The sequence below is a fragment of the Micromonospora sp. NPDC002717 genome, from assembly GCF_040295705.1.
GTDB lineage: Bacteria > Actinomycetota > Actinomycetes > Mycobacteriales > Micromonosporaceae > Micromonospora.
Map to the genome: position 1 here is coordinate 1 of NZ_JBEOVW010000025.1, position 57671 is coordinate 57671.

Consider the following 57671-nt stretch of genomic DNA (forward strand, 5'->3'; position numbering starts at 1 on the left):
CTGAACGCCTTCCAGATCGCCTTCGAGGGCCGGCTCACCCCGGCCAACCACTGACCACCTCAACAACCAAGATCAGCCGTTAACTTGACACTCCCAGGTGGCGCGCGCTTGTTACGCAGTGTTACCTGTCGGGGGCTGCGGGCGCAGGACCCGGGGGTAATGGCCTCATGCGCTGACTGCGGCACGACCGTCGCCTACCTATCGGGTGTAGGCGTTAAGGCGGCGAGTGGGTGGGGCTGGCCGGTCATGGCCGCGAGGGCGGTGGCGACGGCGTGGAGGTCGGCTTTGATGTAGGTGGTGGTGGCGGGTCCGCGGCGGTCGGTGTGCCCGGCGTAGGCGCGGGCTACTCCGTAGCCGAAGTGGCGTTCCACCCAGGTGAGGGTGGTGTGGCGCAGCCAGTGGGTGGAGATGCCCTGCGCGGCGACCCAGGGCAGACGGTCTCCGATGCGCCTCCAGAGGTGGTCGTAGCGGCGGCTGCTGATCGGCAGGCCGTTGCGGTAGCGCAGCAGCCGGTCGGTGGGCAGGACCGCGCCCCGAGCCTGGGCGTGCTCGAGGAGGCGTTCGGTGAGGGTCGGGGTGATGGGTTGCCAGCGCAGGGTGCCGCCCTTCTCCGTGAGGCGGACCAGGCAGTGGCGGGTATCGAGGTCGACCAGGCGGAGAGCGAGGGCGCCGCCGCGTCGGCAGGCGGTTTCGGTGTGCAGCCGCAGCAGCAGTGCGTCGAGGATGACGTCGTTGCCGCTGTTCCGCGCGACCACGTTGATGTCCTGCAGTTCCCCGGGCGTGAGGGCGCGGCGGGGGTTGGGCAGCCGACGTGGCTTGGCCACCCGGTGGGCGGGGCTGTCCGCGGCGGTGAGGTAGCCGTCGGCGATGGCCCGGCGGTAGACAGCGCGGGCGGCTGCGATCACATGCTCGCCAGCGTGGCGGCCTTGGCGGCCGGTCCGCCGGGAGCGGGCGCTGGCGGTGACCTGACGCATGAGGGCTTCGATGTCGCTGGCGCTCACCTCGTCCAGCCGCAGATGACCGAGCACGGCGGCCATCCGGTCCCAGTAGGTGCCGTAGGTGCGCCGCGTGCCCGGGCTGGCCGCGGCCGCGACGCGAGGCACGTACTCGGCGACTGTCGGCATCGTGCGGCCGGAAGTGTCGGGGTGGGCGGTGAGGTCGGCGGGGGTGAGGCCGAGATGGGCCAGCATTTGCCGGGCGGTGACGATGCGTGACGGATCAGCCGGCATCATAGGGGCCTCCGAGGACGGCGGCGTGCAGGTCCGCGAGGAGCCGCGTGATGGTGTTCGAGGAATGCACGACGAGCAGATCGCGGGCAGGGACCGCCGCCAGCAGCACCACCTGCTGCGAGGTGATGCCGCACATCTGCCGAGCCGCGACGGGCAGCGGGAGTGCCCCGCGGGCGCCGACGGCATGCGTCCCGTCGGGTGCGGAGGTGATCAGGAGCAGGCCGTCGGTGACGTCGATGTGGAGGCGGTGACCGGACGGCCAGCCCAGCGCCCGCAGCAACGCCCGGGCGGCCACCCGGCCGTCAGCGTCCGGGCGGGCTGCGTCGAAGACAATGTCGTCGACCGGTTCCCGCGCAGCTGGAAGCGGTGGGGGCAGCTCCGGCATCGGAGCCGGTGGCGGTGCCGGGCGAGGAAGCGGGGTCGGGATGACCGCGCCGATGAGCTGCTCGTCGAGGTGTCGGCGGGGCGGTTGCCGGACGGCCGTCATGGTGACCGCCGCGGCCTCAGCGTGACAAGCCGAGAGACCCGGTCATCGATGTCTGTACGAGTGCTACGCGGAGTCCTCATCGGGAGCCACCAGGGTGGTGAGCTCCCGTGATCCCGCACGAAGACTGGTGTCCGAGGGGGGACTTGAACCCCCACGCCCTATACGGGCACTAGCACCTCAAGCTAGCGCGTCTGCCATTCCGCCACCCGGACTTACTCGTTCAGCCTACCGCGCCGACCTGGGGGATCTCATCACCCGTAGGCCGCTCTGGCGGGCCGCACGAGGAGTTACTGTACACGCCCCGGGTGGATCATGCACATCGGCTTCCGGCCGGTGCGTCCGTGCAGGTCGGGCGCGCCCACGGGGCGGGACGACCGACGCCGACCGGTGGGCCCGGGTGGCGTCCGGCGGGTCCGACCCGGCAGCATGACCACGTGTCCCATCCCTCTCCCCTGGCCGCCGTCCAGCATCGGGCCCTCGCCCTGCGCGCCGCGGGCGATCTCACCGCCGCCCGCCGGTTGCTCGCCGACGCCGTCGGATCCGCCCGGCCGCCGTACGGCAAGGATCACCCTGATGTGCTGAGCACCGCGCACCTGCTGGCCCGCCTGCACCGGGAGGCGGACGACCCGGGCGCCGCCCGCAGGACGTTGGAGGAGGCGTACGCCGCCGGCGAGCGACGCTGGCCGCCCGCCGACCCGCTGATGTTGGCGCTCTCCTTCGAGTTGGCGGCGGTGGCGCACGAGTTGGGCAACCGGCACGAGGCGCGCCGCAACTACAGTCTCGTCGCCGCCCTGGGCCCCGCCGTGCTCGGTGTCGAGCACCCGGCCGTACGCACGGCCCGGCAGTATCTCGGCGATGCCGCTCCCGCCCCTCAGCAGCCCGCGCCGGGCGCGCGGCCTGGCCTGTCGGCCCTGTCGGAGCCGACCATCTCGCTGGCCGCCCTTTCCACCGCGTGGCGGCCTCACGAGCCGACCGCGATCCCCCAGCCACCCCGGTTTCCGGCCGCACAGACCCCGACGGTGCAGCCTCCGGCCGCGCAGCCGCCCGCGCCGCCGGTGACCGCCGGCCCACCCACGGCACCGCCCGCGCCGCCGTACCATCGGCCGATCCCGCCGCCGCCCACCGTTCCGGCTCCGCCTGGTCCGGTTCGGGCCACCGCCACCCCGCCGCACAACCCCGCACCCCCGTACCCGCCGCACACTGGCGCCGCGCCGGTGCCACACCAGCCGCCGGCCCAGCCCTACCCGGGTCCGCCGCATGCCGGCCGGGTGCCGCCCCCGCCGGCAGTGCCCGCGCCGCCGCACGTCACCCCGGTGCCGCCTCCCCCGGCGGTACCCGTCCCGCCGCACACCGGCGCCGCACCGGTTCCGCCGCCACCGGTGGTGCCCAGCCCGCCGCACAGCGGATGGGCTCCCCCGGCCCCGCCCGTCGTACCGAACCCGCCGCACGCCGCCCGGGTCCCGGCTCCGCCCGTACCGCCGCACGCCGCCGCGACCGGACAGGCCGCTCCGCACGCCGTCCCGGCGCAACAGATCCCGCCGCCCCCGGTGGTCCCGGCACCACGCAGCGCGCCCTCGGCGTCGGCCCGGGCCGCCGTCCCCTCACCGCCGGTCCCCCCACCGCCGGTCGTGCCACCACAGCCGTCGACCACCGCCCCGGCGCGGCCACCGCACGTCCCGCCGCCTCCGGCGGTACCGCCGCGCCACGCCAGCGGTACAGCAGCGCCGCCGCAGTCTCCGTGGGCCCCTGCCCCCGCGCAGCCGTCCACGGCGCAGGCTCCGTCGGCGCCCGCGCCGCAGAGCCCGCCTCATCCCGCCGCACCGGCGACTGAGGGCACCTCCCCGTCCGCCCCCGCCGCCAGGACGATCCCGCCACCACCGCCGATCCCGCCGCACGTGGCGCGCGCCGTCTCGTCTCCCCCGCCGACGGCGGCGACGGCCGCGCCGGGCCCGCGACACGCGGCGCCTCCCGCCACCGCCGCCGTGTCGGTGCCACCCACGCCGCCCACCGTCGCGCCGTCGCAGCCGGGCCCCGCCGTGCCACCGCGGCAGCGGACGGCCCACGAGGCGACGGCCGACGCCACGCCCTCCGCGGCACCGGAACCCACCGCCGAACCGGCCGCGTCCCCGGCATCCGGCGGTCGGCCGACCGCGGCACCGACGTCCGGCGACAGGACGCCGACACCCCCCACCCCGCCGTCGGTCCCCACCGCAGCACGCCCGACGCCCGACGCCGAGGCACCGCGTCCGGCCGGGCCGGACGACGCGGCGCCGGCCGGGCCGGAGACGCCGGAACAGTCGACGCGCGGGCCCAGGTGGGACAACCCCACGATCCAGGTACGGCAGATCGAGCCCCTGCTCGCCGAGGAGGCCGCCCGCGCCGCCAACGCGAAGCAGGCCGAGGCCGCTGCGGGCATGCCGGCCGCCACCGCGCCGCCCGGCGCGTCGCAGGCCGCCCCGGCCTCGCCCGGGACGTCGGAAGTCGCCGCCGCGGCGCCGCACACGCCCGCGTCGACGACACCGGTCGGCGCCCCGCCCACAGCTCCGGTCAGCGCGACCCCCGTGAGTGCGCCCCCCGTCAGCGCACCCCCGGTGAGCGCACCACCTGCGCCACAGGTCGCCGTGCCGCCCGCGCCCCCCGTCAGCGCACCACCGGTCAGTGCGCCGCCGGTGAGCGCGCCGCCCGCGCCCCCGGTCAGCGCACCGCCCGGGCCGGTCCGAGCGGTCAGTCCGCCCCCGCCGCCGGTCAGTGCACCGCCCGCGCCCCCACGGCAGACGATCCCGGCCCCTCCGGTGATCCCCCCGCCGCCGCGCGTGCCGGTCACCGCCCCACCGCTGCCACCCCCACCGGTGGTCCCGCCACCGGTCAGCGCGCCGCCGACGCCGCCGGTCAGCGCACCGCCGGTTCCCCCGGTCAGCGCGCCACCGATCAGCGGACCGCCGGTCAGCGCGCCTCCCGGGTACCCGCCCGTCAGCGCACCACCGCAGCCCTCGCCTCCCGTGAGCGGGGCGCCGGCGCCGCCGTGGAGCATGACCGCTCCGCCGTGGAGCAGCACGGCTCCCCCGCAGGCGCTGACCGGGCCGCCGGCCACCGGGAGCGACCGCGATCAGGACGTCGAGGACGAGCCGGACCAGGAACCCGTGCTGGAGCGGGAGCCGGGCCGGGAGCAGGGGACCGGGGAGCAGGCGCCGGCGTACCTCGACATCGACGAGACGTTCCCCATGAAGGAGGTGCCATCGCCGTCCACCGCGCCCGGGCCGGCCCACCAGCCGCCGGCCTTCCCGCCGCCGGCGGCGTACCCGATGGTCGCCGAGCCCGAGGAGCGCGGCCGGAGCCGGACGGCGGTGGTCGTCGCCGTGGTCGTCGCGGTCCTGGCCCTGGCGGCGCTCGTCGGGGTGGGCGTACTGGTGCTCAGCCGGGAGGCGGCGCCGGCCGGGCCCGCCACACCGGCCGCGTCGACGACCGCAGCGGCCTCGCCGAACGCGGCCGGCCCGCCGCCGGGCGACCTGACGCTGCGGGACGACTCGGCGACGATCACCCTGAGCTGGACGGACCCGGCGCGCGGCGGCGTGCCGTTCATGGTGGCCGGCGGCCGGGCCGGGCAGAAGCTGGGCGTGATGGCCACGGTGGACCCCGGCCAGACCAGCTACACGGTCAACGGGCTCAACTCGCGGGTGGACTACTGCTTCACGGTGCTGGCGGTCTACTCGACGGACTCGTTCGCCACGTCGGGGCAGGTCTGCACGGAGCGGGAGGGCGACACGCCGGCGACCTGAGGCCGACCCCCGGCGCGGCGCGCACGCTCGGTGTCCACAGCGGGACAGCGCGGGTTCCCCCGCCCCCGGCCGGGCCATATGATGGCACCCGGCTCAGGGGAGGGTCGCCGGTCAGGGCGCGCCACCTGCCAGGACGACATGGGAGGCAGCCGGTAGTGGCCACCATCGACGACGCCGCGAACGCCGGCGGTCCGCGTCCCCACTCCCGCCGGATGCGGGGCGGTCTGGTCACCATCGGGACGGTGGGGGCGCTGCTGGCCGCGATGGGGCTGACCGTCCTCGGTCTCGGCGCGGCGGACAACGCGGTGGCGAGCTACGACGCGAGTTCCTGGCTGTGGAGCACCGCCCGCAGCGAGATGGCCCGGGTCAACGGGGTCACCGCGCGGGTCGACACCCGCGTCGAGATCCCGGCCGCCCGCCGGCACCCGATGCAGGTCACCCAGACCGACCGGCTGCTGATCCTGCGGGACCTGAACACCGGCCAGGTCAGCTCGCTGGACCTGGCCACCCTGCAGATCACCGCGACCACCCGCACCACCCCGGGCCTCGGGGTCAGCGTCGCCCTGCACGAGGACGCGGCGTTCGTCGTCGACGCCGTGCAGGGCATCGTCCGGCAGCTCGACCCGCGGTCCCTGACGCCGGTCGGCGAGCCCGTGCGCTACCCGCCGGGCATCACCGGCGGGTCCTTCGACGGCGAGGGCCGGCTCTGGATCGCGGTGCCCAGCGAGGGCACCGTCTCGGCGATCACCGCCGCCGCGCTGCCCTCCGCGCCCGCCTCGGCCGCCGCCGGGGCCGGCCTCAGCCCGAAGCAGGTCGAGACGTACGACGTCGCGGAGGCCAGTCACGAGCTGGTCGTCTCCACCCTGGACGACGGCGTCGCGGTGCTCGACCGCACCGCCGGCGCGCTGGTCACCGTGCAGCGGGGCCAGGTCCGTCCAACGTCGCTGACGATGAGCGCCCCGGGCGCGCTGCCGGCGCGGACCAGCGGACCGGCGGTGCCGGTGACGGTGCCCGGCGAGCGGCGGGTATACGTGGTCGGCGACGGCGGCGAGGTGCGCGTGTTCACCGTGCCGGGCACGGGCGACCGGCTCAGCCCGGCGGTGGCGTGGGCCGGCCGGTTCTACTGCGCCGACGAGGCGTCGGGCACGGTCTACGCCTTCGACGCGAACGGCCAACTGGTCGACACCATCCGCGGCAAGGGGACGGGGCCGCTGGAGCTGGAGGTGCGGGAGAACCACCTCTTCGTCAACGCCCCCGACTCGGCGACCGCCCGGGTGGTGGACGACAAGCACCAGGTCCGCGAGGTCGACAAGTACGCCAACGACGTGCTCGGCGGCGACCCGCCGCCGGCTCCCACGCCGCCGCCCCCGCCGAAGAAGCCCAAGGTCGGCAAGCCGGGCGCGCCGCGCAGCGTGACCGCCGCCGCCGGCAACGCGCAGGCCCGGGTGAGCTGGCGGCCGGCCCCGACCAACGGCGCGGAGATCACCCGGTACGTGGTGGAGGGCGCCGGCCAGCGGGTGCAGGTGGGCGCCAACCAGCGGGCCGTGGAGATCAAGGGCCTGACCAACGGCGAGACGTACCGGTTCTCGGTGCACGCGGTCAACGCCAAGGGCGACGGCCCGGCGCGGACCAGCAACCCGGTGACGCCGACCGCCGCGGTGCCCGACCCGCCGGCCAGCGTCACCGCCCAGGAACGGCCGGACGGCACAGTGCTGGTCAAGTGGCCGGCGGCGAACGGGCAGGGCAACACGATCGCGAAGTACGTGGTCACGGCCACCTCGGCGGGCACCAACGCGCCGGCCGGCGAGTCCCGCAAGACGGAGCTGGTGGTGCCCGCCGGTGAGCTGGAGTACGGCACGCAGTACGCGTTCACCGTCGTCGCCGTCAACGACCGGGGCGCCGGCTCGGCAGCCTCACCGGTGAGCAACACCGTCGTGCCGTACGCGGCGCCGGACCGGCCCGCCGACCTGCGGGCGACCACGGTCGCCGACCGGCCGGGCACCGTCGCCGTGCAGTGGTCGCCGGCCGGGGCGAACGGCCGCCCGGTGACGAAGTACCTGGTGGACGTGGGTGGGCGCACCAGCGAGGTGACCGAAACCCGGGCCACCGTGGACGGGCTGGGCAACGGCCAGAACGTCACCGTGAAGGTGAAGGCGGTCAACGAGGCCGGCCCCGGCCCGGAGGCCACCGCCACCGCCCGCACGGTGGCCGAGCCCCGCATCACCGTGACCGGCTCGTCGGCGACCGCCACCTCGGCGACGGTGACGTTCACCGTGGACGCCGGCGGCGGCAAGGCGACCTGCTCGCTGAGCACCAGCGGCGAGCCGACGAAGACCGGGACCTGCTCCGGCATCACGATGACGGGCCTGACCCCGGGCACGGCGTACACCTTCACCGTGACCGCGAGCAACGCCGCCGGCAAGGGCACCGCCACCCGCGCCCAGGCCACCGACGCCCTCTACGGCATCGCCACCTGCAACAACGGCCCCGACGGCGACCAGCGGACGTACTGCAACTCCGACGTCGACGGCCGCAACGGCAACGAAATCTTCTCGGTCCCGCGGCAAGACAACAACCGGCAGGTCGGCTGGGCGCAGCCCGGCACCCGACTCAAGGCGTACTGCAAGAAGTCGGGCGAGAACGTCGACTCCTGGATCTACAACAACCAGAAGCAGAGCACCTGGTGGGTGCAGGTCGACTACAAGGGACGCAACTACATCCCCTGGGCCTGGCTCAACCTCGAGGGCGGCGACAACATCAACGTCCTGCCCACCTGCTGACCACCCAGGCAAGGAGCACCACCGACCGTGAACACCCACGAGCCGCTCACCCAGCCGGAGGTGCAGGGCTTCGCCGCCCTCGCCGCCCGGCTGGCCGAGAACGTCAACGCGGTCGTGCTGGGCAAACCACAGGTGGTCCGGTTGGCGCTCACCGCGCTCTTCGCCCAAGGGCACGTGCTGCTCGAGGACGTGCCCGGAGTCGGCAAAACCACCCTGGCCCGGGCCATCGCCGCCACCGTCAAGGGACAGTGGCGGCGCATCCAGTTCACCCCCGACCTGCTCCCCTCGGACGTGTCCGGGGTGACCATCTTCAACCAGGCCACCCGGGGCTTCGAGTTCCACCCGGGGCCGGTGTTCGCCAACATCGTCATCGCCGACGAGATCAACCGGGCCTCGCCGAAGACGCAGTCGGCGCTGCTGGAGGTAATGGAGGAACGCACCGTCACCGTCGACGGCGTCCGGCACCCCGTGCCGCAGCCGTTCCTGGTGGTGGCCACCCAGAACCCGGTGGAGATGGACGGCACCTACCGGCTGCCCGAGGCCCAGCTCGACCGGTTCCTGGTGAAACTCTCCGTCGGCTACCCCGACGAGGCGGTCGAGGTGGAGGTGCTGCGCGGCGCGACGATCCGCTCCCCCGAGGCGCTCACCGCGGTCACCGACACGGCCACCGTCGGGGAGATGGTCCGCATGGCCCGCCGGGTCCACATCGCCGAACCGCTCTACACGTACGCGGTGCGGCTCGCCGCGGCCACCCGCGCCCACCCGCAGGTACGCGTCGGCGTCAGCCCCCGGGGCGTCATCGCCCTGACCAGGGCGGCATGCGCGTACGCGCTGATCGACGGGCGGGGCTGGATCATGCCGGAAGACCTCAAGGCGCTGACCGAACCGGTCTTCGCGCACCGGCTCCTGCTCACCCCCGACGCGCAGGTGCGCGGGGTGACCGCCGCCGAGGTGCTGCGCCAGGCGGTCGCCTCCGTGCCGGTGCCGCTCCCCTCGGGCCAGCCCGCCCCGGTCCAGGGCTGACCGGCAACGCCGGTGTCCACGCTCACCGCCCGAGGCGTCGGGCTGCTCGTCGCCGCCGTCGTGCTGCTCGGCGCCGGCTTCCGCTTCGCGTACCCCGAGCTGACGCTGCTCGGCGCGGCGGCCGGCACCGCCGTCGGCTACGCCCTGGCGACCGCGGCCTGGCGGCCCCGGCTGGAGGTGACCCGCAGCGCGGACCCCGACCGGGTAGCGCGGGGCGAACCGGCCGCGATGACGCTGACCGTACGCAACGCCGGCCGGCTGCCGGCGGCGAGCCTGGTGGCCGAGGACCGGTGCGGAAACCGGTCGGTCCCGGTGCCACTGCTGCGGCTGCGACCGGGCCGCGACACCACGGTCCGCTACGACGTGCCGACCTCCCGCCGCGGCGTGGTGCCGGTCGGGCCGCTGCGGGTGACCCGACGCGACCCGCTGGGCCTGGTGGCGCTGGCCCGCCCCTACGGCGGCACGGTGCCGGTCTGGGTGCACCCGCGCATCCATCCGCTGCACGCGGTGCCCACCGGGGCGGGACGCAGCCTGGACGGCCGGGTGGACAAGGTGCCGCACGGGTCGATCACCTTCGACTCGCTGCGCGAGTACGTGGTCGGTGACGAACTGCGCCGGGTGCACTGGCGCACCAGCGCCCGGGTCGGCGAGCTGATGGTGCGGGAGAACGTCGACACCAGCCTGCCCCGGATCGTGGTGCTGCTGGACAACCGCGCCGCCGCCCACCCCGAGCGGGTCGACGGGGTGGCCGAGTCGTTCGAGTCGGCGTGCGAGGCCGCCGCCTCGGTGGTGACCGCCGCCGTCCGCGAGGACCTGCCGGTGGCGCTGCTGATGGTCGCCCCGCAACCGTCCGGACCGGACCCGACGGGCGACGAGACGGGGCACGGCGGCGGGCCGCTGGACCGGCTCGCGGCGACACAACTCGCCGACGACGACGTCCTCCAACCCGCCACCACCCGACTGCGGCGGGAACGACTCGGCGACACGCTCGTCTTCCTCACCGGCCCGGGCGGCCGGGGCGACCTGGGCGCGGTGGGCGCGCTGCGCGCCGCGTACCCGTCGGTGGTGGTGGGGATCTTCGGGGCGGCAGAGCCGGCGCCGTCGGCCGCGGCCGGCCTGGTGGTGATCGACGCCCCGGACGGCGCCGCGTTCGCCGCCGAGTGGGACGGGGTGCGCAGATGGTGAGGGCGACCGGCGGAGTCCGCGACGGCACGGCGTCGCCGCCACCGGCCGACAGCGGCGGCCACGCCACGGGCAGCAACGGCCAGGCCACGGGCAGCTCCGGGCCGGACCGGGACGGCCCCGGCGACAGCGGGACCGCCAGGCCGGGCCGGGCAGTGCTGCAGGCGCTGCGGGCCGTGCCGGTGCCGCTGGCGCTGATCGCGATGATCGGCCTGGCCGGCGCGGTGCTCGGCCGGGTCTACGCCGGCCCACTGCTGACCCGGCTGGTCCTCGGTGCCGCGATCGGTTCGGTGCTGGTCAGCGTGGCGGCCCGCCGGCTGCCGTCGTGGCTGGTCGCGCCGGTCTCGGTGACCGCGATGGCCGGCTGGACGGCCTGGTCGCTGCGGCTGACCGCGACCCGGGCCGAACTGCCCGGCGGTCTCGCCGAGGTGACCGCGGACGCCGCCACCAACGGCATCCCCCGGCTGCTGACGGCGATGATCCCGGTCGAGCCGACCCCGGACACGGTGCTGGTGCCACTGGTCGCCGCCTGGCTGGCCGGGCTCGCCGCGGCGGAGGTGGCGCTGCGGGCCGGCCGGGTGCTGCTCGGCTACCTGCCGCCGGTGCTGCTCTACGCCGCCGCGCTCTACGTGGTCGGCCCGAACGCCGACCCTGCGATCGGACCCACCCTGGCCTTCGTGGCCGTGGCGGTGCTCGGCCTGGCGGTACCGCCGGGCAGCACGGCGACGGCCGGCGACGACCCGACCGCCGGGCTGACGCCCGCAGTCCGCGCCGCCGTGCGGACCCGACTCGCCGCCGCCTCCGCCGCCGGGCTGGCGGTGGTCGTCAGCCTGGCCGCCCTGCTCGGCCCGGCGCTCGCCGGCCAGGTCGACGGCCGGCCGGTGGACCCGCGCCGGTACGTCGAACCACCGCAGGTGGACGCGCTCGACGAGAGCCCCCTCATCCGCATCTCCGGGTGGGCGCTCAACCCCGGACAGAAGCTGCTCGACGTCCGCACCGACTCCCCGGACGCACCCGCGCCGACCGGGGCGCCCGACCCCGACCCCGACTCCGGCACCGGGCCGGACACCGGCGGCCGGCCGGCACCGATCCGGCTGGCCGTGCTCAGCGACTACGACGGCGTGACCTGGCGGGTCGGCGCGACGTACCGCAACGCCGGACGGATCCTGCCCGCAACAACACCCGCGCCGGACAGCACCGTACGAACGGTACGACAGGAGATCACCGTCGCCGAACTCAGCGGCCGACTGCTGCCCGCCGCCGCCACACCCCGCGAGGTCACCGGAGCGCGGGTGGCATACGACCCGACAACCGGGACCCTGATCCGGCCGGAGGGGCTGACACCGGGCCTGCGCTACACCGTGACCTCGGCCGTGGAGACGCCGGACGGAAACCTGCTCAGCACAGCGGACGTGCCCGCCGGCGACGAGGTGGCCCGGGTGCTGCGGATCGCCGACGGGGTGCCCGAACCGCTGCGCCGGCTCGCCACCCAACTCGCCGAGTCCAACGGCGCCCCGTACGCACGGGCCACCGCCGTGGAACAGTTCCTCGCCGAGCACTACCGCCTCGTCGCGGACGCGCCGAGCGGACACGCATACCCGAACCTGAACTTCTTCCTCTTCGGACCGCGCGACGCCGGCGGCCAGCGCGGCACCTCCGAACAGTTCGCGGCCGCGTTCGCCGTGCTGGGCAGACTGGCCGGGCTGCCGACCCGGGTGGTGGTCGGCTTCCGGGCCACCGGCGACGGCCCCGTCCGGGCCGGCGACGCGTACGCCTGGCCGGAGGTCCTCTTCGACGGGCTCGGCTGGGTGCCGTTCGACCCGCTGCCCCGACCCGACGAGGAACCGCGCCCGGTGGAGGAAGACTTCCGCCCGACGCCCGACGAACCGCCCCCGTCGGAGGTGCCGGAGCCGACGGTCGAGCCGACCGCCCCGCCGGAGCCGGTGGCCGCGCCGGGCAAGCCGACCGACGCCGGCGGGCCGTCCACGGCGCTGCTCGTCGGCGGCGGTACCGGCGGCACCCTGCTGCTGGCCGTGGCCGCGCTGATCGTCCTGATGATTATGCGCCGGGCGCAGACCCGGGCGCGGCTGGAGCGGGGCGACCCCGGCCAGCGCATCGCGGGCGCCTGGCGGGAGCTCACCGACGCGCTGCGGCTGGCCGGCCGACCGGTCGGCGGGGACCTGGCAGCCACCGAGGTCGCCGCCCACGCCCGCCGGGCCCTCACCGACGGCCGAGCCGGAATCTCCGGGGCCCCGGCCGATCCGGTCGGCACCGCCGGTCCCGCACCGGCAGACACCGGCCCGCCGCGCACCACGGCAGGTGGCGGGGAGCATGACGCCCGGGTGGACGAGCTGGCCGACCTGCTCAACCAGGCGGCCTTCGCCCCGGGCACGGTCACGCCCGAGCAGGCCACCCGGGCCGGCACGATCGCCAACGACTACGTCACAGCGCTGCGCGCCGCACGCCCCTGGTGGCGCCGCGTCCTCTGGTCGGTCCGCCCCGGCCCCCTCCGCTGGCCGCGCTGAACTCTGTCACGCAGGCCACCACGGATAGATGGCAAGGGCTACGATGTGCCGCACCGTGACAGGAGGGCCGGTGGGACATCGTCTGCGGTTCGTCGCGCTGCTGCTGCTCGGCGCGGTGCTGCTGGGCACGGTCGGCCTGTGCGTCGGCTCCTGGTACGGCGGCCGGGGCACCGTACCGCTCAGCCCCGAGCGGGCCCGCAGCGTGGCGGCAGAGCTGCTCCCCGGAACCGAGCCAGACAGCTCGGCGGTCCAGCGCGGCTACCGGTACGGCGTGTTCCTGGCCACCGATGACTTCGGCTCCGGTCACGCCGTGTTCCACTACGGTGTCCGCGTCGACTGCTCGCTCTCTGAACAGCTGCGGCGCAACGCCGCATCGCGGGGCTGGCAGAGCCTCCGTCGCGTGCCGGGCGCCCCGTGCGACGGCTGGCGGGCCGAAAATGAGGGCCTGACGGTCACGCTCACCCACCGGGCGTACGGGTCGACGCTGAGGGTCGCCCCGGCCGCCCCCGACGGCTTCCTCGCCACCACGGTCATCGGCACCCTCCTCGGTGCCGCCGCCGGCGCGGCGCTGTTCTGGCCGGTGGCGCGGCGACGGTCGCCCGTACCCCTGCTGGTCGGCACACTGGCGACGATCGGATTGCTCCCAGGGGTCGGCCTCACCTGGGCGGACCTGGCCACGGACGGGCTCGCCGAGCCGGTGTGGCCCATCTGGCGGTCGCTCGCTCCCGGGCTGGTGTTGCTGTGGCTCGTGCTGCTGCCGGTGGGTGCGATCGTCCTCGCGAGGCGACGGAACCGGGCCGGCGCCGCCGCCGATGTGACGGCTGCCGGGCAGGGAACCAACCCGAGAGGTCCCAACGAAACGAGCTTGGGCGTATCAGGTGGACGTGAGGATCATTCGATCGGAACGTGAGGCGGGGTGAGCAGCCTCTCGGCTGAACGACAAGCTCAGGAGCAGCCGGGACACGCATCGCGATCGTCGTGACGAGCCCGAGGAACCACGTCTTGCTCCCTGACGGGGGCCAGCAGGTTGAGTACCGTAACTCAGGCGACCTGGCGCGCGCCGGGCCAGGATCAGGGCATGACCAACGCAGGGGATGGCGAGCAGCACGACGGTGCCGTTGCGGGCTCTTCCCCTCCCCCCGAACCAGGCCACCGGGCGCACCCATGGTTGATGCTGATCCTGGCGCTGCCCGGCGCCGCATGGTCCCTGTACGCGGGCCTCATCGCCTCCGCGGCATTCTTCGGTGAGCAACCCTCTCCGACCGACCACGCCACCACCACCGCCGCTCTCCTGTCCGGAGCATCTTTGTGGCTGGCAACGGCTCTGCTCACCGCAGTCGTGTTCCGCCGCACGGTGGTGCCGGTGCTGTGCGGCCTTGCGGCGGCCGGCTTCGCCGCAGCGGCCATGTCGGTGCAGCCGCGTGCTCCGCTGAGCACGGCGGACAGTGCGGGCTGGCTGTCGGCCTGGACTCCACCGACGAGCTGGGCGATCGTCCTCTGGGGCGTCACCGCGCTGGTGCTGTCGGCGTACGGCCGGGCGTCCAGGGCGCGCCGCCGCCGCGCGGCCCACTGACGACCGGGCGGCAGGCCGTGTCCGCACCTGTTCAGCTGGGCGCTGCCCTCGAACGGAACCGCAGAGCAGCCATGCGGGCCGCTGCCCAGTTGACTGTTCGATAGTTGCGGACGGTACCGCAGCGTGTGTCGGTACTCGCCCGCAACCACGCGATCGTCTACTGGTACGCCCGCATCGGCCGTGCTGACATCCCCGAGTCGGCCATCGGTGTCACTTCCGCCAGAACAGGTGGTGTGTCACGCCGCTCGGGCTGGGCACGACCTCGAGATGGAACCGGTCGAGCAGCTCATCGCGGGACTCCCAGAGTCGTAGTCCGGACCCGAGTTTCACCGGCGAAACCGCCACATGCATGGTGTCGACGAGGTCCGCGTCGAGGAACTGCCGGATGGTGGTGACCCCACCGCCGAGTCGGATGTCCTTGCCCTGCGCCGCCTCCTGCGCCTGCTTGAGGACCGTGGCCGGGTCGCCGTCGACGAAGTGGAACGTGGGGCCAGCCCGGCTCGTGTCGCCTTGTAGGCGATGAACTGGCCGAGTTGGTGGAACGCCCACGTGTGCAGTGTGACCCGCTGGGGCCGTCGGAGCCGTACCCGGTCGCGGATGCCCGTGAGGTTTTCCAGGGCGATGCCGCAGCCGGTGCGTTCGGCCTCGGTCACGATCTGCTTGGCGATGCGATGGTTGGTGTCGGCCGCGAACCGGGCTTCCTTACGGCGGCGGGCCTTCAACAGCCGCTTGGCCGATTTGGTGCCGATCCGCTGGAGCTTGGCCCGTAACCGCTGGTTTCGATGCCTGACCCGGTTGAGGCCCTTGCCGCAGTGCCGGGTGCCGTCGTTGGTGGTGGCGATGTTCGCGATGCCCAGGTCCACGCCGAGGAACCCGTCAGGCTCCTTCACCTCGACGTCAGGGATGTCGCAGGTGGCGTACAGGTACCACTTGCCGTCACGGTGGACCAGGTCAGACTCACCCCGCCGGTGCGCCACCAGGGTCGCGTACTGCTGCTCGGAGCACCCGAATCGGATGCCGGCCTGCCGCCCCGCGGTGGTCCAGATGGAGACCGTGCGGGAGCGCATCTGCCAGGACAGGCAGCGGTCGTCGAACGGCTGGGAGGCGTCCCGACGGAACCTGATCGGCTTTCCCTCAGCCTTGCGGCGACGTTTCGACCCCGGTTTGCCGAGGTTCCCGGCACGGATGTTGGCGTTCAGGGTGGCGTACGCGCCGGCGACCTTGCGGGCGACGTGGATCGCCGGCTGAGCCGACAACCCCATCGCCTTCAACCGCCCGTACGTGAGCCGCTGCAACCCCTGCTTGCCGAACACCCGCCCCCGGTACGCCTCGCCGGAAACCAGGTTCGCGGCCTCGTTGCACAGGCCGAGCGTGTTCCGCAACGCCGCCTCCTGGCCAGCGTCGGGGAACAGGCGCACCTGCACGACCAGTTTCACGTCCACAATCTATCATTCTTGTCTATGTCACCCCGATGGGCCCCAGACCCCGACGTTCGCCGTGGCCGCAGCGTCGTGCACAACCTGCACGTGCATCTTGTCTTCGTCACCAAGTATCGGCGGGACGTGCTCGATGACGCCATGCTCACCCGGTGCGGGCACATCATGGCCGGCGTGTGCGCCAAGCTCGGTGCGGAACTGCGGGAGTTCAACGGCGAAGACGACCACGTCCACCTCCTCGTCCACTACCCGCCGAAACTACCGATATCGACCCTGGTCAACAGGCTCAAAGGCGTCTCCGCGCACTACCTTCGGCAGGAGTTCACCGGCCGGATCAACCAGCACATCACGCACGGCCACCTGTGGTCACCGTCGTACTACGCCGGATCGTGCGGTGGAGCACCCCTATCCGCCATCCGCGAGTACATCGAAAACCAGAAACGTCCAGGCTCGTGACGCGATTCCTCCCGGCCCTGAAGCGACCGGGATTCCTCGCTAGGCCACGTTGATCGAGTCCTCGATCCCTGCGGGGGACACGCAGGGAGTGTCGGTGACATCTCGTCGGAGTGCCCGCAGCACGTCGAGCTCACGGTCGATGTCTCGACGCTTGGCTTCGAGCCTGGCGACCTCCTGGGTGAGAAGTGCTTCCATGACGCCGGTGCGTTCCTCGGGGGATGCCTCCAGGCAGGGAAGCAGCTCGCCGATGGTGATGCTGCACAAGCCTGCGGCGAGCAGGTGCTGGATCAGCACGACGCGCTCGATCATGCACGGATCGAAGTCTCGCCACCTCCCGCGGTGCGGCTCATCGGCGGCAACCTGGTGGTGCTGCTGCTGGCCGGCTTCGTCGCCTACGGACGACTGGGGCCGTGGCCGATGTGACCGGCTGTTCCGGAGTTGGGGAACACCCTCCGGGTCGGCTACCCGCCATGGCTGCCGTCGCCGCACTACGCCCGGAGGCGGCGGACGAGTTTGCGCAGCCCGGCCTGCCAGCCGTCCGGGTCCTCGGCACGGCGGAGGGCGTACGCGGCGACCTCCGGGTGCGGCAGGATGAGGAATCGCTCCTCGGCGAGGCCGGTGACCACCGAGTCGGCGACCTGGTCCGGGCTGAGCACCGCGCCGGAGGCGGCGATGACCCGGGCCCCGAGGTGCCCGGCGGCCAGCCCCTCGGCCAGCATCGGCGTGTCCACGCCCTGCGGGCACAGCGCACTGACCCGCAGACCCTGGTCCCGGTAGGTGACGGAGAGCCACTCGGCGAAGCCGACGGCGGCGTGCTTCGTCGTCGTGTACGCCGCGTCGCCGACCGCGGTCAGCACGCCCGCCGCCGAGCAAGTGTGCAGCAGGTAGCCGCCGCCCCGGGCCAGCATCGCCGGGAGCACCGCCCGGGCCGCGTAGACGTGGGAGAGCACGTTCACCCGCCACGCGCGGTCCCAGCCGGCGTCGTCGACCTCCACTCCCCCGCTCGTGGTCACGCCCGCGTTCGCGCAGAACAGGTCGATCCTCCCGTACCGCCGCTCGGTGTCGGCGACCAGCGCGCGGACCTGCTCCTCGTCGGTCACGTCCAGGGCGGCGGCGTGGGCGACGGGGCCGACGCCGTCGGCGACCGTGCGGGCCGCGTCGGCGTCGAGGTCGGCCACCACCACGGCGGCCGCGCCCTCGGCGGCGAACCGCCGCGCCAGGGCGGAGCCGATGCCGCCGGCCCCGCCGGTGATCACCACCACCCGGTCGGTGAGGTTCACCGCGGCTCACCCCGCCCCAGGCGCGTGATCAGGTCAGCCAGCGCCGCCGTGCCGCCGGCGGCCACCTCGGGGGTGGGCAGCAGGGCCAGCACCGGCACGTCGATCCCAGCGTCGGCGTAGCGGCGGACCTGCTCACGGCAGTGCTCCGGCGAGCCGTGCAGCACCAGCGCGTCGACCACCTCGTCGGGCACGGCCGCGCCTGCGCCGCGCCGGTCCCCGGCGGCCCAGGCCCGCCACATCGGCCCGAGCGCCTCCTCCCGGCCCAGCCAGCGGTGGAACTCGGCGTACGCGGGAACGGTCAGGTAGCTGGTGATCAGTCGGCGGCCCAGGGCGCGGGCGTGCGAGGCGTCGGTGGTGGGGCAGACGAAGATCCGCGCGACCACCTCGAATCCCGGGCGCCGCTCGCCCACCTCGGCGAGCGCCCGCGGCACGTCGCCGGCGGCGAGCCAGTTCAGGATGACGCCGTCGGCCTCCGCGCCAGCGAGCCGCAGCATGCCCGGGCGCAGCGCGGCGAGCAGCAGCGGCGGAGGCACGGCCGGCGGCCGTTCCAGGCGGAACCGGCGCACGGCGAAGGTGTCGTACGCCTCGTCGACGGTCGCGCCGGACAGCGCCACGCGCAGGAAACGCAGCACGTCCCGGGTGCGCCGGAACGGCTCGTCGAACGGCACGGCGTTCCAGTTCCGCACGACGACCGGCGAGGACGCGCCGATGCCGAGCGCGAACCGGCCGGGCGCGGCCTCGGCGAGCGCGGCGGCGCTCATCGCCAGCAGGCCGGGTCCTCGGGTGAAGACCGGCGTGATCGCGGTGCCCAGGCGCAGCCGCGGCTGCCAGGCGGCGGCGAGCGCCAGCGGGGTGAACGCGTCCGCCCCGGCGACCTCGGAGGACCACACGTCGGTGTAACCGGCCCGGTCGAGAGCGGCGTAGACCGCGGCGTGGTCGGCGAGCGGGATGCCGTCCAGCGGCACCGTCATGCCCCATCGGGTCGTCATCGGTCGATGGTGCCCGCCGGCTGTCACCCGGATCAAGATCCCGCCCCGGTTTCCCGGTAGCCGGGCGGTCGGCGGTGTTACGACTGCGGGATGGGCGCGCGTGACGGCGGGGCGAGCTGACCATGGCCACCCACGAGGCGGGACGCCGGCTGCCCTCGGCCGCCGACCGGCCGACGTTCCTCGAACTCTTCTTCGACCTGGTGTACGTCTTCGCGCTCACCCGCATCTCGGTCCGCTCGTTCGAGGACCTGGCGCTGGAGCCCGGGGGCGCCCGGGGCTGGGGCGCGGTCACCGGCGGCGCCAAGACGCTGCTGCTGCTCCTCGCGCTCTGGGCGGTGTGGCAGGGCACCTCCTGGACGACCAGCCGGTACGACCCGCACCATGCGTGGTTGCAGGCTGTCGTCATCACCGCCCTGGTGGCCAGCATGGTGATGGGGGTGGCGATCACCCGGGCGTTCCGGGAGACCGGGTTGACGTTTGCCGTGGCGTACGTGGCCGCGCAGCTCTCCCGCCCGCTGATCCTGCTGCTCGCCCTGGGCTCGCACCCGTACCGACGGCTGAACCTGCGGATGCTGCTCGTCTACGGCGCGACCGGCACGCTCTGGATCATCGGTGCGTTCGTGCCGACCAATCCGCGGGTGCTGCTGTGGACCACCGCGCTCGCCGCCGAGTACCTGGCCGCCCGGTTCGGCTGGCCGGTGCCGGGGCTGGGTCGCTCGACCGTCTCCCGGTGGGACATCGCTGGTGAGCACCTGGCCGAGCGGTACCAGCAGTTCTTCCTCGTCGCGCTCGGCGAGACGATCCTGGTCGCCGGCCTCGCCTACAGCGAGGGCCCGTCCGGCGTCGGGCACACGTTCGCCTTCGCCCTGGCGCTGGCCACCTCGATCGTGCTGTGGCGGATCTACGTGCAGCGGGCCGGGCAGATCCTCGCCGAGGCCGTCGTGCGGGCCCGGCACCCGGCCAGCATCGGCCGGTCCGCGGCCGACACCCACCTGGTCATGGTGGTCGGGCTGACCGCCACCGCGATCGGTTACAAGCTGGTGATCGAACACCCGCTGGACCGCCCCGAGGCGGCCTGGCTGGCGATGGTGCTCGGCGGGCCGGTGCTCTTCCTCGCCGGCCGAGCCCGGTTCGAGTACGAGGTGTTCAGCCGGGTGTCGCCGTCGCGCTGGATCGCCGCCGTCGTGCTGCTGGTTTTGATGCCGGTGCTGCTGCGCACCGTGTCGCTGGTGGCCGCGGCCGTCGCCGCCGTGCTGCTGGCCGCGGTCGCGGTCGCCGACGCCCGCCGGGCCCGGGGCGCGCCGCCGGAGGCCGCGGCACCGCCCTTCTGAGCACCGGGTGAACCGCCGGAGCCGCCCCGGCAGGAGGGTCGCATCCAGCACCGACGATGGCCGCCGGCCGCGAGCTAACCTCCTCGCATGACCTTCTCGCTCGTCGCCCGCTCCGACGACGGCCGCCTGCACGGCGTCGTCGTGGCCAGCAGGTTCCTGGCCGCCGGCGCGCTGGTCCCGGCCGCCGAGGCCGAGGTCGGCGCGCTCGCCACCCAGGCGCACATCAACCTCGCGTACCGGCCGCAGGGGCTGACGCTGCTGCGCACCGGGGTGGCCGCGGCCAAGGTGGTTGCCGGCCTCGTCGCCGCCGACCCCGACCGGGACCACCGCCAACTCGGCGTGGTCGCCGCCACGGGCGCGGGCGCGACCTGGACGGGCCCGGCCTGCCACCCGTGGGCCGGCGGCCAGGCAGGCGACGGCTGGGCAGCGCAGGGCAACATCCTGGCGGGCCCGCAGGTGATCGACGCGGTGCGGGACGCCTGGCTGGGCGGGGCGGCGCTGCCGTTCCCCGACCGGCTGCTCGCCGCGCTACGCGCCGGGGACCAGGCCGGCGGCGACCGGCGCGGCCGGCAGAGCGCCGGGCTGCTGGTAGTCGAGCGCGGCGGCGGGTACGGCGGCACCAGCGACGTCCTGGTCGACCTGCGGGTCGACGACCACCCCGATCCGGTGACCGAGCTGGGCCGGCTGCTCGGGCTACACACCCTGCTCTTCGGCCGGCCCGATCCGGCCACCCTGCTCGACCTGACCGGGGCGGTGGCGACGGAGGTCGGCGGGCTGCTGGCCGCGCTGGGTCTGCCGGTCGACCCGGACCGGCCGGGAGAGGCGTTCTTCGCCTGGGCCGGGATGGAGAACCTGGAGGAGCGGCTGGTGCCCGGCCGCATCGACCCCGTGGTGCTGGACCACCTGCGCAAGGCGGTGCCGCGGGTGCCCGCGCCGCGCGCGGCGGGCGACCCCCTCGCCACCACCTGACCCGCGTCGCCCGGCGACGACCGTCCCGGAAGGGGCGGACACCCGCGCGGGGAGACCGCGAGCAGCCCGGCCCCCGGCCTCGCCGGTCGCGCGGACGCGGCGGCGGCTCGCGCGGTCGGCGGGAGGAGACCGGTCAGCCGCCGAAGGAGAGCCAGCAGAAGCCGGTGGCGCCCAGGACGGCCCGCTCCCGGGCGGTGAGGTCCGCCCGGCCCGTGGCCTTGCGGATCAGCGTGAGCCGGTCCCAGCCCAGCTCCGCCGGGACGGGCCGCCCGCCGGTGAGCAGGCCGGCGACGATCTCCGCCGCGGTGGGTGTCAGCCACGGCTCCCGGTCCAGCGCCGCCGCCAGGTCCAGGCCGTGCACCCCGACCTCCACGACGCGGGTGCGCAGGAACTCGGCCAGCGCCATCGCGTCGCCGTGGCGGGTGCGCACCACCCGGCCGGGCGGCTGGGCGTCGACGGCGGCCAGGGCGTCCCGCCAGGCCCGGTCGAAGTCGGCCACCAGGGCGGGGCCGTCGAGTTCCCGGGCCTCCCGCCGGCCGCTGTCGATGCGGGCGGCGTCCACCGGCGGGGTGAACTTGGCGGCGCCGTAGTACGCGGCGGCGTCGACCTCGGCGCGGGGCGGGGCCGGCGCGGCGAGCATGTCGACCAGCCGCCCGGCGCCGGTGCGCACGTGGGCCAGCAGCTCCCGCACGGTCCAGGGGCGGCAGTCGGTGGGGCGGTCGAGATCCGCCTCGTCGACGCCGCGCAGCACCTCGCCGAGCCGCGCGCACTCGTCCCGGAAGGCCGCCCGTACCCGCTCCACCGGTCCTCCCCCGTCCGCGTCTGCCGCCCCGACCCTCTCACACCGCCGATCGGCGGCGGCGTGGCCGTTTCGGCGGTCGCCGGGCGGGTACGCGCGGCCGGGTCGAGGAGAGGAGCGCCACCGATGGCCGGGATCATGATCCGCAGCACCGCGTTCAACGACCACGACGTGTTGCCGACCCGCTTCTCCCGCGAGGGAGGCAACGTCTCACCGCCGTTGGAGTGGTCGCAGGTGCCGGAGTCCGCGACCGAGTTGGTCCTCTTCGTCGAGGACCCCGACGCCGGGAAGACCCCGTTCCTGCACTGGCTGGTGACGGGCATCGCGCCGACCGCCGCCGGGGTGCCCGAGGGCGGGGTGCCCCTGGGCGGCCGGGAGTGGCCCAACGACTTCGGCACGACCGGGTGGGGCGGGCCGCACCCGCCGCAGGGCGACGATCCCCACCGGTACTTCTTCCGGCTCTACGCGCTGGACCGGCCGCTGGAACTGCCCGACACGCCACACGCCGACGACGTGCACCGCACGCTCGTACAGCGGGACATCGCGAGCGCGACGATGGTGGGCACCTACTCCCGCTGACGCGGGCGCGACGCCTGCCGGGAGGCGGTAAGCCGGGGCCAACCCTGTGCCTGGAGGCAGCAGGGCCGCTTCAGCCCTACCGGGAGGCGGCGAGCCCGGCTCAGCCCTTGACGCGGGGCACCAGGCGGTGGACGGCGGCGAGCACCAGCGCCATCACCATGCCCATCGTTCCGGCGATGCCCGCGGCGCTGCCGGCGTACCCGACGAACAGCGGTCGGCGGGCCAACTCGTCGGGCGGGGTGGCGCGCAGGTCGAGCAGCCAGGCCAGGGCGAGCCCGCAGGCGACCGCCGCCAGCGCGCCGCCCACGCCGAGCACCGTGGCGGCGACCCGGTGTGCGTCGGCCGACTCCACCTGCGCCTGTTCGCGCTGCGTGACCACCAGCAGCAGCCCGGCCAGCGCCGCCCACACCCCGACCACCAGGAACGCCGCCACCGCGTCGCTGGGCCGGTGCCAGCCGGCGGAGAGGGTGGCGACCCCGGCGACCGCGGCGTAGCCGGCCCCGAGGAAGGCGCCGAGCGCCCGCACCTTGCGCGGCAGCACGAGCACCAGCGCCACCGCGACCGACGCGGCGACGGTGGCGTGCCCGCTGGGCAGGCTGTTGCCGGCGTAGATCCGCTCCGGGTCGATGCCGAAGTCCGGCCGGGCCAGTGCGTACTTGAGCAGCTGGGTGGTGCCGTTCGCGCCGGCGATCAGCAGGGTGGCCGTGACGGCGAGCGCGATGCGGCCCCGGATCAGCGCGATGAAGCCGATCACCGCGGTCGCCGCCAGCAGCGACACGACCGACATGGCGTTGAGGATCCGGTCCACCGGGCCGTCGATGCGGTCCTGACCGATCCGGTTGCCGGTCAGTGCGACGGTGTCGACCCACTGGCCCGCCTCGATGTGCAGGGCGACCCGCCACACGGCCAGGAAGGCAGCCGCCTGAACGATCGCCAGGACGACCAACCAGACTGCGGTCCAACCCCTCGGCGTCGCTCGCACCCGCACACCGTAGCGGCCAGCCCGCCCCGGCCACCCGCTGGCCTGCCCACCACTGACGGATAGGTTGGGGGCGGACGTGAGGAGGTGGCGGGTGGTCAGCACACCGGAGCGCGGGACGACCTCGGCGGACCGGCCGGAGAGCCTCGCCGACCTGCTCGGTGGGCGTCGGGGCGCGGTCGACGCCACCCTGCCGCCGGTGGCGTTCGCGGTCGGTTGGCTGGTCGGCGGCCACTCGCTGTGGGCCGGGGTCGGCGCGGCGGTCGTCACGGGCGCGGCGCTGGCCGGCTGGCGGTTACGGCGGGGCGACCGACCGCGCTCGGTGCTGGTCGGGCTGTTGGCGGTCTGCGTGGCCGCGCTGGTCGCGTTGCGCACCGGACGCGCCGAGGACTTCTTCCTCGTCCAACTGCTCTCCAACGCGGCGAGCGCGCTGGCCTGGGTCGTCAGCATCGCGGTGCGCTGGCCGCTGCTCGGGGTGGTGGTGGGCGTCGCGCTCGGGCAGCGCAGCCGGTGGCGGCACGATCCGGCGCTGCTGCGCGCGTACGGCCGGGGCAGTTGGGTGTGGGCGGCGACCTACGTGCTGCGGGTGCTCGTGTTCCTGCCGCTGTGGCTCGGCGGCCAGGTGGTCGCGCTGACGGTCGCCCGGGTGGCGATGACCTGGCCGCTGGTGGCGACCGCGCTGGCGGTGAGCTGGGTGGTGGTGCGCCGATCGCTGCCGGCGGGTCACCCGGGGCTGCGGCATCCGGTCGTTCCGGCCGTCGTGGTCGCGGCGGAGAAGTGAGGGAGAGGCCGCCACGGGGGGAGCGGCCTCTCCGGTGACGTACGTTACTCCGTCGCGGTCCCGCGCGTGATCCCGTGACGGCCTGTTTTTGCGGGCTTTTTCGCGCCCGTTGCGTATCCGGGTGGTGGGGTGGATCGATCCGTTCCGCCGCGTCGGTCGGAGGGCCGGCCCACCGCCCCGCCCCTTCAGGTGGAGTGACGGTTGGTCAGTCCGACTGCTGGCGGGCGGCATAGGCCCGCACCTTGGCCCGGTTGCCGCATCTGGCCATGCTGCACCAGCGACGCCGGCCCCGCCGGTCGAGGAAGAGCCATCCGCAGTCGACGGCCGGGCAGGCGCGTACCTCGGTGCGGGCCGGGGTGGTGAGCAGGTCGGCGGCGGCCCGGGCAGCGGCCAGCAGCGGCAGCAGCAGACCGACGTCGTCGGGCAGCGTCCAGTGGGCGAGTCCGTCCTGGTCCGATTCCAGCACTGCCACGGCGGCGGCCCGCTGTGCCTGCTCGGCGACGTGCCGGAAGGCCGCGGTGTCGCATGGGTCGAGCAGGACGTCGTGCAGCGCGGTGCGCAGCAGCCGGGTCGCCACCAGTACGTCGTGTGCGGCGGCCGGGTGGCGGCGACCGTGTTCCCGGAGTCGACCGACGGTGGTCGGGGTGAGTAGCTGGACGTGCCCGGTCCACACCGCCAGGCGGTCGTAGTCGCGAAGCCACTCCCGTTCCGGGCTGGGTGGTGCCGCCCAGCCGGCCCAGGTGTTGCAGAGCTCCAGGGCGGGATGCCCGCCGACCGGGGCGGGCATCGGATAGCCCTCGACGTTCACCCAGTGCATGTCGACAGTGTGCCTTGACTCGGCGCAGTTAACCAGTACTGTCAGCAACACCGGTTAGCTGACATTTACTGGTTAGGTGATGACATGCGCCTGGGAAAGATCGTCAGTCGGTCTCTGCTCGGAATGCTGATGGTGTCCACGGCCCTCGTGACCGCTCCCGCCGGCCCGGTGGCCGCTCGGGACATCGGATCCCAGGTGACCGTGTCCGGTTGGCGAGGCTGGGCCGGCAACCGCCCCGAGCCCTGGCGTCCGTCGATCCAGGAGGAATGGACCGGGCCGGCCGGCCGCTACTGCTCGTTTCCGCTCCACGTCCGCGTCGTCTCCCAGGACGTACGGGTCCGGGTGCTCGCCCGGTATGGCACCGGGGCCGTCCGACGTGAGGAGTACGCCGGCCCGCTGACCGTGGACTTCGTCAACACCGACACCGGGAAAGCCGTACGCCGGGACGCGGGCGGCTCCGGGCTGCTCGAATACCGCCCGGACGGCGGGTGGCTGCGGTACACCATCGTCGGGCCGGCGGGGTTCGGCTTCCGGTTGGGAGACCGCTACCCACGTGGCTACTACATCCTCGACGGGCTGCATGTCATCTCGATCGATCCGGCCGGCACCCGTCGTCTGACGCTGGGGATCGGCCGACAGGACAACGTCTGCGTCGCTCTCGGTGACCCGCCCGCCTGACCACGGCGACCCGGTGAAGGTGGTGGGTGGGGATGGCCGACGTGCAGCTCTGCGTACTCGGGCCACTGACCGCACACCGCGGCGGGGCGGAAGTGGCGCTCGGTGGCCGGCGGCAGCGCATGGTGCTCGCCACGTTGCTGGCGGCCCGGGGTCGGATGCTGCCCGCCGAGCGGCTGCGGGACCTGGTTTGGAGCGACGGTGGGCGTACGGCCGGCCCGGCGACCCTGCACGGTTACGTGGCCGGACTGCGGCGGGCGCTCGAACCGGACCGACCACCGCGCTCACCGAGTACGGTGCTGCTCCGGGAAGGCCCCGGGTACGCCGTCCGGGTGCCGGCTGAGCAGGTCGACGCGGAACGGTTCACCGCGCTGGTCGCGCACGGCGTAACGATGCTGGAACGGGGGCAACCCGCTGCGGCCGTCACGACCCTGACCGGCGCGCTCGGGTTGTGGCGCGGCCCGGCGTACGCCGATCTGGCGGAGGCGCCGTTCGTGCTGCCGGAGATCGCCCGCCTCGACGGGTTGCGGGCCGCTGCCGCCGAGTCACGGCTGACCGCCGTGCTGGCGCTGGGCCGGCACGCCGAGGTACTTGGTGAGCTGGAGGCCCTTGTGCTCGAACAGCCGTTGCGGGAGCGCGGCTGGGAGTTGCTGGCGATCGCGCTGTACCGGGCTGGTCGGCAGGGCGACGCGTTGACCGTGGTGCGCCGGGCCCGGACCCGACTCGCCCGGGACCTCGGTGTCGACCCCGGGGCCGGACTGCTTCGCTTGGAAGCGGCGATCCTCGGTCAGGACACCTCCCTCGACCTTCCGGCCGGCCGGGCCGCACCGCTGGGGGTGCCTTACGGCAGCGGCCGGCCGTGGTGGGCACCTCGCACCGCCGAGGATCCCAGTGGGATCCAAGCGGACCGTGGCACCGTCGACCACACGACCATCCACTGTGAGGGGAGACGCCATGCGTGGGCTGCGACCGATGACCACGACCGAACCGGAGTTCGAGGTCAACGTCAAGAACAACTACGTCGACTGCGTCGATCTGTCGAAGGGACGTACCCGGCAGCGGCTTCCCCTGCCAGACGGAGCCGCGTCCGCCGAGCCGGCCGCGGCGCACCGAGACCGGTCACCGTCCCGATTGCCGGAGTCCCGGTGACCCGGACGGCCGAGCCGGCCGGGCTCCCTCCGCAGTGGCGGGCCTGGACGGCCGAGAACCTGGCCCTCGGTGTGCCGGCAGGGGAGGTCCGGGAGGCACTGCTGGCGGCGGGGCTGTCCGGATCGGCGGTCGACGAGGAACTGACCCGTGCGCCCGACCACCCGTACTTCCAGGCCTGCCTGCGGCTGGCCCGGGAGTACGCCTGGCTGGAGTCGCTCCTGGACTTCTACAGCGATCTCCGCTCGGCGCAGCTGGCCGGCGGGCTGGAGCGCCGGGTCGGCCTCTCCGCTGTTGAGTTTTTCGACCGGTACTACTTTGCCAACCGACCGGTGATCCTGGCCGGGGCGATCGACGACTGGCCGGCCCGACAGCAGTGGTCGCCGACCAGCCTGCGGGACCGACTGGGTGAGGTCGAGGTCGAGGTGATGACCGGACGGGACAGCAACCCGGAGCATGGCTGGCAGCACGACGCACACCGGACGCGAATGGCGTTCGCCGACTACCTCACCATGGTCGAGACGGGTGGGGAGACCAACGACTACTACATGGTCGCGCGCAACGACAACTGGCAGCACGGTCTCAAACCGCTGACCCAGGACATCAAGCCGGTGCCCGGCATCATCGATCCGGCTCTGCTGCCGGAGACGGTGACCCTGCTGCTGGGGCCGGCCGGCACGGTCACCGCACTGCACCACGACAACATGAACATCCTGCTGTGCCAGGTGATGGGCCGCAAACACGTCCGCCTCGTGCCGTCGTACCAGCGTCCCCGGGTGTATCCCCGGGGCGGGACGTACAGCCACGTCGACGCCGCGCGGCCCGACCTCGACCAGCACCCGTTGTACGGGCAGGCCACCGTCCTGGAAGGGGTGCTGGAGCCGGGCGACGCACTGCTGGTGCCGGCCGGATGGTGGCACTGGGTACGGGCACTGGACATCAGCGCCACGGTGAGCCTGCACCACTTCCAGGTGCCCTCGGGCAACCACTATCTACACCCACCGCTGGTGCGTACCGGCCCCTGACGGAGGGACGGATGGTGTCGGGGGCACCCGGTACCGGCGCCCCCGACACCCACTAACCTTTGTCCTTCTCCGGTGGGGGATCCGGGATCTCGTCCATGGCCAGGCCGGGTGGACCGGTTGGTGGTGGGTCGCGTACGTCGGCGCTGTACCGCACGTTCGGCAGTTCGTCGGCGCGCGGCGCCAAGCCAGCGGTGAGGGCGGTGGCGGCCACCATCGTGACGATCAACAACCTCCGCATGCGTCACCTCCTCTCCTCGTTGCCGGGCGGACACCGCCAGGCGGGGGTGCCCAACGGGCAGCATCCGCCGGTCCACTGGGATCCGGCTGGGAGCGGAGCTGGGGAAGGGTGCGCCGCCGGCGACGTGACACGAGGCCCGAGGTCACCCGCGTCACGCCGTCCGCCGTCGTCAGCGCGGTAGGGCCTGCTGCAGTTCCGCCCGCAGCGCCGGGGTGAGCATCTCCCCCGCCTGCTTGGCCAGCCGCGCCATCTCGTAGCCGACCACGCCGATGTCGGCGTCCGCGCCGGCCAGCGTGGCCAGGATCGACCCGTCGCGCACCTGCATGACCAGGAAGTAGCCGCGCCCCATCTCGACGACCGTCTGCTTGACTACGTCGCCGTCGAACATCTGGGCGGCGCCCGCGGTGATGCTCATCAGCCCCGACGTCACCGCGGCGAGCTTGTCGGCGTTGTCCCGGGGCAGATGGTCGGAGATCGCGACCAGCAGGCCGTCGGAGGAGACCACGATGGCGTGCGCCACTCCCGGCACCCGCTGTGTGAATCCGCTGACCAGCCAGCTCAGGTCGCGGGCCTCCTGGCTCAACGTCGTCATCGATCTCCTCCTTCGGGGCGCACGCCGCCGGGCGGCATGAATATCTCGGTGGTGTCCTCGGCTTCGGCCCGCCGGACGCCGCTGTAGAGCCGGGACAGCATGCCGCCGACCGCCTCCGGGTCCGGGTCGTGGCGTGCCGCCGGCTGTTGCGGCCGCGTCGGCTGGGTGACGGCGGAGAGCTGGGCCATCGGCACCCGTACGGGCAGCCCGCGGGCGTTGGTCCCGCCGGTCACCGGGACGACGGGCGGGGTGGGCGAGGTCTCCCGCGCCGGGGCCGACGCCGGGCCCTGGCGGGACCACCAGCCTCCGCCCGTGGGCGGCCCGGCCGCTGGCGCGGGCACCTCCTCGGCCCGCACCGGCCGGGTCTGGTGGGGCACGGCGGCCTCCGGGCGCCGGCCGGCCACCGGCATCTCGTCGGGCGACGGCGCGCCGGCCCAGGCGACCGCGGAGGTCAGCATCCGCGCCGGGGCGGACGCGCCCGGTTCCGTCGCCGGCGCCGGGGCCAGCAGGTCACTGGGCAGCCTGATCCGGGCGACGAGGCCGGCGGTCGCGCCGCCGTGCAGCCGCACGTCGACGCCGAGCCGCGCGGCGAGGTGGCTGACCACGAACAGGCCCATCCGCTCGACGGTCGCGACGTCGGCCGCCGGTGGCGTGGCGAGGACGGTGTTGGCGTCGGCCAGGGCGGCCGGGCTCATGCCGAGGCCCTCGTCGGCGATCTCGACGACCGCGCCGGTGCCCTCGGCCCGGGCGGTGACGGCGACGACCGTGTCGGGGCGGGAGAACGAGGTGGCGTTCTCCAGCAGCTCGGCGAGGACGTGGACCAGCTCACCGACGGCGTGGCCGACGACGTGCAGGTCGGCCACCGCCTCGTGCCGCACCCGCTGGTACTGCTCGATCTCGGCGCTGGCCGCCAGCAGCACCGCGCCGAGCCCCACCGGCCGGTTCCACCGGCGGGTCGACTCGGTCCCGGCCAGCACCAGCAGGCTGTCGTCGTTGCGCCGCATGCGGGCGGCCAGGTGGTCGAGCTTGAACAGGTTCTCCAGCTGGTCCGGATCGCTCTCCTCGCGTTCCAGGTCGTCCAGCAGCTCCAGCTGGCGCTCGACCAGCACCTGGCTGCGCCGCGCGAGGTTGACGAACATCGCGTTGACGTTGCGCCGCGTGGTGGCCTGCTCCACGGCGACGCTGACCGCGCTGCGGTGCACCGCGACGAACGCCTCGGCCAGCTCGCCGATCTCGTCGAGCGAGCGGACCACCGCCGGCGGGACCTCGATCGTGGGGACGCCGCCGGTCACGGTGCGCAGCCGGTCCAGGGCCTCCGGCAGCTCGAGCTGCGCGATCCGCAGGGCCTGGCCGCGCAGCAGCCGCATGGACCGGGCGATGGACCGGCCGACCAGGACGGAGATGAGCAGGGCCACCAGCAGCACCGCGACGACCACGCCGACGACCAGCAGCGTCGTGCGCAGCTGCGCGGCGCTCACCTCGTCGGCCTGTCGTACGGCGTCGTCGAGCACCGACGCCTCGACCCCGCGCAGCAGCTCCTGGCGCTGCTCGCTGGCCGCCCACCACTGTGGAGCGGGCAGCACGGCCGGCTGGACTCCGCCCGTCGGCAGGCTCTGCTCCTCCAGCCGGGTGGCGGCCAGGAACGCCGGGTCCACGGAGGTCTCGTCGTAGCGGCCGATCTGCGCGGCCGTCGCGGCCACCCGGAACGCGCCCAGCGCGGTGAGCTGCTGGGCCCGCAGGTCGGTCAGGACCACCTGGTCCTCCACGCCGTACCGGCCGGACCGGGCGGCCTCGTAGAGCTGGGCGCGGACCCGGGAGGACAGCTCCTTGACGCGGGCGAGCTGGACGTAGCGCAGCACCGCGTCGCTGAGGGCGGGCTGGTCCTCGCCGGGAGACGGCTCGGCGAGGAGGCTGAGCAGCGCGTCGACGGCGCGGTGGTAGTTGCTGAGGATGGTGTCGCTGCCCAGCACCGCCGGGGGGATCGCGGCCCGGATGTAGACGACCTGCTGGTAGGCCTCCAGCGCCTCGGAGTAGGCGACCCGCCAGGACGCGTCGGCGTCGGCCAGCGGCTCGGCCGCGCGGCGCAGCTCGCGCAGCGCCTGGTCGGTGGCGCTCTGCAACGGTTTCAGCGCGACGATGGCCGCGTCCCGGTCGGCGCTCGCGCCGCTGCGCCGCAGCTCGCCCAGCTCACCGGCGGCCCGGTCCCGCTCCTGCTGGAGCTGGTGGACCACGGCGGTGATCTGCCGGCCGATGCCCACCTGCCGGGCGAAGTCGCCGAGCGCGGTGGTCTGCCCGACCAGGGCGTGGGTCTGCACGCCGGCCAGCACCAGGAACGCCACCGAGGGGATGACCAGCACGGTGGCGAGCTTGGTGCGCATCCGCCAGTCCCGCATCCGGAACGGCGAACGGCGCCGGTGCGGGACGACCCGGACGTCGAACCGGCGCCGGCGGTGGTGCGGCACCTCGCCCCGTGCCGGGCCCGGACCTGCGCCCACACCTGCCTCCTACGTCCCTCGCGTCCGCCGCGGCGACCCGGGGAACGGAGTCCATCCAATCAGGCCCGCGAGCTGTGTCAACGGGCCGGGCTGAGGTGCGGCTCAGGAGGGTGAGGCGGGCTCGTCCGTCCGGCCGATGTCGGCGAGCCGGGTCGCGTCGCCGACGCGACCCAGCGCGACCAGCGCCGCACCGCTCGCCCCGACCTCCGGGTTGCGCCTGTGCCACACGGGCCGGGGCGCGAGCGCGGCGGCGAACGCCGAACGCCACCAGCGTGAGGCGGCCACCGCTCCCCCGCCGAGCACCACCTCGACCGGCTTGTCGACGGTGGACTCCAGCACCGTGAGGTCCTCGGCGACCAGGTCGCACAGGCCCCGCATCAGCCCGGCCAGGATGTCCACGGCGCTGCTGCTGAAGCTCAGCCCCCGCAGCTCGCCGGAGCCGGCCGGCACCAGGCCGGGTGGCCGGTCGCCGCCGAAGCGGACGTTCACCGGCAGGCGGCCCTCGGGTGGCAGCCGGGCCAGCGCGGCGTCCAGCTCCGCGCCCTCGGGCAGTCGCAGCTCCCGGTTGGCCCAGGCGAACAGGTTGCCGCCGGAGGAGTACGCGGCGCCGGTCACCACGTGGTCGTGGTCGACCCGGTAGCGCCAGAGCGTCTCCGGCAGCGGGGGCAGCTCCTCGCCCGCCGGGCCGCGCTGCATCAGCCGGACCGCCGCCGAGGTGCCCACGGTCACCGCGACCCGGTCCGGGGCGACGCAGCCGGTGCCGACGTTCGACGCCGCGCCGTCGCCCACCGGCCCGGCCCACGGCGCGTCGGTGAGCTGGGGCCAGCGCCACGCGTACGCGGGCCGCAGCCGGCCCCGCCACCGCGCCGGGGCCAGCTCGGGCAGCTCCTCGGCCCGGCTGCCGGCCAGCGCGCAGGCCTCGGCGTCCCAGTCCAGGGTCCGCAGGTCCAGCAGCCCCGTGCCGGACGCCTGGGAGATCGACATCGGCGCGGCGTCGAGCAGCTCGCCCAGCACGTACTCGGCCAAGCCGGCGAACCGGGCGATCGGCCCGCCGGTGTGCTCCCGCAGCCAGGGCAGCCGCATCGACCAGTAGCAGCGGTGCCACCACGTGCCCGTGCGCTGGTGGAAATCGCCCGGATCGGCCGGCCCCGGCGCGCCGGGCAGGGCCACCGGCCGGGTGTCCAACCAGGTCAGCACCGGCCCGAGGGGCGCGCCGTCGGCGCCCAGGGGGACCACCGAGTGCCACTGCGCGGAGGTCGCCACCAGGGACACGTCCCGCAGGTGCCCCGCCGCGGCCAGCTCGTCCAGGCACTCGACCAGGCAGGCCAGGTAGCCGGGGCCGTCGAGCGTGCCGGTCCCGTCGTCGTGCACGACGAGGCTCACCCTGCGCCGGGCCAGCGCGCCGGGCAGCGGGCGGGCGTCCGCGTCCAGCACGAGCCCGCGTACCGAGGAGGTGCCCAGGTCGAGCGCGAGAATGTTCATCAACGGCCAAATTACCCGCTGCGCCGCGCCGCGGCGTCCCAGCGGGTGGGCCGTACGCCCGATCGGCTTCCCGGCCCGCGGGCCGCCGCGTAGGGTGGTGCCATGCTCGCGCACCTGACCTGCTGGTGGCCCGCCGACCCGGCGGCCATCCCCCGCGCGTAGCTTCCCACGCGGCCGCCCGACGAGGCGGCCGCCGGTCTCTCCCCGGCCCTCCCGGTCGCCCCGCCCGGGTGCCGCCCGGCCCGAGGAGACCCCATGACCCACCTGCCCGAGCTGCTGGCCGCCGTCGCCGCCGGCGCCGACCCCGGCCCGTTCGCGCTCGTCCGACGCGAGGGCGCCGACCACCTGGAGCTGTTCACCGGCACGGTACGCGTGGCGGAGCGGCTCGCCGACATCCCGCTGCCCGACGGGCCGCCCGGCCCCCGCACGCTGGCGCTGGTGCCCTACCGGCAGGTCACCGAGCGGGGCTTCGCCTGCGTCGACGACGGCGTACCGCTGGAGTGCCTGGAGATCACCCGGCACGAGCGGATCGGTCTGGCCGAGGCCCTCGCCGCGCTGCCCGACGTGCCCGTGCACACCGCCGGCGCCGGCTTCGACGTCAGCGACGACGCGTACGCGGCCACCGTCGGCCGGGTGCTCGCCGAGGAGATCGGGCGCGGCGAGGGCGCGAACTTCGTCATCCACCGCTGCCTGCGCGCCACCGTCGAGGGGCCGCCGCTGGTCGCCGCGCTCGCCGCGCTGCGCCGGCTGCTGTCCGGCGAGCGCGGGGCGTACTGGACGTTCGTGGTGCACACCGGCACCCGCATCCTGGTGGGCGCCAGCCCGGAGCGGCACGTCAGCGTCGACGACGGGCTGGTCATGATGAACCCGATCAGCGGCACCTTCCGGCACACCGGCGCGGACGCCGACCGGGGCGCGCTGCTGCGCTTCCTCGCCGACCCCAAGGAGGTCGAGGAGCTGTACATGGTGCTCGACGAGGAACTGAAGATGATGGCCACCGTCGCCGAGCACGGCGGCCAGGTGGTCGGGCCGTACCTCAAGGAGATGTCCCACCTGGCGCACACCGAGTACCTGCTCGCCGGCCGGGGCACGAAGGACGTGCGGGAGGTGCTGCGCGAGACGATGTTCGCGCCCACCGTCACCGGCAGCCCGATGGAGAACGCCTGCCGGGTGATCGCCCGGCACGAGCGCACCGGGCGGCGCTACTACGCGGGGGTGCTGGCGCTGCTCGGGCGCGACGACGCCGGCCGGCAGAGCCTGGACGCGCCGATCCTGATCCGGACCGCCGAGATCTCCCCCGCCGGCGACCTGCGGGTGCCGGTCGGGGCCACCCTGGTCCGGCACTCCACGGCCGAGGGCGAGGTGGCCGAGACGCACGCCAAGGCCGCCGGCGTGCTCGCCGCGCTGGGCCTGGGCCCGCAGGCCCCCGCGGCCGGCACGCGCCCGGCGGTACGCCTCGCCGACGACCCCGAGGTCCGCGCGGCGCTGGCCGCCCGCAACGCGCCGCTGGCCCGGTTCTGGCTGGACCAGCGCGCCCCGGACGCGCCCGGCCTGCCCGGGTTGGCCGGGCGTCGGGTGCTGATCGTCGACGGCGAGGACACGTTCACCGGGATGCTCGCCCACCAGTTGGGCGCGCTGGGCCTGGCGGTGACGCTGCGGCCGTGGCACGCCGCCGGCCCCGTGGACGGCTACGACCTGGTGGTGGTCGGTCCCGGTCCGGGCGACCCGGGCAGCACCACCGAGCCGAAGATGGTCGCGATGCGCGGCCTGCTCGCCGGGTTGCTCGCCGAGGGCCGGCCGACCCTGGCGGTCTGCCTGGGCCACCAGCTGCTGTGCGGCCTGCTCGGGCTGGCGCTGCACCGCCGGGACGCGCCCTACCAGGGGCTCCAGCGGGAGGTGCGGATCTTCGGCACGCGGCGCCGGGTCGGCTTCTACTCGACGTTCACGGCCCGGGCGGACGCCGACCGGCTGACCACCCCGTACGGGCCGGTCGAGGTGGCGCGCGACGGCGCGGACGGCGCGGTGCACGCGCTGCGCGGGCGGGGCGTGGCGGGGGTGCAGTTCCACCCGGAATCGGTGCTCAGCCCGGACGGCCTGGCGGTCCTGGCCGACCTGCTGTCCGGGCTGCTGCCTTGCCCCGCCGGGCAACTGTCGGCGGTCGGAAAACGGTCGCCTGCCGGGGACCCGTCCGCGACCGGCGAGCGGTCGGCGGCGGCAGCCGAGCGTGCATAGTCGTGCCGATCGGGGGTAGGGCTGGGTGCGACCGGTGGTCCGGGCGGGTCGAGAGCCCCCGTCCGGGCCGCCGGTCGCCGCCGGCTCAACCGGCCAGGCCGGCCTTCAGCGCGACACCGATCTGCACCGCCCGCCTCGTCGTCAGGGCGGTGGCGCCGAGGGCGATGTCGTCCGGCGCGGTCTCGCCGTTGTTGCTGGTGTGCGAGGCGCCGTACGGGTTGCCGGCGACGAACTGGCTCGGGTCGGTGTAGCCGGGGGTGACCACCACCCCACCCCAGTGGTAGAAGACGGTGAACAGCGACAGCAGGGTCGCCTCCTGGCCGCCGTGGGAGGTGGCCGTCGTGCAGAACGCGGAGTAGACCTTGTTCGCCAGCGCGCCCTGCGACCACAGCGGCCCGGTGGTGTCGATGAACTGCTTGAGCTGGGCCGCCATCACGCCGTACCGGGTCGGCGTTCCGAAGATCACCACGTCCGCCCAGGACAGGTCGTCCAACTGGGCCTCCGGGACGTCCTGGGTCTCCATGCGGTGCGCGTGCCAGCCGGAGTTGGAGCGGATCGCCTCGTCCGGCGCCAGCTCGCGCACCTTGCGCAGGCGCACCTCGGCGCCGGCCTCACCGGCGGCCTCGCACGCCGCCTGCGCCATCTGGTACGTGATGCCGGTCGCGCTGTAGTAGATCACCGCGACCTTGGTCTGGGCAGCCATCAGGTGTTTCCCTCCTCATGTCGGGTCAGCTCCGGCGACTACCCGCTACTTGCGGCGTCAAACGGCCGGCGAGAGCCCCGGCCCACCCGGCCAGCGAGATGCCGAACGCATGATGATCAGGGGAAGATGCCCCAGCGGGTCAGTCCAACCGGTCGCGCAGGTCGTCGACCTGCCGCTGGATCCGGTCCACGGCGCTCTCGTTGTTGAGAAAAGTGGTGATCCCGGCGGCGAAGGCCAGCCCGATCAGCACCGCCAGGGCGCTGAGCACCAGGCCGCCGAGCGCCACGCCCCGGCCGGTCACCCCGGGCCGGCGGGCCATCTTGAGCCCGACGATGCCCAGGATCACGCCGATGATGCCGAGCAGCAGGCCGATCCAGGACAGGATCACGGTCAGCACGCTGATCAGCGCGGCCACCCCGAAGACCAACGCGAAGGCCGCGGCGGCGCTGGTCTTGGCCGACGGGCCCACCCGGCCGGCCCGGGTCGGTGCGCCGGCACCCCGGGCCGGCTCGCTGGACGCAGTCATGTCGCTCCCTCCGGGGCGCGTGACGCGCCCGCCGGCGGCCGGTTTCCCGCTGCGGCGGCCGTCATGCGTCGGATGTCGGGGGCCGGCCCTAAGCTGTGGCCCTGCCCCGACCCGAGGAGCCCGATCCCGTGGACCTGACCGGCCGTGAGGCGCTCGCGCTGCGGATGACCAGCCTGCTGCTGCGCCCGCACCCCACCGCCCAACCGGGCGGGGTCGCCGACGTGGTGGAGTGGTTCGGGGCCATGCAGGCGCAGGACCTGGCGAGCGGCATGTGGTCGCTCGGAGTCCGGCTGCCCGCGCTCGGCCACGCCGACGTGCACGACGCGCTGGAGCGCCGGGAGGCGCTGCGCACCTGGCCGATGCGGGGCACCGTGCACCTCGTGCCGCCCCGCGACGCCCGCTGGATGCTGGAGCTGACCGGCGTACGCTCGCTGGCCGCCGCCGCGACGCGACGCGCGCAGCTCGGGCTGACCCAGGCCGACGCGGACCGGGCGGTCGACGTGCTCGGCGCCGCGCTGGCCGGCGGCGGCCGGCTCACCCGGGCGCGGTGCCTTGCCGCGCTGGAGGCGGCCGGCATCGGCACCGCCGGGCAGCGCGGCTACCACCTGCTCTGGTACGCCAGCGTGCGGGGCGTCACCTGCCTCGCGCCGAACGTGGGCACCGAGCAGACCTTCGCCCTGCTCGACGAGTGGGCACCCGCGCCGCACCGACCCGACCGGGACCAGGCGCTGGCGATCCTCGCCCGCCGCTACGTCCGCGGCCACGGGCCGGTCACCGACCGGGAGTTCGCCGGCTGGACGGGCCTGACGCTCACCGACGCCCGCCGGGGCCTCGCCGCGGCCGGCGACGCCCTGGCCCGCGTGCGGGTCGACGGGCAGGAGGCGCTGGTCGACGCGGCCCTGCCGGACGCGCCGCGCGCACCGGTCGACGACGACCCGCTGGTGCTGCCCGGCTTCGACGAATACCTGCTGGGCTACAAGGACCGTTCGCTGATGCTCGACGCCGCGCACCGGGACGCCATCGTCCCGGGCGGCAACGGCGTCTTCCAGGCCACGGTCGTGCACGGCGGCCGGGTCGTGGGCACCTGGAAACGGACGATCGGCCGGGACCGGGTGGCCGTGACCGTCCGCCCGCTGGCACCGCTCGACGCGGCGCAGCGGGCCGGGGTGGAACGCGCCCTCGGCCGCTACGCGGCCTTCCTCGACCGCGCGCTCCACGTCGACTGGGCGGCCTGAGTCACACCGTCCCCATCAGTCCCGGCGGCCCCGGCGGCCCCGGCGGCCCCGACCGCACCGTACTGCTCCTATTCACCGGGCCACCGACGAATCCGCTCCGGCCGCCCGGGTATCTACCCGGCGACACGAGAGGGAGGTAGACGATCCATGAAGCTCAGCGCACAGCAGGCCAGTTCGCTGTACGGACAGGACGTCAAGGACCGCTCGGGTTCGAAGATCGGCAGCGTGGGTCAGATCTGGACCGACGCCGCCGGCGAGCCGACCTGGGTCAGCGTGAAGACCGGCGTGGCGGGCCGGAAGGAGTCGATGGCTCCGCTGGACAAGGCCCGGATCACCGACGGCGGACTCGCCGTCGACTACGACACGTCCACCGTGAAGAACGCCCCGGCGGTGGACGCCGGCACCGACGAGCCGCTGAACACGGCCCAGATCGAGCAGCTCTACGCCCACTACCACCTGCAGCCGCAGGGCGCGCCGAGCGCCGCCCGGGGGCGGGCGCCGGCGGCGGGCGAGGACCTGATCCGGTCCGAGGAGCGACTGCGGGTCGGCACGGAGAGCCAGCCGGCCGGTACGGCGCGGCTGCGCAAGTACGTCGTCACCGAGGACGTGCACACCACCGTGCCGGTCGAGCACGACGAGGTGTACGTCGAGCGGGAGCCCATTGCCGCCGGCGACGCCCGCGGTGTCCGCGCCGACATCGGCGAGGCCGAGCAGGAGATGACCCTGCGCGCCGAACGGCCGGTGGTCGGCAAGGACACGGTGCCCGTCGAGCGGGTCCACCTCGCCAAGGACGAGGTCGTCGAGCAGCAGCCCGTCGACGACCAGATCCGGCGGGAGCGGATCGAGGCGGAGATCCCGGAGGCCAGCCGGCGACGCCGCTGACCGCCGAACGGCAAGGGGCGGGTGGGTCAGCGCGACCCACCCGCCCCGCACGTCGCCGCGTCAGTCGGCGAGCGCACCGGCGGCGCGTCCCTCGTGCAGGGTCAGGTTGCGCCCGTTCGACGGGTCGAAAAGGTGGATCTTCTCCAGGTTGAACCAGACCCGCCGGTGCTGACCCTCCGCCACCGGCGACTCGGCCGACAGCCGGGTCACCAGGCTGGCGCCGCCGCCACTGAAGTCGGCGCCCGCGTCGGCCGCCAACTCCTCCAGCTCGGCGGCGCTGGCCCGCTCCCCCTCGACGCTGAAGTAGACGTACTTGTCGGAGCCCATCGACTCGACGATGTCGACCGGCGCCTCGAACTCCATGCCCCGGCGGCGGGTGTCGTCGTCGATCAACGCGGCGTCCTCGAAGTGCTCCGGCCGGATGCCGAGGATCAGCTCGCGCGGGGCGTCGCCGCCGGACAGCTCGCGCTGGATCCGCTCGCCGATCGGCACGTCGCCCAACGCCGTACGCAGCTTGCCGTCCTCGACGACCGCGTGCAGGAAGTTCATCGACGGCGAGCCGATGAACCCGGCGACGAAGAGGTTGCGCGGGTGGTCGTACAGCTCCTGCGGCGGGCCGACCTGCTGCACGGCGCCACCCCGCATGATCACCACGCGGTCGCCGAGGGTCATCGCCTCGGTCTGGTCGTGGGTGACGTAGACGGTGGTGGTGCCGAGCTGCTTCTGCAGGCGCGACACCACGGTGCGCATCTGCACCCGCAGCTTCGCGTCCAGGTTGGACAGGGGCTCGTCCATCAGGAACGCCTTCGGCTGCCGGACGATCGCCCGGCCCATCGCCACCCGCTGGCGCTGGCCGCCGGAGAGGTTCGCCGGCTTGCGGTCCAGCAGCGCGGACAGCTCCAGGACCTTCGCCGCCTCCTCCACCTTCTGGTTGATCGTCTCCCTGTCCAGCTTCGCCAGCCGCAGCGGGAACGCCATGTTCTCCCGCACCGTCATGTTCGGGTAGAGGGCGTACGACTGGAACACCATCGCGATGTCCCGGTCCCGGGGGGCCTTGTCGTTGACCCGCTCGCCGCCGATGCGCAGCTCGCCGGAGCTGATGTCCTCCAGGCCCGCGATCATGTTCAGGGTGGTGGACTTCCCGCAGCCGGACGGGCCGACCAGGATCACGAACTCGCCGTCGGCGATCTCCAGGTCGACGTCCCGCACCGCCGTGGTCCCGTCCGGGAACCTCTTGCTCACCTTGTCGAGCACGATGTCAGCCATGACTACCACCTATCCCTTGACTGCGCCGGAGGTCAGGCCGGAGACGATGCGGCGCTGGAAGAAGAGGACGAACAGGATGATCGGAATGGTGATCACCACGGCGGCGGCGCAGATCGCCCCGGTCGGGTCCTCGAACTGCGACTCGCCGGTGAAGAACGACAGCGCCACCGGCACCGTGCGGGCCCGCTCGGTGGAGGTCAGCGTGATGGCGAAGAGGAAGTCGTTCCAGCAGAAGATGAAGACCAGGATCGCCGTGGTGAACAGCCCCGGCGCGGCCAGCGGGGCGATGACCCGCCGGAACGCCTGGCCCTGCGTCGCGCCGTCCATCTTCGCCGCCTTCTCCAGGTCCCACGGGATCTGCTTGAAGAACGCCGACAGCGTGTAGATCGCCAGCGGCAGGGCGAAGGTGATGTACGGCAGGATCAGCCCCGGCCAGGTGTCGAAGAGGCCGAGCTGCCGTTCGATCTCGAACAGCGGCGACACCAGCGACACCTGCGGGAACATCGCGATCAGCAGCGAGACACCGACCAGCAGCTTCTTACCGGAGAAGTCCAGCCGGGAGATCGCGTACGCGGCCATGGCGCCGAGCACCACGGCGATCACGGTGGCGATCAACGCGATCCCGATCGAGTTGACCAGGGCCCGGACGAACTGGTCGGTGGAGAAGATCGTCCGGTAGTTGTCCAGCGTCCACTCGCGCGGGATGAACTTCCCGTCCGTCAGCGTCGCCGGCGTCTTGAACGACAACGACATGATCCAGAGCACCGGCACCAGCGCGAAGACGACCACGATGGCGTCCAGCAGGCCCCAGCGCAGCTTCGCCCGGGTGGTGGTGTCAGCCATTTCAACGCCTCTCCCCGTCGTCGCTGCCCGGAGCAGCGGTACCGAACAGCTTCACGAAGACGAAGGCGATGATCGCCACGGCAAGGAAGATCAACACCGACATCGTCGACCCGATGCCGAGGTTCAGGCCCCGGATCAGGTTGTTGTAGGCGAGCATCGACACCGACGAGGTCTCGTTGCCGCCTGCGGTCAGCACGAAGATGTTGTCGAACACCCGGAACGCGTCCAGGGTGCGGAACAGCAGCGCGACCAGGATCGCCGGCTTCATCACCGGCAGCATCACCTTGGTGAACCGCTGCCAGGCGGTCGCGCCGTCGGTGGAGGCGGCCTTGAGCAGGTCCTCCGGCACCAGCGCCAGGCCGGCCATCAGCAGCAGCGCCATGAACGGCGTCGTCTTCCAGATCTCGGCCAGCATGACGATCGCCAGGGAACTGGCCCGCTCGGTCAGCGGCGCTCCCTCGCTGAACAGGTTCGCCAGGTAGCCGGTGCCGGGCGTCCACGCGTACCGCCAGGAGAACGCCGCGACCACCGTGACGATGCCGTACGGGATCAGCGCCGCGGTGCGGACGATGCCCCGGCCGACCAGCGTGCGGTGCATGATCAGCGCCAGCCCCATGCCGAGCACCAGCTCGACCGCGACGGTGACCACGGTGATCAGCGCGGTCACCCCGAACGCCGTCCACCAGAACTCGTTGGTCAGCACGGTGACGTAGTTCTCCAGCCCGATGAACTCGCGCTCGTCGGGGAAGCGCAGGTCGAAGCGCTGGAGCGACAGCCAGACCGAGTAGAGGATCGGGTACGCGGTCACCAGCACCATGACCAGCGCGGCGGGGGCGCAGAGCAGCCAGCCCAGCCGGCGCTCGGCCTTCTTGTTCTCGCTCAGCGGGGCCTTCCGGCCGCGACCGCCCCGCTGGGCCGGCACCGCGGCGTGCCGCCCGGCGGGGCGCTCGGCCTGCGCCGTGGCGTCGGCGCCGGCGGGCGTGGCGTTGACGCTCACGGCAGGACCCCCTTCGAGTCGAGGGCGTCGGCGATGGCGTCGCGCAGCTCGTCGGCGGTCTGCTGCGGCCTGATCGCCGACGGCGGCGACAGGATCGCCGACATGACGGTGGAGATGCTCTGGTACGCCGGGGTCAGCGGCCGGACCGCCGGGTCCTTGAGCTCCTCGAGGATGGTCTCCTTCATCGGGTACGCCTCGGCCATCTCCGGGTCGTCGTAGACCTTCTCGATGGTCGGCGGCACGCCGTCGTTGATCGCGGAGAACTTCTGGTTCTTCTCGTTGCGGATGCACCTGGCCGCCTCGAAGGACTCCTCGGGGTGCTTCGAGTACGCGCTGACGGCCATGTTGACCCCGCCGATGGTGACCTTGCTCGGGGTGTTCCCGTCGATGCCCGGGATCCGCGCCCAGCCGACCTGCTTGGCCAGCTCCGGGTTGGCCTCCTGCATCGCCGGGTAGACGAACGGCCAGTTCACCTGGAACGCGCCGCTGCCGGACTGGAACTCCAGCCGGACGGGGTCCTCGGTGGCGTTGCTGAACGACGGCGACGTCACGCCCGACGTGGCGAACCGCTGGAGCTGCTCCAGCGCCCGGACGGTGCCGGCGTCCATCACGGCCTGCTCGCCGTCGTCGCTGAGGATCTTGCCGCCGGCGCTCTCGGCGAGGGTGTTGTAGAGGACGACGAGGCCCTCGTACTGCGCGCCCATCGTGAGCACCTGGTACGGCTTGCCCTGCTGCTTCAGCTCCTGGGCGGTGGAGATCATCTGGTCCCAGGTCTTCGGCGGCTCGGGGACGAGGTCCTTGCGGTACCAGAGCAGCTGCACGTTGGTGTTCTTCGGCGCGCCGTAGAGCCTGTCCTGGTAGCGGGCCGTCTCGAGGGGGCCGGCGAGGGTGCCCTGCTCCACCTCGGCCCTGTCCTGGCCGGTCCACTCCAGGATCCAGTCGGCGCTGGCGAACTCCTGGGTCCAGGTGACGTCGAGGCCGAGCACGTCCATGCCGCTGTCCTGTGCCGCCAGCCGGCGAACCAGCTGCACCCGCTGGTCGTCCGCCTGCCGCGGCAGCACCCGGTACGCGATCTTGTAGCGCCCCTGGGCCTGCGCGTTGCAGTCGTCGACGACCTTCTGCAGGTTCTGCTCCGGCGGGTAGTACAGGTTGATCGTGGGCGTACCGCCGTCCCCGCCGGAGCCGCAGGCTGCCGCCATCGGCGCCACCAGCGTCAACGCCGCGGCCGCGGCCACCGCGCGTGCGCGTGGCCGTCCTCGGCGTCGGGCCTTGTCAGGGTCGCTCATAGCCCCTCCCCTCGTGTCGGCCAAGCCGGGGTGATGCTCCGTGCCCCGGCGCACGGCGGAACGACCAGGGCGTTGACCTGCGGATCCGCCGCCCCGGCGTTTCGTGGCCCCAACACTGCCCGACCTGCGAAGTCGCGAAACCTGACGCTGGTGAGACGACCCGACAGGGGCCGGGCGTGGTGCGGGTCACCACCGTGCGGGTCCGACGGGCCGCCCGTAGGCTCGGCCGATGGACGCCACCTTCTTCTTCGACCCCGCCTGCCCGTGGACCTGGCGCACGTCCCGGTGGCTCGTCGCCGTCGCCGACGCCCGCGGGCTGCACCTCGAGTGGCGGTCGTTCAGCCTGGCCATCCTCAACGAGGGGAACGTCGCGCCGCAGTTCGCCGAGGCGATGGCCGCCTCCAGCCGGGCGCTGCGGCTGGTGGAGGCGCTGCGCGCCGAGGACCGCCACGACGACGTCGCCCGGTTCTACGCCGAGGTCGGCGCCCGCAGCCACGACGCCGGAAACCCGCTGTCGCCGAAGATCGTGGACGCGGCCGTCGAGGCGGCGGACCTTCAGGAGGCCGCGCCGGCCCTCGACGACGACCGCTGGGACGACGCGGTACGCGAGTCGCACGCGCTGGCGTACGCCTCCGCCGGCCCGGACGTCGGCTCACCCGTGCTGATGCTGCCCGGCGCCGAACGCGGCGTCCACGGCCCCATCCTGACCGAGGTCCCCGGCACCGACGACGCCCTGACCATCTGGGACTCCCTGCTTCCCCTGATCCGGATGCCCGCCTTCCACGAGATCAAGCGCGCCCGCCACTGACCCTCCCTCCTCCCTCCTCCCTCCTCCCCGCCTCCCCGCCTCCCCGCCTCCCCCGTTGATCATGAAGTTGTTGAGGCGGATTGTCCGCTTCGCCGCCACTAACTTCATGATCAACGGGGCTGGGGCGGAGGGTGGGCTGGTCGGCGGATCGAGTCGGGCGGGGCGGGGCGGGCGTGGCGGGAGGAGGGCGGGCGGGGTGGGGCGGAATGATGGGGGCGTGATCGCGAGCTTCAAGGACCTCTGCCTGGACGCCGCCGACCCCCGCGAGACGGGGGCCTTCTGGGCGCGGGTGCTCGACGGCGACCTCGTGAACCTCGGCGACGGGGACACCCGGGTCGACCCCCGGGCCGCCCGCTCCGGGGCCGAGTCGATCTGGGTCAACCGGGTGCCCGAGCCGCGTACGGTCAAGACCCGCGTACACCTGGACCTGCGCCTGGCCGAGGCGGACCCGGCGGCGCTGCTGGCGGCCGGCGCCGGGCTGGTGCGCGAGCCGGACGCGGAGATCGGCTGGTGGGTGCTGGCCGACCCCGACGGCAACCTGTTCTGCGCGTTCCCGCCCCGCGAGGGCGCCCGACCCGGCCCGTTCGAGCTGATCGTCGACGCGGTCGACCCGGCCGCCCAGGCCGCCTGGTGGGCCAAGGTGACCGGCGGCAAGGTCGAGGCCGGCGACGCGGGCGCGGCCTCGGTCGTGGGCGCCGCCGGCTTCCCGTGGGACTGGTGGGTCTTCGACCCCGTGCCGGAGCGCAAGACGGTCAAGAACCGGATGCACTGGGACGTCGACCTGACCGACCCGGAGCCCACCGCGCTGCTCCGGGCCGGCGCGACGCTGCTGCGCGAGCCCGACGACGCGGTCCGCTGGTGGGTCCTGGCCGACCCCGAGGGCAACGAGTTCTGCGCCTTCGCGCCGCGTCCCACCCAGTGAGCGGTGGAGCTACCGAGCGGCCGGCCGGTCGACTAGCGTTTCCGTAGCTCCGCAGCCAGCGCGTTCGCCGCCGACGTCGACACGCCTCCGGCCGACCCCAGCCTGTCCGATCGGTTGGTTCTCGCGGGAACTCCCCTGCGCCGCTCCACCGGTTGGGCAGGATCGTCCCCAACGAGGAGGTGCCGTCGTGCAGGACACCCGCGCTCTCGCCCTGACGTTCGAGGTGAGCGGCCTGCCACCGGTCAAGACCGAGGCGCTGTCCATCTTCGCCGCCGGGCATCGGCAGGCGACGAGGGTCCGCGCCCTGCTCCTGGCGGCCTGCGAGGCGGCCCAGCGCACCGGCTGGACCCCGCTGTCGGGGCCGGTCGAGGTGGACCTCGTGCTGCGCTGCCCGCCGGGGCACCGCACCTCCGACGCCAGCACCCTGCTCGGCGGGGTGTGCGCGGTGCTCCAGGACAAGAAGCGGGTGGCCAGCATCGGCCTGGCGCACCTCGGCGTCCTCGTGGACGTCGCCCTCTACGACGACGACCGGCAGATCCGCCGGCTGTCGTACATGGAGGAACCGGCCGAGGAATTCTCGTACCAGGTGCGGGTCGCCGCCGTACCGAACGTGGTTTGACCGACGGCCGCGGTGGGGTACCGCGGACGCCGACGAAGGGAGCGCCGATGTCGGAGCCACATGTCACGCTGGACCCTCGCGGGCTCGATCCCGTGCAGCAGAAGCTGCGCGGCCCGCTGGAGGACCAGCTGACCTCGGCGCTGCAGGCCGCGACGGAACGGGTCCGCGCCAGCTACGCCGGCGAGCCGGTCGAGCAGGTCTGCCAGCGGCTGCTCGACGAAACGCGCGGCGGCCTGCACCCCGACATCGCGGCCGGCTTCCAGCCGGACATGGACGAGTTCTGCCGGGTGGCGGTGGCGATTGTCCGCGGCGGGGTCTCCTGAGACTGGCGACATCCGATCGTGCCGGCACGGTCGGCGCGCGTCCGCTCAGGCGTACGTCTTCCGATTCGACGCATACGCTGACAGCTCACGTCCAAGCTGGGGCCGCGCGCCCAGGCCCGGGCGCGTTGCGGTGGGTCTGGGCAAGATGGGCGTCGGCCAGCTCATCCAGGGCGCGGCGCATCCGCGCGGCGTAGACCCGAGCTGCCGCGCGACCCTCGGGCTGAAGCAGGGCGTCGGACGCCGTGCCGAGCGGGGCGAGGAGCCGCCCGGCCTCATCGTCGGCGCGGGCGGCGCAGCGTCACCCGCCGTACGCCGTCCAGGGCTATCCAACCGGCGCTGCCCGACCACGAGCAGGCCCGGGCCGGGCCCGGCCGGAAGCAGCGGGCGGACCTGGGTGGCGCGGACGAGTCCGTCCGCGCGACCTCTCACCCGCAGGCCTTGACGATTCTCGAAACCACGCCGTGGGTTCTTCAACGCGGCCGACAGCTCACTGGCGCTGGCCGCGTAGACCCGGTTGCCCGGCCGGGCTTCACCCACGTGAGGACCATCACGGTCACTTCCGGACCAGATTGGTCCGGCGCGGACTATGTTGGTCCGCATGCCTCGGCAGACGAAACAGGAACTCGACGACGAGATCATCAACTGCGCCGCCACGCTGTTCGCGCGTCACGGCTTCAAAGAGACGTCGATCCAGCGAATCGCGGACGCCGTGGGTTACTCCAAGACCGGCCTGCTGCACCGCTACCCCAGCAAGAAAGCACTACAACAGGCGGTCCTCGACGGCTGCGTCGCCGAGATGCGGGCGATCAGCACAGCGGTCGCCGATCTGCCACCCGGACCGTCACGCGACCGCGAGACGATCGAAGCGCTTGTCGATCTCGCGCTGCGCCGGCCAGGGTTCATGGCGCTGCTGCTCAGCATCCTCAACAGCCTCGATGCCAGCGACGTCGCCCCGTACGTGGCGGCCATCGGCGATGCCCTGTCTTCGGCGTTCGCCAGCGCACCCGACGACCTGGCCCGAGCGGTGCGCATCGTCGGCGCCCTCGGCGCGCTCGCCGTCGCCGCGGTCACCTGTCACGACCGCCCGCCCAGCGAGGTGCGCCCGCTGCTCGCCGCCGTCAGCTACGACGCGCTGGGGTACCCGCGCCCCACCGCGAACTGAGAGGAACAGGCATGGCCACCTTCCTGCACCGCCTCGGGCTGGCCTCGGTCCGGCACCGGCTCGGCGTCACCGTCGCCTGGATCGTCGTGCTGCTCGCCGCTGCCGTAGGCGCGAGCACCATGTCCGGCAAGACGATGAACACCTTCGAGATCCCCGGACAGGAATCCACCACCGCCCTCACCCTGATCGAGGAGCGTTTCGGCTCGACCGCCAACGGCGCCACCGCCCAGGTAGTGCTGCAGGCACCCGGCACAGCGAAGATCACCGCCCCGGAGACGGCCGGTCAGGTCGCGAAGATCGTGGCCGAACTTGAGAAGCTGCCCGGCGTGGCGAACGCCACCAATCCCCTCGACCCGGCGTCCCCTGTCGTGTCGGCCGACCAGCGGGCCGCGTACAGCACCGTCACCTACTCGGCCCAGGCACCCGACATCACCGATACGCAACGCGAGGCGCTGCTCGACGTGGTTGCCGACGCCCGCGCCGCCGGCCTCACCGTCGAGGTCACCGGCGAAGCCGCACAGGCGACAACCGAGGTCGGTGGCTCGGCCGAGGTGATCGGTGTGATCATCGCCCTCCTCGTGCTCACGATCACCTACGGCTCGCTCGTCACCGCAGGCATGAACCTGATCACCGCGGTCGTCGGCGTCGGCATCGGCGCGCTCGGCATCACGACACTCACCGGCTTCGTCGACCTTCAGTCGACCACGCCGATCCTCGCCGTGATGCTCGGTCTGGCGGTCGGCATCGACTACGCCCTGTTCATCGTCACCCGGTTCAGGCAGGAACTGCTGCGAGGGCACACCACCGCGGATGCCGCCGCGATGGCCGTCGGCACGGCCGGTTCGGCCGTCGTCACCGCTGGTGCCACGGTCGTCATCGCCCTGGCCGGGCTCGCCATCGCGGGCATCCCGTTCCTGACCGAAATGGGGCTCGCCGCCGCGGCGACGATCGTGGTCGCCGTCCTGGTCGCCGTCACCCTCGTACCAGCAGTCCTCGGTTTCATCGGCGTCCGCGCACTGCCGCGCCGCGCCCGTCAGCAATTGGCACAACGGCCGAACGCGCCGGAGACCAACGATCCCGCCGCCACGCCACAGGCCGACCGCGGCTTCTACACCAGTTGGGCCCGTACCGTGACCCGCCGCCGCTGGACCAGCCTGCTCGCGGCGGTGCTCGCCCTCGGCGTCATCGCGGTCCCGGTGTTCTCGATGCGCACAACCCTGGTCCAGGCGCCTGCAGACGGCAGCACCCAGGCCAAGGCGACACAGATCCTCTCCGACCGCTTCGGCGCTGGCCTCACCGGACCGCTGCTGGTGCTCGTCGACGGCGAAGGCGCCGCCACCCGCGCCGCCGCCGTCGCCCAGCAGGCGCCCGCGCTGACCGGCGTCGCGCTCGCGGCGCCGCCGCAAGTGACCGCAGACGGCTCGGCCGCACTCGTCACGATCATCCCGACGTCCGGCCCGAGTAGCCAGGAAACCATGGACCTCGTCCACACGCTACGCGAGAAGTTCGGCACCACCGACGGCGCCCGGGTCTACGTCACCGGCAGCACCGCCGTCAGCGTCGACGTGTCACAGAAGCTGAACGACGCCATGCCGGTCTACCTGGGGCTCGTCGTCGGCCTGGCACTGGTGCTGCTCGTCCTGGTGTTCCGCTCGATCCTGGTGCCCGTCGCCGGAGTGATCGGGTTCCTGCTGACCATCGGCGCCTCGCTCGGGGCGACCACCGCCGTGTTCCAATGGGGTTGGCTCAAGGACATCGTCCAGGCTGAGACCACCGGGCCGCTGCTCAGCCTGTCCCCGATCATCGTCATCGGAATTCTGTTCGGCCTCGCCATGGACTACCAGGTGTTCCTCGTTTCCCGCATGCACGAGAACCACGCCCACGGCGCACAACCCCGCGACGCCATCATCACCGGATTCCGGCAGGCCGCCCCCGTCGTCCTCGCCGCCGCGTGCATCATGTTCGCCGTGTTCGGCGGCTTCATACCGCAGGGCGACGCCATCCTCAAACCCATCGCCTTCGCCCTCGCACTCGGGATCGTCTTCGACGCCTTCATCATCCGGATGATCGCCATGCCCGCAGCCCTCGCCCTGCTCGGACGCGCCGCCTGGTGGTTGCCCCGCTGGCTGCGCTGGCTACCAGCCTTCGATGTCGAAGGCGCAGCCCTGACACGCGCCACCAGCACAACAACATCGTCCGCGTCGGCCCCGGACCCGCAGGCTGTCGACAGACCAGAACTCGCCGCCAAGGCAAACTGAACGCGAGACCGACGCAGACACCTCGGTGCGCTGCCCGGCGAGCGTCACGCCGGGCAGCGCACCGAGGTGTCGGGTGACCGGTCTCGGGCTGCCCTCGGGTTGCCGCAGGCGACCGGCCCTTTCGCGCCGCGCCTCAACGGGCACTCACAGTTCGGCGCTGCGCACGTGAGTCCCCAGCTTCGCACCGGGAGCAGCCTGCACGCGCTTGAGCCGAGCGACGTCATCGTCGATGAGCGTCAGAGCTTCGAAAGCCAGGCTCGACGCGCCTACGGCCGCCCCCGAGAAGACCTCTCGGTAGAGCAGCCAGATGCCGGCGCGCGCCGCCCCGCGGCACTCTTCAAGAAGGTCCCTACCTGATTCGCCGGCCCCCATGCCTGGGCGTCTGCCGAGAGAATGAAGAGCAACGACTCCAGGAACCGGTGACGGGCCGGCATGGAGACATCGTCCGCCAGGGCCGAGAAAGCTACCGAAACCACTGGCAGCGACGGCTCCATGAGCACTGACGGAAGCATGACATGGCCGGCAGCGACGTCGAATGCGATCTCACCCTCATCGCCGGCACCCGCCGGGTCGCGCAGGTCATGCGCGAGATGGTCAGCACGTTTTGCACACCCGCATCGGAGCGCGCTCCAATCTCATCGCGCGGTCTCCAGTGCGTCGATCTCCATTGAGGCTCACCCCTGATAATCAGCGCCTGCCACATGCCTGTGAAACGAGGCAGTCGGCGACGGCGCACTCCCGGCCGACGTGGCCGACGCACTTCAGCTTCGGCGTACGCCAGCGAGGCGCTGGGCCGGGCCGGGTGGACTCGTCCAGCCGGCCCCACAGCCCGCACGACAGTCGTCCATCGGTCAGGCAACGAGTGGGTCCACCCGCCGCACCGTCAGCGGGGCAGCCGGCGTCGGCTCGGCGGCCAGCTCGGCGGCGTACTCCCGAACCAGTGCCGGCAGTCGGTAACCCCCGGGCTCGTCCCGGTGAACCAGGTACGCGTCGGCCAGGTTGTCCAGAGCGCGGCGCAGCCGCGCGGCGGAGGTGCCGACCTGCCGGACCACCCGCTCGGGCTGGAACAGGACGTCAGGCGCCGTGCCGAGCAGGGCGAGGAGCCGCCCGGCCACCTCATCGTCGGCACGGACAGCGGCAACGACGGTGGCCAGGCTGGCACGCACCGACAGGTCCTCGTAGTCCAGCAGATCCAGCCGCTCCCGCCCGTCGGCGAGCTGGCCGACCAGGGCAGTCACCGACAGGCGCGGACGGGCACCCAGGCGCGTGCCGGCGACACGTAGGGCGAGCACCGACCCGGCGCAGAGGCGTACCAGCTCCTCGGTGGCCGCCGGGTCGACGGCCAGCCGCTCCGGACCGGCGAGCGCCGCCAGCAGATCACATGCGTCGCCGGCGGCGTGCGGGCGCAGCGCCACCCGCCGCACGCCGTCTAGGCTGCCCAGCCGGCGCTGGCCGACCACGAGCAGGGCCGGACCGGGCCCGGCCGGGAGCAGCGGGCGGACCTGGGCGGCCCGGGTGACCGCGTCCACCACCAGCAGCAGCCGTCGTCCGGCGACGAGCGACCGGAACATGCCGGCCCGCTCCTCCGTACTTTCCGGCACGTCGCCCGGAGCGACCCCGATCGCCCGGAGCACCCGGGCCAGCACCTCGCCCGGGCTCACCGAGGTCCGGGTGCCGAGGTCGACGAAGACCTGGCCGGCGGGGAAGTCGGCGGCGACGGCGTGCGCGGCGCGTACCGCCAGGGCGGTCTTACCGCTGCCGAAGGCTCCGGTCACGACCACGGTGGCGGGGCTCGTGGCGCGCAGGGCGGTGACCACCTCCGTGGTCTCCCTGCCCCGGCCGACGAAGGTGACCGGGTTCGCGGGCAGCTCACGGGGAACCGCCCAGCCCGGGCCCCTGATGGGCCTGGCAGGCAGGGGCGGGGCCGGCAGGCCGACGACGGCCGCCGGGGCGACCGGCGCAGCCGACGTCGTGACCGGCGCGGGCGGCGGGGCGTACGTCAGCTCGGGCGCCCTGTCGAGCATCGCGCGGTGCAGGGTGGACAGCTCCTCGCCCGGCTCGATGCCGAGCTGCTCGTTCTTCGCGTTGGTGACCTGCGTGGGCCGGCCATAGCCATCCATCTGGTACTGGCTGGCGTGGCTCTCCGCGTCCGTCACGGTGGTGTGGATCGCATTCTCCTGCGGGCCGTCCGGGTCCACGTAGGCGAACTGCGTCAGGTGGTCGAGCCGGTCGGTGTAGGACTTGGTGGTCCAGTGCCACTTCGGGTCGTCGCCGGTCTGCGGGTAGTTGTAGGTCAGCCCGGTGGCGTTGCCGCGCGGGTCGGTGACCTTGACGAGTTTGACGTTCTTGTTCCCCTGCGTCATGTCGTAGGCGAACTTGAAGACTTTCTGGGTCGCCCATGGCGCCGCTGGAGCCGACACCGTCGACCAGCTCACCCAGCAGACCCTTGTCCGTGTAGGTAAAGGTGAGCTTCCGCCCCGACGCGTCCGTGATCTGCGAGACGTGGTCGATGATCTTCGGGTTGGTCAGGTTGGTCGCGGACTTCCGCGTCCAGTCCGTATCGTCGATGTAGTAAAACGCCTGACCCTTGGCGTAGTAGTCGATCGTCAGCGTTTGCCGGCCGGTCGGGTCGAGCAGGTACTTCAGGAACTTGGTCGGCTTGTTGTTTGACTTGCGCTCCTCGTACACGAAGCGCATCTCGTTGCCGTTGTTGTCCACCACACTGGACAGAAAGCCCTCGCAGTCGTAGAAGAACTGCGTCCGGTCGGGCCGGGTCAGCACCCATGCCTTCGGCTCCTGGGTGTTGGGCTTGCAGTCGAGGCTGGTCACCTTCTGCAGGTGCAGGTGCACGCCCTTGGGCGCCTTCCACTCCCCCGCGGCGGTGTCCCAGGTGAACCAGTGGCTGGTGCCGTCGCCGTCGGTCAGGGTGACCTTCGTCGGGTTCGGGTTGGGGCGGAAGTCCAGCGGCGTGCCCAGGCGCATCATCGACGACGCCTGCAAAGACCATCCGTAGCCGGCGACGGTGTCGCTGGTGTCCAGCGAGTTGTAGGCCAGCCGGACAAAGGTCGACAGGCCCCGCGACGGGTTGCTGAAAGCGTTGTACGACCAGACCGTGTTGCCGGCGTACAGGTTGTTCATCAGGGTGCCGCCGGCGCCGGTGTTCTTGCCCGCGTACGAGTAGAACTTCTCCAGGCCGAGCTGGTCGGAGGTCGGCTCCTCCACCGCCACGTTCTGCGGCAGCCCCTTGATCGGGGCGGTGGCCGACAGCTTCCGGCCGTCGTGCTTGTTGCGCAGGTCCCAGCTGAGCACGTACTCGGTGCGCTTGTTGCCCTCCGTCGACGACGGCGGGGTCTTCAGCTGGGCGACAATGTCGACCGTGCCGCCCGGCACCACATTCTTCGGCAGCGCGGTGCGCAGCTCGAAACTCTCGTCGGTGGCGTCGACCAGGGCGCCGGTCTCATTCCGCCGCTGCCAGTCGTACGACAACTCCCAGTCGTTGGTGTCCCACGCCGCCAGGGTCGGGTTCGACACGGTCACCGGGAGGGTGTACGTCGCGTTCGGCGTGAGCACCTGCGGCGTCGAGGCGGCGTAGTAGGTCGACTCGGCGGTCTGCTCGAGGTAGGTGACCTCCAGCGTCGGCCGCAGTAGCGGCTCCTCACCCTCGGAGGAGAGCAGCATGGCCCGCGCGGTCGCGCCGACCTCGTCGCGCATGCGCAGCAGGAAGCCGTTGTTGCTCGCCGGGGTGGTGACCCAACCCTTGACCGGGGTGGTGACGTCCCACGTCGACCACTCCGGGTCGTTGGTGAAGCCGTTGAAGCCGGCCTTCCAGGTGGTGTCGTAGTCACCGCCCGGCGTGGTCCACGCGTTCGTGCCGTCGTAGCTGTTCTAGGTCGCCTTCGTCTCGGTGAAACCCCGGGTCAGCCGGTAGACGTCCACGTAGTCGTCAGTGTCGGTGCCCGGGTAGAGGTAGGTGTTGTACATCCGCAGCTCGGCACCGACGACCTGGGCGTTCGTCGGGATCCCGGTCAGGGTCGGGAACTTCACCAGGCCCCGACTGTCGCCGTAGTAGGGCGAGTTGTTGCCCGGTCCGACGTACGGGTCGCCGTCGTAGACGTCGACGTTCTCCGTGGGCCGGGTCGCCGACAGCGTGGTGTCGGTGACGTCGGTGCGGTAGATCCGGGTGATCTGGCCCGCCTTCGGCAGCATCGCCGGCTGGGTGGGGCCGGCGATCAGCTGCCCGTCCTGGGTCTTGACCGCGATCATGTAGTAGTAGAACTTGCGCGCCATCGGGTCGGTGTTGTCCGCCTCCGTGGGCACCGCGGTGGTGTCCTGGTAGGTCTGGGTGGCCGAGGAGACCGGCGCGATCAGCGTCGCCGCGGTGGGCTCGAAGTTCTGGTGCACGCTGCGGTGCACCTGGTACTCGACGATGTTGTCGGCGGTGGCCGACGACGGGTCGGTGTAGGTCGGCCAGTCCAGCACGGCGCCGGTCGAGGTGATGGTGGTCGGCGGGTTGACTGACACGCCAGGGCGGCCGTAGGTGACGACGAGCTTTGGCAGGTTGAAGTCCCGCCGGTCGTTGGCGTACGCGTACTCCGACGCCTCGTAGATCGGCCCACCGCGGTTCTTCGTGGACTCGTCGAGCGCCTTGATCATGAAGCCGTGGTTGGTGTGGGTGCCGTTCACCCAGTCCTGCACGAGGTTGCGGACCGGGAACGAGTTCCACACGCTCGACTTGGCGTACTTCTTGACCGCGCCGGCCTTGGTGAAGCGCACGGCGTCGGCGATCGCGGAGGTCCCTGGGACACCGTTGAGGACGACCTTGCCGGTGGTGCCGGCCACGAAGGGGTGGGTGCCGAGGGTGACCCAGTCTCCGGCGCTCTCCGGGGTGGTCTGGTCGACGTAGTAGGTCTTCGATCCACCGCTGTAGTGGACGGTGTAGGGCGCGTTGTCCGGCCGGTCAAGGGCCGCCCCGACGTAGTGCACCTCCACCTGGTAGTCACCCGACTCGGTGATGGTCGGAACCCAGGTGTGGGTGTCCGTCGAGGCCGAGCTGCCGTGGTAGCGGTAGTCGCTGCCGACCGCCTTCGGGGTCAGCGCCGTGTTGCCCGAGAACGGCCAGCTGCCGACCACGGAGGTGCCGGAGTCACCGTCGTCCTTGGTCACCACGTTGCCCGCCGGGCCGGCGATGTTGGCGTTCATGTTCGCCCAGGTCGCGCTGGCCTCGCTCCAGTCCGTGGTGACCCGCCGCGCCTCCATCGGCACGTCGTAGCCCCATTGGGTGTGGGTCTGCGAGTAGTACAGCTGTAGCTGCGCGTCGTCGATCGGCGTGTTCGCGGGGATCGTGTCCGCCACGTTGAACTTGAGCAGCGACCGCCACGTCTGGGAGGCGTCGGTGCCGACCTTCAGCTGGTACGTGTCGTTGTAGTTCTTCGTGGTGTTGCCCGAGTAAATCGTCACGTCCTGTGCGTCGTCCGGGACGGGCTGGAGCTTGATGGTCGGGTCGATGACCACCGGGTAGACGCGCGCACGGTCGGCGAGCCAGCCGGCGTCGGCCGTCACCGTGATGGTCGACGTGCCACCCGACTGGGTCACCTTCTGGGTGACCTTGTCGCCCACACCTTGCCGTACGGCGAGGACGCGCCGTCCTTGTCGTCGTACATGAACGGCGCCGGCATCACGAAGACCGGCTCACCGCCGCCGGGACGCACGAACGCGATCGAGTTCGAGGCGAGGAACACGACGGTGCCGGCCCCCCGCCGCGCGGCGGCATGGCCCGTGCGGCGCGCTGGGCCACGAGGTACATGCCGCGCAGGTTGACCCCCAGGGGCAGGTCGAACTCGGCGGCGGTGGCGTTCAGCGCGCTGTTGCGCAGCGACACGCCGACGTTGTTCACCACCACGTCGGGGACGCGGCCTTGCTGTTCGAGGGCGCCGAACGCGGCCTCGATACTGTCGAGGGAGGTGACCTCCAGCTCGACCGGTACCGCGATGTGGATCGCCACCTCGCCGCTGCGTCCAGCACCGATCAACCAGGTCTCGCGGGGTCCCCAGCCGCTACCTGTCTGCTCGCGGATCACCGGGGGCGTGCCGTAGAGGAACGCGTCGAGCCCGCGCAGTTTGTGAGCGTGTGAGCCCACTGTGAGCAGAGCGTGAGCCGGCGGCGTCAATCTCGACCCTGGTCGGCAGACCGTTGAACTCCAACTGAGAGGTCTCGGGCCATGATGCGGTGGATCGTCGGGTCAAGCGTCAAATTTCACCGGCTGGTGCTCTCCATCGCCGTCGCCCTGATGGCCGTCGGCTTCGTACAGCTTCGCAACACGTCGGTCGAGGCCCTGCCGGAGTTCGGGCCGGTGCGGGTGGACGTGCAGGTCGAGGCGCTCGGGCTCTCCGCCGAGGAGGTGGAGAATCTGATCACCAATCCGATGGAGAACGAGTTCTTCAACGGGATCCCGTGGCTGGCCAAGCTTGAGTCCCGCACGCTCCCGGGATTGTCGTCGATGGAAATGACGTTCGAGCCAGGCACCGATCCGATCCGGGCAAGGCAGGTCGTGCAGGAGCGCCTGACCATGGTCGCCATGCTGCCTGCCGCATCATCGAGGCCGCCGCTGGTGGTACAACCGCTCTCGTCGACCGGTCGGCTCATGATGATCGGACTGTCGTCCCAGGATCGCTCACTGATCGACATGTCGCTGCTGTCGCGTTGGACGATCGTGCCCCGCCTGCTGAGCGTCCCCGGCGTGGCCAATGTCGCCATTTGGGGGTTCCGCGACCGGCAGCTGCAGGTGCAGGTCGATCCCTCCAGGCTGATGCAGAACGGCGTCACGCTGGACCAGGTCCTGCGCACATCGGCGAACGCGCTGTGGGTCTCGCCGCTCACCTTTGTGGAGGCGTCGACACCTGGACTGGGTGGCTTCATCGACACCGCCAACCAGCGGATCGAGATCCAGCACAACCAGCCGATCAAGACTGCACAGGATCTCGGCAAGGTCACCATTCAGGGCGCCGAGGACCGAGGACTGCTCCTGGGCGACGTCACCCATATCGTCGAGGACCACCAGCTCCTCATCGGCGACGCGGTCGTCAAGGACACTCCGAGCCTCATGCTGGTGGTGGAGAGGTTCCCGGGCGCCAACGTGGCGGACGTGACCCGGGACGTGGAGGCCGCACTCGACGAGCTGCGACCCGCGATGCCGAGCGTCGAGATCGACACGACGGTGTACCGGCCGGCCACCTTCATCGAGAAGATGGTCGACAACCTGACCACGACCCTGGTCCTCGGCGCCATCCTCCTGCTGCTGGTGCTCGGTGCCTTCCTGTTCAGCTGGCGCACCGCGCTGGTCAGTCTCGTGACCATCGCAGCCTCCGTGGCGGTTACCGTGCTCGTGCTGTCCTGGTTCGGCGTGACCCTCAACATGTTGTCCCTGGCGGGGCTGGTGATGGCCCTCGCCATCGTCGTGGACGACGCGGTGGTCGCCGTCGACAATGTCAGGCAACGGCTGCGGCGGCGCCGCGAGGATGACTCCGACGAGCCCCTCTCCGACACCATCCAGCGAGCCGTCCTCGACGTACGCGGCCCGCTCTTGGTCGCAGCCTTGGTCGCCGCTATCTCGGTCGTGCCCCTTTTCATCCTCGACGGGGTGCGCGGCGCGTTCCTCACCCCGGTCGCCCAGGGCTTCCTGGCCGCCACGGTGGTCTCGCTGGTGGTCGCGCTGACGGTTGCCCCCGTGCTGGCCACGCTCCTGCTCTCCCGGTCGTCACTGCAGCACGGTCCGTCGCCGCTCGCCCGAGCGCTGGAGCAGGCGTACGGTGGGCTGCTGCCCCGGCTGCTTCGCCGGCCCGTCTGGTCCTACGCCCTGGTCGGCCTCCTCGTGGTGGCGGGCCTGGCTGCTCTGCCGTTCCTCGGTGCGCGGCCGCTGTCGCCGACGCTTCAGGAGCGGGACCTGCTGATCACCTGGGAGGCGCCGCCCGGCACGTCCCGACCGGAGATGAACCGGATCACGGGCGCGCTCAGTGCCGAACTGCGGGCCGTCCAGGGAATACGCAACGTCGGCGCCCACACCGGGCGGGCACTGGCGTCGGACCAGGTCGTCAACATGAACTCGGGCGAGGTGTGGCTCAGTGTCGAGCCGGAGGCCGACTACGGCAGAACCCTGGCCGCTGTACAGCGTGTCGTGGATGGCTATCCCGGGGTGCAGAGCGACGTGATCACCTACTCGGACAAGCGGATCCGGGAGGTGGTGACCCGCGGTGCCACGGAGGACCTCGTCGTGCGCGTCTACGGCAACGACTATACGGTTCTCGACGAGAAGGCCCAGGAGGTCCTCGGCATCATCGCCGCCATCGACGGCGTCACCGAACCACGGGTACGGACCGCAGAGGTCGCGCCGACGGTGGAGATCGAGGTCTCCGTTGCCAAGGCCGCGAAGTACGGCCTCAAGCCGGGCGACGTGCGCCGGGCGGCCGCCACCCTCGTCTCGTCCACGGTCGCGGGCAACCTCTTCGACGACCAGAAGGTGTTCGAGGTGGTCGTGTGGGGTGTCCCGGCGGTGCGCCAGAACATGTCCACCATCCAGAACCTTCTGATCGACGCGCCGGGCGGCGGCCCGGGCGGCGGCCCGACCCAGGTGCGCCTGGCTGATGTTGCCGACGTGAGGATCGTGGCGAAGCCGGAGGTCATCACACACGACCAGGTCTCCCGCAGCATGGACGTCGTCGCGAACGTGCGCGGGCGTGGTCTGGATGCCGTCACCAGCGAGGTCAAGGACCGGCTCGCGCAGGTGACCTTCCCCCGTGAGCACCATCTGGAGGTGCTCGGCGAGGGGCAGGCACGGGCCAGTTCCGACCTGCGGGTGTGGACCTTCGTGTGCGGCGCCGTGATCCTGATCTTCTTCCTGCTGCAGGCCGGCTTCGGTAGCTGGCGGGTGGCGTCGCTGTACTTCCTGCTCCTACCGACGGCACTGGCGGGT

At 73.0% G+C, this 57671-nt stretch carries 49 protein-coding genes, 1 tRNA gene and 2 pseudogenes (1 of these 52 running past the window's edge); 27 read left to right on the forward strand and 25 right to left on the reverse strand.

Translation table 11 applies throughout. The features are described from left to right. Window positions 1-194: 194 nt before the first annotated feature. The 3 genes from ABT006_RS27685 to ABT006_RS27695 all read right to left on the reverse strand — a co-directional run bounded on the left by ABT006_RS27685 (window position 195) and on the right by ABT006_RS27695 (window position 1928). Window positions 195-1190, reverse strand: coding sequence for a tyrosine-type recombinase/integrase (locus tag ABT006_RS27685; RefSeq protein WP_350711080.1), 996 nt, complete (start codon window positions 1188-1190; stop codon window positions 195-197). 28 nt (window positions 1191-1218) lie between these two features. After that, window positions 1219-1716: a hypothetical protein gene (locus tag ABT006_RS27690; protein ID WP_350711082.1), complete on the reverse strand. Its 498-nt coding sequence runs from the start codon at window positions 1714-1716 to the stop codon at window positions 1219-1221. A 125-nt stretch (window positions 1717-1841) separates the two neighbouring features. Further along, window positions 1842-1928 (reverse strand) — tRNA-Leu (locus ABT006_RS27695). 222 nt (window positions 1929-2150) lie between these two features. Between ABT006_RS27695 and ABT006_RS27700 the strand changes: the two are divergent. Next, window positions 2151-2589, forward strand: a pseudogene (locus ABT006_RS27700) (tetratricopeptide repeat protein); the annotation flags it as partial. 934 nt (window positions 2590-3523) lie between these two features. On the opposite strand, the gene ABT006_RS27705 reads toward ABT006_RS27700, so the two are convergent. Beyond that, the gene (locus ABT006_RS27705) at window positions 3524-4747 is read right to left on the reverse strand and encodes a hypothetical protein (protein WP_350711218.1); all 1224 of its coding nucleotides are present in this window, start codon (window positions 4745-4747) and stop codon (window positions 3524-3526) included. Between ABT006_RS27705 and ABT006_RS27710 the strand changes: the two genes are divergently transcribed. The 7 genes from ABT006_RS27710 (at window position 4746) to ABT006_RS27740 (ending at window position 14575) form a co-directional block, all read left to right on the forward strand. Beyond that, window positions 4746-5492, forward strand: a complete 747-nt coding sequence (locus ABT006_RS27710; RefSeq protein ID WP_350711201.1) for a fibronectin type III domain-containing protein — start codon at window positions 4746-4748, stop codon at window positions 5490-5492. The genes ABT006_RS27705 and ABT006_RS27710 overlap by 2 nt on opposite strands. A gap of 155 nt (window positions 5493-5647) precedes the next feature. Then, entirely contained in the window at window positions 5648-8272 is a 2625-nt protein-coding gene (locus ABT006_RS27715) for a fibronectin type III domain-containing protein (RefSeq protein WP_502891031.1), read from the forward strand. Window positions 8273-8299: 27 nt separating this feature from the next. After that, window positions 8300-9295, forward strand: coding sequence for an AAA family ATPase (locus tag ABT006_RS27720; RefSeq protein WP_350711084.1), 996 nt, complete (start codon window positions 8300-8302; stop codon window positions 9293-9295). A gap of 12 nt (window positions 9296-9307) precedes the next feature. After that, window positions 9308-10480, forward strand: a complete 1173-nt coding sequence (locus tag ABT006_RS27725; protein ID WP_350711086.1) for a DUF58 domain-containing protein — start codon at window positions 9308-9310, stop codon at window positions 10478-10480. Continuing rightward, window positions 10456-13002: a transglutaminase TgpA family protein gene (locus ABT006_RS27730; RefSeq protein ID WP_502891032.1), complete on the forward strand. Its 2547-nt coding sequence runs from the start codon at window positions 10456-10458 to the stop codon at window positions 13000-13002. The genes ABT006_RS27725 and ABT006_RS27730 overlap by 25 nt, the downstream gene beginning before the upstream one ends. 70 nt (window positions 13003-13072) lie before the next feature. Continuing rightward, window positions 13073-13912, forward strand: coding sequence for a hypothetical protein (locus ABT006_RS27735; protein WP_350711089.1), 840 nt, complete (start codon window positions 13073-13075; stop codon window positions 13910-13912). Window positions 13913-14173: 261 nt separating this feature from the next. Continuing rightward, the gene (locus ABT006_RS27740) at window positions 14174-14575 is read left to right on the forward strand and encodes a hypothetical protein (RefSeq protein WP_350711091.1); all 402 of its coding nucleotides are present in this window, start codon (window positions 14174-14176) and stop codon (window positions 14573-14575) included. 210 nt (window positions 14576-14785) lie between these two features. Here the strand turns inward: ABT006_RS27740 and ABT006_RS27745 are convergent, their stop codons facing one another. Both ABT006_RS27745 and ABT006_RS27750 read right to left on the reverse strand, forming a co-directional pair. Further along, window positions 14786-14989 carry a dihydrofolate reductase family protein gene (locus tag ABT006_RS27745; protein ID WP_350711205.1) on the reverse strand — a complete coding sequence of 68 codons (204 nt, stop codon included), beginning with the start codon at window positions 14987-14989 and terminating at the stop codon, window positions 14786-14788. Next, window positions 14902-16017, reverse strand: coding sequence for an RNA-guided endonuclease InsQ/TnpB family protein (locus ABT006_RS27750; protein WP_502891034.1), 1116 nt, complete (start codon window positions 16015-16017; stop codon window positions 14902-14904). The genes ABT006_RS27745 and ABT006_RS27750 overlap by 88 nt, the downstream gene beginning before the upstream one ends. 18 nt (window positions 16018-16035) lie before the next feature. Between ABT006_RS27750 and tnpA the strand changes: the two genes are divergently transcribed. Further along, window positions 16036-16467 (forward strand): IS200/IS605 family transposase, encoded by a 432-nt coding sequence (gene tnpA, locus ABT006_RS27755; protein WP_350711095.1) that lies wholly within the window; start codon window positions 16036-16038, stop codon window positions 16465-16467. A 39-nt stretch (window positions 16468-16506) separates the two neighbouring features. On the opposite strand, the gene ABT006_RS27760 is transcribed toward tnpA, so the two are convergent. Next, window positions 16507-16761, reverse strand: a complete 255-nt coding sequence (locus tag ABT006_RS27760; RefSeq protein WP_350711097.1) for a MerR family transcriptional regulator — start codon at window positions 16759-16761, stop codon at window positions 16507-16509. On the opposite strand from ABT006_RS27760, the gene ABT006_RS27765 reads away from it, so the two are divergent. Continuing rightward, window positions 16747-16890, forward strand: a complete 144-nt coding sequence (locus tag ABT006_RS27765) for a hypothetical protein (RefSeq protein ID WP_350711098.1) — start codon at window positions 16747-16749, stop codon at window positions 16888-16890. The two genes, ABT006_RS27760 and ABT006_RS27765, sit on opposite strands and share 15 nt — an antisense overlap. Before the next feature lie 65 nt (window positions 16891-16955). On the opposite strand, the gene ABT006_RS27770 is transcribed toward ABT006_RS27765, so the two are convergent. Together ABT006_RS27770 and ABT006_RS27775 are read right to left on the reverse strand one after the other, a co-directional pair. Continuing rightward, window positions 16956-17747, reverse strand: a complete 792-nt coding sequence (locus ABT006_RS27770) for an SDR family oxidoreductase (protein ID WP_350711100.1) — start codon at window positions 17745-17747, stop codon at window positions 16956-16958. After that, the gene (locus tag ABT006_RS27775) at window positions 17744-18718 is read right to left on the reverse strand and encodes an LLM class F420-dependent oxidoreductase (RefSeq protein ID WP_350711207.1); all 975 of its coding nucleotides are present in this window, start codon (window positions 18716-18718) and stop codon (window positions 17744-17746) included. The genes ABT006_RS27770 and ABT006_RS27775 overlap by 4 nt, the downstream gene beginning before the upstream one ends. A gap of 140 nt (window positions 18719-18858) precedes the next feature. Here ABT006_RS27775 and ABT006_RS27780 point away from each other — a divergent pair, with 140 nt between their 5' ends. Together ABT006_RS27780 and ABT006_RS27785 are read left to right on the forward strand one after the other, a co-directional pair. After that, window positions 18859-20067 (forward strand): low temperature requirement protein A, encoded by a 1209-nt coding sequence (locus tag ABT006_RS27780; RefSeq protein ID WP_350711102.1) that lies wholly within the window; start codon window positions 18859-18861, stop codon window positions 20065-20067. A gap of 87 nt (window positions 20068-20154) precedes the next feature. Then, a complete protein-coding gene (locus tag ABT006_RS27785) occupies window positions 20155-21036 on the forward strand; it encodes a DUF1028 domain-containing protein (RefSeq protein WP_350711104.1) in 882 nt (293 codons plus the stop codon). A gap of 133 nt (window positions 21037-21169) precedes the next feature. Here the strand turns inward: ABT006_RS27785 and ABT006_RS27790 are convergent, their stop codons facing one another. Then, complete coding sequence (locus ABT006_RS27790) at window positions 21170-21838, reverse strand: maleylpyruvate isomerase N-terminal domain-containing protein (protein WP_350711106.1); 669 nt, start codon at window positions 21836-21838, stop codon at window positions 21170-21172. 123 nt (window positions 21839-21961) lie between these two features. Between ABT006_RS27790 and ABT006_RS27795 the strand changes: the two genes are divergently transcribed. Next, window positions 21962-22414 (forward strand): YbhB/YbcL family Raf kinase inhibitor-like protein, encoded by a 453-nt coding sequence (locus ABT006_RS27795; RefSeq protein WP_350711107.1) that lies wholly within the window; start codon window positions 21962-21964, stop codon window positions 22412-22414. A 100-nt stretch (window positions 22415-22514) separates the two neighbouring features. Here ABT006_RS27795 and ABT006_RS27800 read toward each other — a convergent pair whose 3' ends face one another. After that, on the reverse strand, window positions 22515-23402 hold the full coding sequence (locus ABT006_RS27800) for a phosphatase PAP2 family protein (protein ID WP_350711109.1): 888 nt from the start codon (window positions 23400-23402) through the stop codon (window positions 22515-22517). Window positions 23403-23487: 85 nt separating this feature from the next. On the opposite strand from ABT006_RS27800, the gene ABT006_RS27805 reads away from it, so the two are divergent. Beyond that, entirely contained in the window at window positions 23488-24174 is a 687-nt protein-coding gene (locus ABT006_RS27805) for a DUF3159 domain-containing protein (protein ID WP_350711111.1), read from the forward strand. Window positions 24175-24379: 205 nt separating this feature from the next. On the opposite strand, the gene ABT006_RS27810 is transcribed toward ABT006_RS27805, so the two are convergent. After that, window positions 24380-24991, reverse strand: a complete 612-nt coding sequence (locus ABT006_RS27810) for a CGNR zinc finger domain-containing protein (protein WP_350711113.1) — start codon at window positions 24989-24991, stop codon at window positions 24380-24382. A gap of 84 nt (window positions 24992-25075) precedes the next feature. Between ABT006_RS27810 and ABT006_RS27815 the strand changes: the two genes are divergently transcribed. Further along, the gene (locus tag ABT006_RS27815) at window positions 25076-25669 is read left to right on the forward strand and encodes a hypothetical protein (RefSeq protein ID WP_350711115.1); all 594 of its coding nucleotides are present in this window, start codon (window positions 25076-25078) and stop codon (window positions 25667-25669) included. 32 nt (window positions 25670-25701) lie between these two features. Next, window positions 25702-27837 carry a cupin-like domain-containing protein gene (locus ABT006_RS27820; protein WP_350711117.1) on the forward strand — a complete coding sequence of 712 codons (2136 nt, stop codon included), beginning with the start codon at window positions 25702-25704 and terminating at the stop codon, window positions 27835-27837. Between the two features lie 52 nt (window positions 27838-27889). Here ABT006_RS27820 and ABT006_RS27825 read toward each other — a convergent pair whose 3' ends face one another. The 4 genes from ABT006_RS27825 to ABT006_RS27840 all read right to left on the reverse strand — a co-directional run bounded on the left by ABT006_RS27825 (window position 27890) and on the right by ABT006_RS27840 (window position 32644). Further along, complete coding sequence (locus ABT006_RS27825; RefSeq protein ID WP_350711118.1) at window positions 27890-28075, reverse strand: hypothetical protein; 186 nt, start codon at window positions 28073-28075, stop codon at window positions 27890-27892. Window positions 28076-28244: 169 nt separating this feature from the next. Continuing rightward, complete coding sequence (locus ABT006_RS27830) at window positions 28245-28667, reverse strand: roadblock/LC7 domain-containing protein (RefSeq protein ID WP_393268154.1); 423 nt, start codon at window positions 28665-28667, stop codon at window positions 28245-28247. Continuing rightward, window positions 28664-31162, reverse strand: coding sequence for a sensor histidine kinase (locus ABT006_RS27835; protein WP_350711120.1), 2499 nt, complete (start codon window positions 31160-31162; stop codon window positions 28664-28666). The genes ABT006_RS27830 and ABT006_RS27835 overlap by 4 nt, the downstream gene beginning before the upstream one ends. A gap of 102 nt (window positions 31163-31264) precedes the next feature. Beyond that, window positions 31265-32644: an FGGY family carbohydrate kinase gene (locus tag ABT006_RS27840; RefSeq protein WP_350711122.1), complete on the reverse strand. Its 1380-nt coding sequence runs from the start codon at window positions 32642-32644 to the stop codon at window positions 31265-31267. A gap of 255 nt (window positions 32645-32899) precedes the next feature. On the opposite strand from ABT006_RS27840, the gene ABT006_RS27845 reads away from it, so the two are divergent. After that, a complete protein-coding gene (locus ABT006_RS27845) occupies window positions 32900-34876 on the forward strand; it encodes a chorismate-binding protein (RefSeq protein ID WP_350711124.1) in 1977 nt (658 codons plus the stop codon). 85 nt (window positions 34877-34961) lie between these two features. On the opposite strand, the gene wrbA is transcribed toward ABT006_RS27845, so the two are convergent. Then, the gene (gene wrbA / locus ABT006_RS27850; RefSeq protein WP_350711126.1) at window positions 34962-35579 is read right to left on the reverse strand and encodes an NAD(P)H:quinone oxidoreductase; all 618 of its coding nucleotides are present in this window, start codon (window positions 35577-35579) and stop codon (window positions 34962-34964) included. Window positions 35580-35718: 139 nt separating this feature from the next. Then, window positions 35719-36105, reverse strand: a complete 387-nt coding sequence (locus ABT006_RS27855; RefSeq protein ID WP_350711128.1) for a DUF4190 domain-containing protein — start codon at window positions 36103-36105, stop codon at window positions 35719-35721. Between the two features lie 164 nt (window positions 36106-36269). Here ABT006_RS27855 and ABT006_RS27860 point away from each other — a divergent pair, with 164 nt between their 5' ends. Both ABT006_RS27860 and ABT006_RS27865 read left to right on the forward strand, forming a co-directional pair. Further along, window positions 36270-37340 (forward strand): winged helix DNA-binding domain-containing protein, encoded by a 1071-nt coding sequence (locus ABT006_RS27860; protein WP_350711210.1) that lies wholly within the window; start codon window positions 36270-36272, stop codon window positions 37338-37340. Between the two features lie 147 nt (window positions 37341-37487). Beyond that, entirely contained in the window at window positions 37488-38222 is a 735-nt protein-coding gene (locus tag ABT006_RS27865) for a YsnF/AvaK domain-containing protein (RefSeq protein WP_350711130.1), read from the forward strand. 60 nt (window positions 38223-38282) lie between these two features. On the opposite strand, the gene ABT006_RS27870 is transcribed toward ABT006_RS27865, so the two are convergent. Genes ABT006_RS27870 through ABT006_RS27885 form a run of 4 tightly spaced genes read right to left on the reverse strand, consistent with a single transcriptional unit; the run spans window position 38283 to window position 42614 of the window. Continuing rightward, on the reverse strand, window positions 38283-39488 hold the full coding sequence (locus tag ABT006_RS27870) for an ABC transporter ATP-binding protein (RefSeq protein ID WP_350711132.1): 1206 nt from the start codon (window positions 39486-39488) through the stop codon (window positions 38283-38285). A gap of 9 nt (window positions 39489-39497) precedes the next feature. Further along, the gene (locus ABT006_RS27875; protein WP_350711134.1) at window positions 39498-40331 is read right to left on the reverse strand and encodes a carbohydrate ABC transporter permease; all 834 of its coding nucleotides are present in this window, start codon (window positions 40329-40331) and stop codon (window positions 39498-39500) included. Between the two features lies 1 nt (window position 40332). Beyond that, window positions 40333-41328 carry a carbohydrate ABC transporter permease gene (locus tag ABT006_RS27880; RefSeq protein WP_350711136.1) on the reverse strand — a complete coding sequence of 332 codons (996 nt, stop codon included), beginning with the start codon at window positions 41326-41328 and terminating at the stop codon, window positions 40333-40335. Then, on the reverse strand, window positions 41325-42614 hold the full coding sequence (locus ABT006_RS27885) for an ABC transporter substrate-binding protein (RefSeq protein ID WP_350711138.1): 1290 nt from the start codon (window positions 42612-42614) through the stop codon (window positions 41325-41327). Before ABT006_RS27885 ends, ABT006_RS27880 begins: the two co-directional genes overlap by 4 nt. A gap of 229 nt (window positions 42615-42843) precedes the next feature. On the opposite strand from ABT006_RS27885, the gene ABT006_RS27890 reads away from it, so the two are divergent. From ABT006_RS27890 to ABT006_RS27920, 7 genes are all read left to right on the forward strand, one after another. After that, the gene (locus ABT006_RS27890; RefSeq protein ID WP_350711140.1) at window positions 42844-43422 is read left to right on the forward strand and encodes a DsbA family protein; all 579 of its coding nucleotides are present in this window, start codon (window positions 42844-42846) and stop codon (window positions 43420-43422) included. Between the two features lie 217 nt (window positions 43423-43639). Continuing rightward, complete coding sequence (locus ABT006_RS27895) at window positions 43640-44344, forward strand: VOC family protein (RefSeq protein WP_350711142.1); 705 nt, start codon at window positions 43640-43642, stop codon at window positions 44342-44344. 187 nt (window positions 44345-44531) lie between these two features. Then, entirely contained in the window at window positions 44532-44963 is a 432-nt protein-coding gene (locus ABT006_RS27900; protein ID WP_350711144.1) for a RusA family crossover junction endodeoxyribonuclease, read from the forward strand. A 47-nt stretch (window positions 44964-45010) separates the two neighbouring features. Next, a complete protein-coding gene (locus ABT006_RS27905; protein ID WP_350711146.1) occupies window positions 45011-45286 on the forward strand; it encodes a hypothetical protein in 276 nt (91 codons plus the stop codon). Window positions 45287-45884: 598 nt separating this feature from the next. Next, window positions 45885-46448, forward strand: coding sequence for a TetR/AcrR family transcriptional regulator (locus tag ABT006_RS27910; RefSeq protein ID WP_350711148.1), 564 nt, complete (start codon window positions 45885-45887; stop codon window positions 46446-46448). A gap of 11 nt (window positions 46449-46459) precedes the next feature. Continuing rightward, window positions 46460-48706, forward strand: coding sequence for an MMPL family transporter (locus ABT006_RS27915; RefSeq protein WP_350711150.1), 2247 nt, complete (start codon window positions 46460-46462; stop codon window positions 48704-48706). Window positions 48707-49221: 515 nt separating this feature from the next. Then, a complete protein-coding gene (locus ABT006_RS27920; RefSeq protein WP_350711152.1) occupies window positions 49222-49377 on the forward strand; it encodes a hypothetical protein in 156 nt (51 codons plus the stop codon). A 180-nt stretch (window positions 49378-49557) separates the two neighbouring features. Here ABT006_RS27920 and ABT006_RS27925 read toward each other — a convergent pair whose 3' ends face one another. The 3 genes and pseudogenes from ABT006_RS27925 to ABT006_RS27935 form a co-directional block, all read right to left on the reverse strand. Next, complete coding sequence (locus ABT006_RS27925) at window positions 49558-51069, reverse strand: hypothetical protein (RefSeq protein ID WP_350711154.1); 1512 nt, start codon at window positions 51067-51069, stop codon at window positions 49558-49560. A 1318-nt stretch (window positions 51070-52387) separates the two neighbouring features. Beyond that, a pseudogene (locus ABT006_RS27930) lies at window positions 52388-54322 on the reverse strand (DNRLRE domain-containing protein); the annotation flags it as partial. A gap of 58 nt (window positions 54323-54380) precedes the next feature. After that, a complete protein-coding gene (locus ABT006_RS27935) occupies window positions 54381-54842 on the reverse strand; it encodes an SDR family oxidoreductase (RefSeq protein WP_350711155.1) in 462 nt (153 codons plus the stop codon). Window positions 54843-54923: 81 nt separating this feature from the next. Between ABT006_RS27935 and ABT006_RS27940 the strand changes: the two genes are divergently transcribed. Next, on the forward strand, window positions 54924-57671 hold the 5' portion of the coding sequence (locus tag ABT006_RS27940) for an efflux RND transporter permease subunit (RefSeq protein ID WP_350711157.1). It continues 474 nt past the right edge of the window; the window shows 2748 of its 3222 coding nt (coding positions 1-2748); the start codon lies at window positions 54924-54926; its stop codon lies off the right edge, out of view.

Coding starts and splice junctions, on each gene's coding strand:
- ABT006_RS27705 (WP_350711218.1), bottom strand. CDS start 4,747: ATGCTCCACGGCGGCGCCGGCGCCCCGCTCACGGGAGGCGAGGGCTGC.
- ABT006_RS27860 (WP_350711210.1), top strand. CDS start 36,270: ATGACCAGCCTGCTGCTGCGCCCGCACCCCACCGCCCAACCGGGCGGG.
- ABT006_RS27825 (WP_350711118.1), bottom strand. CDS start 28,075: ATGCGGAGGTTGTTGATCGTCACGATGGTGGCCGCCACCGCCCTCACC.
- ABT006_RS27810 (WP_350711113.1), bottom strand. CDS start 24,991: ATGCACTGGGTGAACGTCGAGGGCTATCCGATGCCCGCCCCGGTCGGC.
- ABT006_RS27740 (WP_350711091.1), top strand. CDS start 14,174: ATGCTGATCCTGGCGCTGCCCGGCGCCGCATGGTCCCTGTACGCGGGC.
- ABT006_RS27910 (WP_350711148.1), top strand. CDS start 45,885: ATGCCTCGGCAGACGAAACAGGAACTCGACGACGAGATCATCAACTGC.
- ABT006_RS27830 (WP_393268154.1), bottom strand. CDS start 28,667: ATGACGACGTTGAGCCAGGAGGCCCGCGACCTGAGCTGGCTGGTCAGC.
- ABT006_RS27920 (WP_350711152.1), top strand. CDS start 49,222: ATGGCCGGCAGCGACGTCGAATGCGATCTCACCCTCATCGCCGGCACC.
- ABT006_RS27795 (WP_350711107.1), top strand. CDS start 21,962: ATGGCCGGGATCATGATCCGCAGCACCGCGTTCAACGACCACGACGTG.
- ABT006_RS27925 (WP_350711154.1), bottom strand. CDS start 51,069: ATGACGCAGGGGAACAAGAACGTCAAACTCGTCAAGGTCACCGACCCG.
- ABT006_RS27685 (WP_350711080.1), bottom strand. CDS start 1,190: ATGCTGGCCCATCTCGGCCTCACCCCCGCCGACCTCACCGCCCACCCC.
- wrbA (WP_350711126.1), bottom strand. CDS start 35,579: ATGGCTGCCCAGACCAAGGTCGCGGTGATCTACTACAGCGCGACCGGC.
- ABT006_RS27785 (WP_350711104.1), top strand. CDS start 20,155: ATGACCTTCTCGCTCGTCGCCCGCTCCGACGACGGCCGCCTGCACGGC.
- ABT006_RS27840 (WP_350711122.1), bottom strand. CDS start 32,644: ATGAACATTCTCGCGCTCGACCTGGGCACCTCCTCGGTACGCGGGCTC.
- ABT006_RS27870 (WP_350711132.1), bottom strand. CDS start 39,488: ATGGCTGACATCGTGCTCGACAAGGTGAGCAAGAGGTTCCCGGACGGG.
- ABT006_RS27915 (WP_350711150.1), top strand. CDS start 46,460: ATGGCCACCTTCCTGCACCGCCTCGGGCTGGCCTCGGTCCGGCACCGG.
- ABT006_RS27865 (WP_350711130.1), top strand. CDS start 37,488: ATGAAGCTCAGCGCACAGCAGGCCAGTTCGCTGTACGGACAGGACGTC.
- tnpA (WP_350711095.1), top strand. CDS start 16,036: ATGTCACCCCGATGGGCCCCAGACCCCGACGTTCGCCGTGGCCGCAGC.
- ABT006_RS27690 (WP_350711082.1), bottom strand. CDS start 1,716: ATGACGGCCGTCCGGCAACCGCCCCGCCGACACCTCGACGAGCAGCTC.
- ABT006_RS27855 (WP_350711128.1), bottom strand. CDS start 36,105: ATGACTGCGTCCAGCGAGCCGGCCCGGGGTGCCGGCGCACCGACCCGG.
- ABT006_RS27875 (WP_350711134.1), bottom strand. CDS start 40,331: ATGGCTGACACCACCACCCGGGCGAAGCTGCGCTGGGGCCTGCTGGAC.
- ABT006_RS27815 (WP_350711115.1), top strand. CDS start 25,076: ATGCGCCTGGGAAAGATCGTCAGTCGGTCTCTGCTCGGAATGCTGATG.
- ABT006_RS27710 (WP_350711201.1), top strand. CDS start 4,746: ATGACCGCTCCGCCGTGGAGCAGCACGGCTCCCCCGCAGGCGCTGACC.
- ABT006_RS27780 (WP_350711102.1), top strand. CDS start 18,859: ATGGCCACCCACGAGGCGGGACGCCGGCTGCCCTCGGCCGCCGACCGG.
- ABT006_RS27890 (WP_350711140.1), top strand. CDS start 42,844: ATGGACGCCACCTTCTTCTTCGACCCCGCCTGCCCGTGGACCTGGCGC.
- ABT006_RS27820 (WP_350711117.1), top strand. CDS start 25,702: ATGGCCGACGTGCAGCTCTGCGTACTCGGGCCACTGACCGCACACCGC.
- ABT006_RS27775 (WP_350711207.1), bottom strand. CDS start 18,718: ATGACGGTGCCGCTGGACGGCATCCCGCTCGCCGACCACGCCGCGGTC.
- ABT006_RS27845 (WP_350711124.1), top strand. CDS start 32,900: ATGACCCACCTGCCCGAGCTGCTGGCCGCCGTCGCCGCCGGCGCCGAC.
- ABT006_RS27905 (WP_350711146.1), top strand. CDS start 45,011: ATGTCGGAGCCACATGTCACGCTGGACCCTCGCGGGCTCGATCCCGTG.
- ABT006_RS27885 (WP_350711138.1), bottom strand. CDS start 42,614: ATGAGCGACCCTGACAAGGCCCGACGCCGAGGACGGCCACGCGCACGC.